At 44.1% G+C, this 40,534-nt stretch carries 27 protein-coding genes, 1 tRNA gene and 2 pseudogenes; 19 read left to right on the top strand and 11 right to left on the bottom strand.

What is annotated here, in order from left to right; genetic code table 11:
* Positions 1–102: 102 nt before the first annotated feature.
* From HC246_RS16910 to HC246_RS16875, 8 genes and pseudogenes are all read left to right on the top strand, one after another.
* The gene (locus HC246_RS16910; RefSeq protein WP_169364645.1) at positions 103–654 is read left to right on the top strand and encodes a restriction endonuclease subunit S; all 552 of its coding nucleotides are present in this window, start codon (positions 103–105) and stop codon (positions 652–654) included.
* Between the two features lie 10 nt (positions 655–664).
* Positions 665–937 carry a hypothetical protein gene (locus HC246_RS16905; protein ID WP_211167733.1) on the top strand — a complete coding sequence of 91 codons (273 nt, stop codon included), beginning with the start codon at positions 665–667 and terminating at the stop codon, positions 935–937.
* Between the two features lie 533 nt (positions 938–1,470).
* Entirely contained in the window at positions 1,471–1,695 is a 225-nt protein-coding gene (locus tag HC246_RS16900; RefSeq protein WP_169364397.1) for a hypothetical protein, read from the top strand.
* Positions 1,692–1,960: pseudogene (locus HC246_RS26990) on the top strand (Txe/YoeB family addiction module toxin). Before HC246_RS16900 ends, HC246_RS26990 begins: the two are co-directional and overlap by 4 nt.
* A 20-nt stretch (positions 1,961–1,980) precedes the next feature.
* Positions 1,981–5,385 carry a type I restriction-modification system endonuclease gene (gene hsdR, locus HC246_RS16890; RefSeq protein WP_169364396.1) on the top strand — a complete coding sequence of 1,135 codons (3,405 nt, stop codon included), beginning with the start codon at positions 1,981–1,983 and terminating at the stop codon, positions 5,383–5,385.
* The gene (locus HC246_RS16885; protein ID WP_318655952.1) at positions 5,367–6,860 is read left to right on the top strand and encodes a class I SAM-dependent DNA methyltransferase; all 1,494 of its coding nucleotides are present in this window, start codon (positions 5,367–5,369) and stop codon (positions 6,858–6,860) included. Before hsdR ends, HC246_RS16885 begins: the two co-directional genes overlap by 19 nt.
* Positions 6,861–6,914: 54 nt before the next feature.
* Complete coding sequence (gene fmt, locus HC246_RS16880) at positions 6,915–7,850, top strand: methionyl-tRNA formyltransferase (protein WP_169364395.1); 936 nt, start codon at positions 6,915–6,917, stop codon at positions 7,848–7,850.
* Between the two features lie 166 nt (positions 7,851–8,016).
* Entirely contained in the window at positions 8,017–9,651 is a 1,635-nt protein-coding gene (locus HC246_RS16875) for an alpha-D-glucose phosphate-specific phosphoglucomutase (protein WP_169364394.1), read from the top strand.
* A 36-nt stretch (positions 9,652–9,687) separates the two neighbouring features.
* Here HC246_RS16875 and HC246_RS16870 read toward each other — a convergent pair whose 3' ends face one another.
* The gene (locus HC246_RS16870) at positions 9,688–11,586 is read right to left on the bottom strand and encodes an aminopeptidase P family N-terminal domain-containing protein (protein WP_169364393.1); all 1,899 of its coding nucleotides are present in this window, start codon (positions 11,584–11,586) and stop codon (positions 9,688–9,690) included.
* A 308-nt stretch (positions 11,587–11,894) separates the two neighbouring features.
* On the opposite strand from HC246_RS16870, the gene HC246_RS16865 reads away from it, so the two are divergent.
* From HC246_RS16865 to trpB, 4 genes are all read left to right on the top strand, one after another.
* A complete protein-coding gene (locus tag HC246_RS16865; protein ID WP_169364392.1) occupies positions 11,895–12,791 on the top strand; it encodes an alpha/beta fold hydrolase in 897 nt (298 codons plus the stop codon).
* A 64-nt stretch (positions 12,792–12,855) separates the two neighbouring features.
* A tRNA-Pro gene (locus HC246_RS16860) sits at positions 12,856–12,929 on the top strand.
* A 141-nt stretch (positions 12,930–13,070) separates the two neighbouring features.
* Entirely contained in the window at positions 13,071–13,967 is an 897-nt protein-coding gene (locus tag HC246_RS16855; protein ID WP_169364391.1) for a class II fructose-bisphosphate aldolase, read from the top strand.
* Between the two features lie 135 nt (positions 13,968–14,102).
* On the top strand, positions 14,103–15,329 hold the full coding sequence (gene trpB / locus HC246_RS16850; RefSeq protein ID WP_169364390.1) for a tryptophan synthase subunit beta: 1,227 nt from the start codon (positions 14,103–14,105) through the stop codon (positions 15,327–15,329).
* A gap of 48 nt (positions 15,330–15,377) precedes the next feature.
* Here trpB and trxB read toward each other — a convergent pair.
* Positions 15,378–16,319: pseudogene (trxB, locus tag HC246_RS16845) on the bottom strand (thioredoxin-disulfide reductase); the annotation flags it as partial.
* Positions 16,320–16,827: 508 nt separating this feature from the next.
* On the opposite strand from trxB, the gene remA reads away from it, so the two are divergent.
* The 4 genes from remA (at position 16,828) to HC246_RS16825 (ending at position 20,120) form a co-directional block, all read left to right on the top strand.
* Positions 16,828–17,088 (top strand): extracellular matrix/biofilm regulator RemA, encoded by a 261-nt coding sequence (gene remA / locus HC246_RS16840; RefSeq protein ID WP_009629073.1) that lies wholly within the window; start codon positions 16,828–16,830, stop codon positions 17,086–17,088.
* A 115-nt stretch (positions 17,089–17,203) separates the two neighbouring features.
* Positions 17,204–17,773 (top strand): guanylate kinase, encoded by a 570-nt coding sequence (gene gmk / locus HC246_RS16835; RefSeq protein WP_169364389.1) that lies wholly within the window; start codon positions 17,204–17,206, stop codon positions 17,771–17,773.
* Between the two features lie 167 nt (positions 17,774–17,940).
* Positions 17,941–19,251: a D-alanyl-D-alanine carboxypeptidase gene (locus HC246_RS16830; protein WP_169364388.1), complete on the top strand. Its 1,311-nt coding sequence runs from the start codon at positions 17,941–17,943 to the stop codon at positions 19,249–19,251.
* 239 nt (positions 19,252–19,490) lie between these two features.
* A complete protein-coding gene (locus HC246_RS16825; RefSeq protein ID WP_169364387.1) occupies positions 19,491–20,120 on the top strand; it encodes a Crp/Fnr family transcriptional regulator in 630 nt (209 codons plus the stop codon).
* Positions 20,121–20,169: 49 nt separating this feature from the next.
* Here HC246_RS16825 and HC246_RS16820 read toward each other — a convergent pair whose 3' ends face one another.
* The 4 genes from HC246_RS16820 to HC246_RS16805 form a co-directional block, all read right to left on the bottom strand.
* Entirely contained in the window at positions 20,170–20,721 is a 552-nt protein-coding gene (locus HC246_RS16820) for a 50S ribosomal protein L25/general stress protein Ctc (protein WP_169364386.1), read from the bottom strand.
* A 25-nt stretch (positions 20,722–20,746) separates the two neighbouring features.
* A complete protein-coding gene (locus HC246_RS16815; RefSeq protein ID WP_169364385.1) occupies positions 20,747–22,060 on the bottom strand; it encodes an adenylosuccinate synthase in 1,314 nt (437 codons plus the stop codon).
* 453 nt (positions 22,061–22,513) lie between these two features.
* Positions 22,514–23,383 (bottom strand): tetratricopeptide repeat protein, encoded by an 870-nt coding sequence (locus HC246_RS16810; RefSeq protein WP_169364384.1) that lies wholly within the window; start codon positions 23,381–23,383, stop codon positions 22,514–22,516.
* Between the two features lie 155 nt (positions 23,384–23,538).
* Positions 23,539–25,503 carry an APC family permease gene (locus HC246_RS16805; RefSeq protein ID WP_169364383.1) on the bottom strand — a complete coding sequence of 655 codons (1,965 nt, stop codon included), beginning with the start codon at positions 25,501–25,503 and terminating at the stop codon, positions 23,539–23,541.
* A 481-nt stretch (positions 25,504–25,984) separates the two neighbouring features.
* Between HC246_RS16805 and HC246_RS16800 the strand changes: the two genes are divergently transcribed.
* Together HC246_RS16800 and HC246_RS16795 are read left to right on the top strand one after the other, a co-directional pair.
* Entirely contained in the window at positions 25,985–28,918 is a 2,934-nt protein-coding gene (locus HC246_RS16800; RefSeq protein ID WP_169364382.1) for a cyclic nucleotide-binding domain-containing protein, read from the top strand.
* Between the two features lie 58 nt (positions 28,919–28,976).
* Entirely contained in the window at positions 28,977–30,698 is a 1,722-nt protein-coding gene (locus HC246_RS16795; RefSeq protein WP_169364381.1) for an FHA domain-containing protein, read from the top strand.
* A 269-nt stretch (positions 30,699–30,967) separates the two neighbouring features.
* Here HC246_RS16795 and HC246_RS16790 read toward each other — a convergent pair whose 3' ends face one another.
* Positions 30,968–33,826, bottom strand: coding sequence for a zinc-dependent metalloprotease (locus tag HC246_RS16790; RefSeq protein WP_169364380.1), 2,859 nt, complete (start codon positions 33,824–33,826; stop codon positions 30,968–30,970).
* A gap of 416 nt (positions 33,827–34,242) precedes the next feature.
* Entirely contained in the window at positions 34,243–36,153 is a 1,911-nt protein-coding gene (locus HC246_RS16785) for a DUF2779 domain-containing protein (RefSeq protein WP_169364379.1), read from the bottom strand.
* Positions 36,154–36,333: 180 nt separating this feature from the next.
* Here HC246_RS16785 and HC246_RS16780 point away from each other — a divergent pair, with 180 nt between their 5' ends.
* Positions 36,334–38,313 carry an adenylate/guanylate cyclase domain-containing protein gene (locus tag HC246_RS16780; protein WP_169364378.1) on the top strand — a complete coding sequence of 660 codons (1,980 nt, stop codon included), beginning with the start codon at positions 36,334–36,336 and terminating at the stop codon, positions 38,311–38,313.
* Between the two features lie 65 nt (positions 38,314–38,378).
* Here HC246_RS16780 and HC246_RS16775 read toward each other — a convergent pair whose 3' ends face one another.
* The 3 genes from HC246_RS16775 to HC246_RS16765 are packed head-to-tail and all read right to left on the bottom strand — an operon-like array spanning position 38,379 to position 40,306.
* Complete coding sequence (locus tag HC246_RS16775) at positions 38,379–39,725, bottom strand: cytochrome P450 (protein ID WP_225902972.1); 1,347 nt, start codon at positions 39,723–39,725, stop codon at positions 38,379–38,381.
* Positions 39,726–39,734: 9 nt separating this feature from the next.
* The gene (locus HC246_RS16770) at positions 39,735–40,043 is read right to left on the bottom strand and encodes a type II toxin-antitoxin system RelE/ParE family toxin (RefSeq protein ID WP_169364377.1); all 309 of its coding nucleotides are present in this window, start codon (positions 40,041–40,043) and stop codon (positions 39,735–39,737) included.
* A 5-nt stretch (positions 40,044–40,048) separates the two neighbouring features.
* Positions 40,049–40,306, bottom strand: coding sequence for a ribbon-helix-helix domain-containing protein (locus HC246_RS16765; protein ID WP_169364376.1), 258 nt, complete (start codon positions 40,304–40,306; stop codon positions 40,049–40,051).
* Positions 40,307–40,534: the final 228 nt, after the last annotated feature.

The raw sequence follows: 40,534 nt of genomic DNA, 5'->3' as shown, positions 1-40,534 counted from the left end.
GATTGGAGTTGGAAGCAAATAAAAGACATTGCTGAAATAGCTAGTAATCTAGTTCAACCTTCAGAAGTTATGGATCTCCCCCATATCGCCTAATCATATTGAATTGATACCTTCCGCTTACTGCCATTTAAAACAGTAAGAGAAGATAAGGTTATTAGCGCAAAGCATCGCTTTTTTAGTGGTCAAATCATCTATTCAAAGATTCGTCCTTATCTTCGTAAAGCCGTTATAGTTGATTTTGAAGGTGTATGTAGTGCTGATATGTACCCAATAAATGCACGTTGCAACTCAAAGTATTTATTGTATTGGCTAATCTCCGAAGACTTCAATAATCTTGCTGTTGAACATCAAGGACGAACTGTTTTACCGAAAATAAATCAAGTTGGCTTATATAAACTACCTATACCTGTTCCATCAGAATTAGAACAACAAGAAATCGTTCGGCGGGTTGAGAAGATGTTTGAGAAGATAGACATAATGGAGCAGGAATATCAAAAAGCGGCGAAACTTTGTGACAGATTGGAACAGGCGACATTAGCGAAAGCATTTCGGGGTGAACTTGTGCCGCAAGATCCTAATGATGAGCCAGCATCGGTACTGTTGGAACAAGTAAAAAGGAAAAAGGAAAAAGGAAAAATTAAAACTAGGAAATAGGAGAAAAACAATGACTAACCGCGAATTATTGAAACAGCACATCGATCAACTTGACGACATAGACATACAGCAAATTTCTCAATTTGTTGAATTTCTAATATTTTGTCATCAAAAAAATCAAAGCGATCGCCAAACTGCTCAAGCAGTAAAAGAAGACCCTTTAATTGGATTATTTGCTGGATCTCCTAACCTTGCAACTCAATCTGAAGAAATATTAAATCAAAACATTCAAACCAACTCAGGATGGACATGGAAACCGTCATCGCAGATACAGGATTTGTAGTCGCTTTACTCAATCGATCAGACACAAGACATCAGGATATGTCTTACCCATTTATCTTCAGCGATCGCAGATCCTTCTCCCGCAACCTGCCTTAGTCGAAACTGCTTATCTAGTTGGTCGAGATGTAGGCATATCAACAGTAGTCAGTTTCTTATAAGGAATCCCCAATAGTCGGTTTACTGTTATTCCACTCATAGATTCAGACATTCCCAGAATCGCCGAAATATTAGCTAAATATGCAGATAGTTATATTGACTTCGTTGATGCTAGCGTTATGGCGATCGCAGAAAGATTAGACATTCAAACCGTCCTCACCATCGATCAAAGAGATTTCAGAATGTTTAGACCCAATCACTGTGCAAGTTTTACACTTCTGCCGTGAACACTAGGCTTGGGCAAAGCATTACCCAATGTAGAGGATCTCAGAAATTAGAGATTGTGGCGGGAATGCTATGCCCCTACAGCGATATCATGTTTTGCAAATCTAATTTCAAAGCTATAATCATGAAATCTTTGGATAGGAGGAAGAGCAAATGCAAGTTAGCTATCGGCTTAATGCCAACGAACTAGACATTAGATTTATCGAAAGTCTGAAAGCCGCATTTCAAGGCAAAGAAATAGAAATTCTGGTTTATGAACAAGACGAGACGCAATTTTTATTAGCCAATCCTAGCGATCGCGCAAGGTTACTCACATCCGTAGAAAACATCAAAAATCGTGAAAATCTGGTCGAGGTTAGCTGGGATAGCCTTCCATGAAAAGACGTATTTTATTTGAAGCAGTTGCCTTTGAAGACTTTAATGAATGGGCAAAAAGCGATCGCAAGATTTACAACAAGATTGCTGAACGAATCAAAGACATTGAGCGTATCCATACTTATTAGGAATAGGCAAACCAGACCCACTCAAATATGAACTAAGCGGTTTCTGGTCAAGACGGATTACAGATGAACATAGACTAATCTACCAAGTTAGCGATACTGAAATTTTAATAGCTGCTTGTAAAAGCCACTACAAAAGATAGTCACTACAAGGAAAAACCAAATGGAAATACAATCAGCTAACTTTGGATTTTTGCGCCAACATGACCCACAAATCGTCAAACTCGCCGCCCTAGCTGAACAATTTTTCCATGACGACAGCAACACCTGCATCATCAAACTGCGTCAATATGCCGAACGCCTCGCCAAACTGATCGCCGCCAACACAGGGCTATACCAAGCACCAGACGAAGCCCAAGCCGAACTCCTCAAAAGATTAAAACTAGAAGGCATCCTTTCCAGCGAAGTCGCTGACCTCTTCCATTCCATTCGCATCTCAGGCAATAAGGCAGTCCATAACTCTCGTAACATCGATCGCCAAGAAGCCCTCACCCTCCTCAAAAACGCTCGACATTTAGGAATCTGGTTTCATCGCACCTTTAAGGACAAAAATTTTAAAGCTGGCGCATTCATTCCCCCCGCCTTACCCATCGATGCCACTGCCGATCTACAAGCCGAAATTGCAAGACTGCAAGAGATCGTCACGGCAACCCAGTCCGCCGCTGAGCGATCGCGCCTCGAAGCCGAACAAAAAGCGATCGCCCTCATGTCTGCGGAAGAAAAAGCCCGTCAAGCTCTAGCAGAAAAGCAACTATGGGAACAGATAGCGATCGAGACAGAACAAAAGCTATCTCAACAAATCACCAATCACGCCGTCACGCCCAAACAAACCGCCGAAATCGTCAAGCGATCGGAAATCGCGGCTCAAAATATCGATCTCGATGAAGACCAAACCCGTCAGATTATCGATCAAAAATTACGCGATCGCGGTTGGGAAGTGGACAGCCAAAACCTGCGCTACAGTCAAGGCATTCGCCCCACCAAAGGCAAAAACATCGCCATCTCTGAATATCCCACTAGTGACGGTATTGCCGACTATGCCCTATTCATCGGTTTACGCTGTGTCGCCATGATCGAAGCCAAGAGGCGGCGCAAAAATGTGGCAGGAGCGATCGCTCAGGCGGAACGGTATGCAAAGGGGTATAGCCCTCACCCCCCAGCCCCCTCTCCCATTAAGGGCGAGGGGGAGCAATCTCAAAGTCCCTCTCCCTCCTTGGGAGAGGGATTTAGGGTGAGGGCGGAAGTTCCTTTTGTATTCGCCACCAATGGGCGCGGCTATCTCAAACAATTGGAAACCGAAAGCGGCATCTGGTTTCGCGATATTCGCAAATCTACCAATCACAGCCGAGCGCTGATCGACTTCTACACTCCCGATGGGCTAGAAGCCTTATTGACAATGGATCGGGAAACTGCCCATGAGAAATTAAAAAATACTAGCTTCAACTTTGGATTCAACCTCTATCCACACCAACGCGCTGCCATTGAGAAGATCGAAGAATGTCTCGAACAAGATCAGCGATCGATGCTAGTGGCGATGGCAACAGGCACAGGCAAAACTAAATTAGCGATCGCCCTTTTGTACCGTTTACTCTCCACTAAACGCTTTCGCCGTGTCTGCTTTGTCGTCGATCGCAGCGCCCTCGGCAGCCAAACCGCCGATGAGTTTAGCACCACCAAAGTAGTTACCACTAAAACCTTCACCGATATTTTTGGCTTAAAAGGCTTAAAAGACATCGATCCTGAATCAGAAACCAAAGTCCATATCTGCACGATTCAAGGCTTAGTCAAGCGCGTACTCTATGCCAAAGAAAATGGCGATATTCCACCCATTGATCAATATGATTTGATTCTCATTGATGAATGTCATCGTGGCTATTTACTTGATCGCGAAATGTCCGACGCTGAGTTAAGCTTCCGTAACCAAGATGATTACATCTCCAAATATCGCCGAGTCTTAGAACATTTCGATGCCGTCAAGATCGGCTTAACTGCTACACCCGCTTTACATACCAAAGAAATCTTCGGTGAACCGATTTACAAATATAGTTACCGTGATGCCGTCATTGATGGCATTCTCATTGACCATGAGCCACCGATCCAGATCCGCACCAAACTCAGTGAGACAGGGATTAAGTTTCAAGCCAATGAAGAAGTCGCTCTTTACAACACTGTCACAGGGGCGATCGATCTCAGCAACACTCCCGACGAGCTAAATTTTGATGTCGAAAAATTTAATAAACAGGTAATTACTGAGCCATTTAATCGGGCGATCGCCCTCGAACTCGCCGCCAGAATTGACCCCTTAATCGAAGAGAAAACCCTGATCTTTGCCGCTAACGATCGCCATGCCGATATTATCGTCACTGAACTCAAACGCGCCATGCAAGGTCGTTATGAAGAACTAGAAAATGATGCGATTCAAAAATTAACAGGCTCAGTCGATGGGGTTCAAGCCAAAATTCGGTCTTTCCGTAATGATTCCTTACCGCGCATTGCTGTTACCGTTGACCTACTCACCACAGGCATCGATGTTCCCAAAATCTGTAACCTCGTCTTTTTGCGCCGTATCAATAGCCGTATTCTCTACGAACAAATGCTCGGCAGAGCCACGCGGCGCTGTGATGAAATCAATAAACAGGTATTCAAAATCTATGACGCTGTAGATATTTACAAAAATATGGAAGCGGTCAGCGACATGAAGCCCGTTGTCGTTAATCCCAAAATCACCTTAGAGCAACTCTTTGATGAATTGCTACAGGTTGGCGATCCACAACATCAAAACCAAATTCGCGATCAAATTCTGGTCAAAATGCGCCAACGGCTCACCAAAATGAGCGATCGAGCAAAGGAAAATTACGAAACCCAAAGCGGTGAACCGCCCAACCGTAGTCTTGCTACATTTAAAACCATGACCACAACCGAAATGGTGGAATGGGTGCGATCGCGTCCCTATCTTGGCAAGATCTGGGAATGGAAGCCCGATTATGAAGGTACGTGGATTCCCATCTCTGATCATCACGATCAAGTTATTGCGATCGCCCGTGGCTATGGTGAAGGCAAGAAGCCGCAAGATTTTTTAGACAGCTTTACCGATTATGTCCGCAACAATGTCAATCAAATCGCCGCCCTCACCGTGGTGTTACAACGTCCCCGCGAGTTGACCCGCGCCCAGTTGCGAGAGTTGCGCCGTGAACTCGATCAAAAGGGCTATTCCGAGGCTTATTTACAACAAGCATGGCGCGATACCAAAAATGAAGATATCGCCGCTTCGATTATTGGTTTTATCCGTCAGGCGGCGATCGGCGATCCTTTAATGCCCTACGAAGATCGTGTCAGAGACGCAATCAGGCGGATTCTAAATAGGCGACAATGGACAGATATCCAACGTAAATGGTTAGAGCGCATTCGAGATCAGATCATTAAAGAAGTCGTCGTCGATCGCGAAGCACTGGATCAGGGCAACTTTCAACGGGATGGCGGATTTAAAAACATTAATCGCGCTTTTGATGGACAATTAGAAACGATTTTAGGCGATATCAACGAGGAACTGTGGCAAAAGCAAGCTTGAATGCGAACAATAGCAACAATAGCGGTAATTCTAGTGGGAACGCCACCCGCGATATAGTCGCTAAACTCTGGAATCTCTGCAATATTCTGCGTGACGATGGCATTACCTATAACGAATATGTCACCGAATTAACCTATCTGCTATTCCTAAAAATGTTGGCAGAAACAGGCAAAGAAAGCCGCCTTCCTGAAAACTATCGCTGGCAAGATCTCGATGGTCGTGAAGGTTTAGAACAATTAGAATTTTACAAACAGCTATTGCTCGATTTAGGTTCAGCCCAGAAAGTAAATGACCCTGCGGTATTGGCGATTTTTACCGATGCTCAAACTAAACTACGCAAACCCACCAATCTCAAATCCCTAACCGATGCGATCGATTCCCTAGATTGGTTCTCAGCCCGTGAGGAAGGTTTAGGCAATCTCTATGAAGGCTTATTAGAAAAAAATGCTGCCGAAAAGAAATCAGGGGCAGGTCAATACTTTACGCCCCGTCCTCTAATTGATGCGATCGTGCGTCTGATTAAACCCCAAGCAGGGGAAATCATCCAAGATCCTGCCGCAGGTACAGCAGGCTTCTTAGTCGCCGCCGATCGCTACATCAAAGAACAAACCAATGAACTCTATGCCCTAGATGCTAAAGCCCAAGATTTTCAAATCCAGAAAGCTTTTCGCGGTTTAGAACTAGTACCAGATACGCACCGCCTCTGTTTGATGAATTTGCTATTGCATGGCATCGAAAGCGCTGTTGATTGCGGTGATAGTCTATCCCCCGATGGCGAAACCTTGGGCAAAGCCGATGTGATCCTCACCAATCCACCCTTCGGCACAAAAAAAGGCGGCGGTCGTCCCACTCGTTCTGACTTCTCCATCACCGCCGAAACTTCCAATAAACAACTTGCCTTCGTCGAGCATATCTATCGCGCCCTCAAAACCAATGGCAGAGCAGCCGTAGTCTTACCCGATAACGTTCTCTTTGAAGACAACACAGGCAGAAAGTTAAGACAGGAATTAATGAATCTCTGCGATCTGCATACAATTTTGCGATTGCCCACAGGCATCTTTTATGCCCAAGGCGTGAAAACCAATGTGCTGTTTTTTACAAGAGGCAAAAGCGATCGCGGCAACACCAAAGCTGTTTGGGTATACGATATGCGAGCCAATACCAACACCTTCGGCAAAACTCGCCAACTGACACTTGCCGATTTTGCCGAATTTGAAGCCGCCTTTGGTGACGACCCCTATGGTAAATCCCCGCGCATCGACCAAGGCGAAGAAGGGCGCTTCCGTTGCTTTACCCGCGAGCAAATTAGCGATCGCAATGACAACCTCGATATTGCATGGCTCCGCGATACTAGCGACGATCCTGAAGATGAAATGACCGAACCCGAAGAGATTGCCACCGCGATCGCCACTCATTTAAAAAATGCTCTTAGTGCGATCGCAGATTTAATGGAAGAATTGGAAAATGTCGTCTAGAAAGTCGTCTAGAAATAGGTTACACGATCGCTCATTTACTATGGCTCATTAACTATGCGTGTTGTATTTTTTGGAACTCCTGATTTTGCCGTTCCCACATTAGAGAAACTGTTGTCAGAACCAGATTTTGAGGTTGTGGGCGTAGTCTCCCAACCAGATACTAGGCGTGGTCGTGGGAGTCAAGTTACGCCGCCACCTGTCAAAGCTGCGGCGATCGCTAAAAATCCCAACCTCCAAATCTGGCAACCCGATCGCCTGAAAAAGGATAAACAGGTACTTGAGGAACTAGCCGCTATTAATGCCGATGTATTTGTGGTGGTTGCTTACGGGCAGATTCTCTCGCAAAAGATTTTGAATATGCCTAAGTATGGCTGTATCAATGTGCATGGCTCATTACTGCCAAAATATCGTGGTGCTGCGCCGATCCAATGGGCGATCGCTAATGGAGAAAGCATTACTGGGATTACAACCATGCAAATGGATGCAGGTATTGATACAGGCGCGATGCTACTCAAGGCGGAGTTAGAAATTTTGCCTGAAGATAATACGGATACTTTAAGTACGAAATTAGCGAATTTAGGTGCAGATTTATTAATTGAGACTTTACGAAGTTTAGATACGATCAAGCCTGAACCTCAAGATGATGCTTTGTCCTGCTATTCACCAATGATTGGGCGTGAGGATTGGGAACTAGATTGGAGCAAAGAGGCGATCGCTTTACATAATCGCATTCGTGCTTTCTATCCCAATTGCTATACAGATTTTCGTGGACAGAGATTAAAGATTGCGAAATCGGAAGTTGTGGAAGGTGAGGACAATTTCGAGAATATTGGGAAAGTTGCCGAAATTCGTAAAGGCAAAGGTTTTGTTTTGCAAACTGGTAAAGGTCTATTACTCATTAAAGAAGTGCAACCTGCGGGAAAGAAACTGCAATCGGGTTGGGATTTTGTGAATGGTGCAAGAATAGCGATCGGGGAATCCTTCCTTTAGGTAAACAAGGGACTTAAGCCCCTTGTTTACCTAACAAGGCTTTCTAAGCGTTGCTTGTCTTTTAATTTGTTTGTGCCTAGCTAACCAATGCCTCTTAAAATTAAAGCAAGCCTAAAAGTATGGGCATTTTTGCGTTTGTTTAGAGCATAGTTAACTTGCAAGTTTAATGAGCATAAAAGTCGTTTCCACTTCCCCATTTGCTGACCAGAAGCCCGGTACTTCTGGACTTAGAAAAAAAGTTACCGTTTTCCAAACGCCTAACTATCTCGAAAATTTCGTTCAATCCATATTTGATAGCCTCGAAGGATTTGCGGGACAAACTCTCGTCGTTGGCGGTGATGGACGCTACTACAACCGTCATGCCATCCAAGTAATCCTCAAAATGGCAGCCGCCAATGGTTTTGGTAAAATCATGGTTGGGCGTGGTGGCATTTTATCTACACCTGCTGCCTCCTGTGTCATTCGTAAGTACAATGCCTTCGGTGGGATTATCCTCTCCGCAAGCCATAACCCCGCAGGCAAAGATGGCGACTTCGGTATCAAGTACAACACAGGCAATGGGGGACCAGCACCCGAAAAAATCACTGATGCCATCTATGACATCACCAAGAGCATTAGTGAATATAAAATCCTTGAAGCTAGCAACCTCGATCTCGATCGCATAGGTGAGTCCAAACTCGGTGATACGGTGGTGGAAGTGATCGACTCCGTTGCTGATTATGCGGAATTGATGGAATCGCTCTTTGATTTCGATCGCATTAAATTATTACTTGCCTCCCCAGATTTCAGCCTCCGCTTTGATGGAATGCACGCGGTAACCGGTCCCTATGCTCAAGAAATTCTCGTTAACCGTTTAGGCGCACCTGCCAGTGCTTTGCAAAATTGCGTACCGCTCGAAGACTTTGGTGATGGACATCCCGACCCCAACTTAGTCTATGCCCATGATCTCGTTGAAGTGCTTTATGGCGAAAATGCTCCCGACTTTGGCGCAGCTTCCGATGGCGATGGCGATCGCAATATGATCCTCGGTCGTAAATTCTTTGTCACCCCTAGCGACAGTTTAGCAATTCTCGCCGCCAATGCTCACCATGTCCCCGCTTACAAGGGTGGACTCGCAGGTATTGCCCGTTCTATGCCCACTAGCCAAGCCCCTGATCGCGTTGCCGCTAGACTTGGCATCGAGAGCTATGAAACTCCGACAGGTTGGAAATTCTTCGGTAATTTGCTCGATGCAGGTAAGGCAACCCTTTGCGGTGAAGAAAGCTTTGGGACTGGCTCTAATCACGTTCGCGAAAAGGATGGACTCTGGGCAGTGCTGTTCTGGCTAAATGTTCTGGCGGCGCGTCAGCAATCGGTCGAGGCGATCGTCAAGGAACATTGGCAACTTTACGGACGTAATTTCTATTCTCGCCATGACTATGAAGGCGTAGATAGCGATCGCGCCAATACCCTTGTTAATAATCTCCGCAGTAAATTTGCAGAATTAAAGGGTCAGAAATTTGGCAATTACGAAGTTGCCTTTGCCGATGATTTTAGCTATACCGATCCTGTCGATGGCAGTGTCAGCAATAACCAAGGCATTAGAATTGGCTTTACCGATGACTCGCGGATCGTTTTCCGTCTATCGGGTACTGGCACTCAAGGCGCAACCCTCCGCCTCTATGTCGAAAGCTATGAGCCAAATATTGCCAAGCATTCCCTAGATACACAAGAAGCTCTCAAAGAGTTAATCGAAATCGCCGATCAAGTTGCCCAGATCAAAGTTCTCACAGGACGCGATCAGCCTACGGTAATTACATAAAATAAACAAAAAAAGCGGCGCAATGCGCCGCTTTTTTTATATCTGACAAGCATCCTGCAACCAAGATTTTTCTGCATCGGTAAGTAGTGGTGAGAGCTTCTCAATTACCGCCGCATAGTAACTTTCTAGCCATGCAATTTGTTGAGGATTGAGCTTGTGGCGATCGATTAATTTTTTGTCAAAGGGAATGTAGGTCAAAGACTCAAACTCATACCAAGGCGTTTTATTAGCATTATCACCTTCGGACTTCGGAGATTCCTGCTTAACTTCCTTTACAAAATAGAGATTCTCCAAACGGATACCACCCCATTTCGGTTGATAGTACCCCGGCTCAATGCTATTGATTGTACCGAGATCGAGGGATTGATTGACGCGCTTACTGATGCCATTAGGTCCTTCATGGACATTGAGGAATACGCCTACACCATGCCCAGTGCCATGTCCATAATCCAGCCCACTCTGCCAGAGAGAAGAACGGGCAATACCATCGATTTGACTGCCTGTCGTGCCTTTAGGAAATCTCTGCATCGCGCAATTGATATGGGATTTGAGAACCTCCGTATAGCGATCGCGTTGTTCCGCAGTCGGTTCCCCAATGCTCATAGCGCGAGTGTCATCGGTCGTGCCACCATAAAACTGTGAACCCGAATCTAATAGTAGCAAATCACCATTGATCAACTTACAAGCTGGGTTGGGGTTACTGTAATGCACAATCGAGCCATTCGCACCCGTCCCTGCGATCGTCGGGAAACTGAGGTCAATAAAACCTTCCTGTTGCTTGTATAAACCTTCGATTTTGTGAGCAACATCCCTTTCACTAATGACATTACCTGCGGCAACCTGTTCTTCGATCCATTTAATCGTCAAGGTCTTTGCCCAGCTAGCCTTGAGATTAGCTTTTTGCATCTGCGCGATCTCGACAGGATTCTTATGGGATTTGAAAGTCTCAATGGGATTATCGCCATCAACGATTTTTGCCTTGACTGCCTTCAGTTGCAAATATGTACCGTATGTGGTTTGCGATGCGGCTATTAACACAGGTTGATGATCCGCCGCTAGCGATCGCAATGTTGGTAAATATTGCTCATAGTCAAGGATCTGCACTTGCCCCGCAAGGGATTGTCGCACCGCCTCATCAAGGCGCGAAGTATTGGTAAAGAGATAAGCATCGGTCAAAGTGACGATCGCATAGCTAATAAATACAGGATTGCACTCGACATCACGACCGCGCAAATTGTAGAGCCATGCAATCTGATCCAGCTTGGTGACAGGTAAAATCGCCGCCTTCTTTTTCCCTAAAGCCTCACGCACCCGTTCTAATTTCTTGGTTAAACTCTCACCTGTAATCTGATCAGGCAAAGCAATAATCGGTTGATCGCCAAAGGCAGGTATAGGCTCACTCTCCGCCCAAGGACTTTGCGATCGCACCGTATCCACCAAATTTTCGAGGATCGGCACGATTTCGACACCACTAGCATTTAAGCGATCGGCAAAGCGACGATATTGGGAAATAGTAATCGTAAAGGGATCGATGCCAAGGCGAAAGGTTTTCTCTTGCTTCGCGGCATTGCCTCCCAATTCTTCGAGAACTTCTTCCACGGTCTGATGATCTTCCAATCCCACTTTGCAGACCTTTTGCAACGTTGCATCCACCTGCATATCCGCCTGCTCGTAATAGCGCGGATCGACAAAGACCCAAGCTTGGGCAGTACCGATTAAAAAATCTCCAGCCGAACCCGTAAAACCACTAATCCACTGACGACGCTGTTTCGCTTCGGGCAAGTACTCATTGAGATGCTCATCCGCCGAAGGAACAAAATAGGCATCAAGTCTATGTTTCGCCAATTGCGATCGCAAAGCCGTAAATTTCTGGGCAACTCCCGTTAATTCAGAGGATTGTGGTGATGCGGTGGTTAAGGGCTGCAATAAAACCATGAAGTTTATGTGGGTAGAGATTGATCTATCCAAATTTTAACCGATCTAGTTTTGTCCCGCCTGCACAGCAGATGACACAAGCTTTTAGGGACTTACCATTAATTTAAAGTATCTGTGGCTTCGACTCCGCTCAGCCAACGTTAGCTGAGCGGAGTCGAAGCTAGATAACTTTGGTGGGACATTTTTTATCTGCGAGAGTCTTAGGTCTTTAGCTGGATAAAGAATTAATGGCTCATTTGCTATAATCTCTTTGCCTATAGCCACTTTGGGATAAAAGTCCCCTTTTATCTAACCCCATAATTACTGCAATGTTAATTACCGAAAATATCGAAACTCGCGATCGCCTCCACAGCTCATTGTCAACATGGACATGGCAAGGACATCAAATCCAATATTCCGTCACGGGTTCAGGTACACCTCTAGTGTTGATTCATGGCTTTGGCGCGTCCATCGGTCACTGGAAAAAGAATATTCCCGCATGGGCGGAAGCTGGCTATCAAGTATTTGCCCTCGACCTCTTAGGCTTTGGCGCTTCCGCAAAACCTGCCCTCGATTATTCCCTCGAACTTTGGGAAGAACTACTGCGCGACTTTCATCAAGAACTCGTCCAACGCCCTGCGATCTTCATCGGTAATTCCATTGGTGCATTGCTGGCTCTGATGTTAGCGGCGAATTCTCCCGAAATTGCGATCGGCGCAGTTCTGCTTAATGCCGCAGGTGGTCTAAATCATCGTCCTGAAGAATTGAATTTGCCTCTGCGCTTAGTGATGGGAGCCTTTGCCAAGTTAGTTAGCTCCGAAGTCACAGGCAAGTTTGTATTTAACCAAGTGCGCCAAAAGCGGAATATTCGCAATTCCCTCCGTCAGGTCTATCGCAATCATCAAGCGATCGATGATGACTTAGTCGATATGCTCTATCAACCATCCTGTGATGAAGGCGCACAAAAGGTCTTTGCCTCCATTCTCACCGCTCCTGCGGGGCCTCGCACTTCCGATCTTTTAGCCAAGATCGAAAAGCCCTTACTAGTACTGTGGGGTGATGCCGATCCTTGGACTCCGATCAATGGCGCAAAGGTCTATCAAGAAGCAAGTAAAACCAAAGATATTCAACTCATTCCTATTCCCAATACAGGACATTGCCCCCACGACGATCGCCCTGAAATTGTCAATGCTCTGGTAATTCACTGGCTACAAAAATTACTCTAAAATCAGAATAGGTATTGCGAAGCAATACCTATTCTGATTCTTTTAGCTCAATGAGCCTTAAGTTCGGGATGTAGCGCAGCTTGGTAGCGCATCGCGTTCGGGACGCGAGGGTCGTAGGTTCAAATCCTATCATCCCGATTAATATTGGTATCACTACAGCAGATTTTTGAAAGCGGCGCTTCGCGCCGCTTTCAAAATTTTAACGTCAGCGCAAAGCGCTGTAAAGGCTATATGATTATCTTGAGTTCATTTTTAAGCACAATTTAATCACAAGCCATCATGTTGAGTTCAACTAGGGAACTTCTAGAAACTGCGCGTCGTAATGCCTATGCGATCGGCGCATTTAATGTCTATAACTTAGAAGGCGTAAAAGCTGTGGTCAATGCTGCGGAAATTAGTCGTAGTCCTGCCATGTTGCAATTACATCCTAGTGCGCTCAAGTATGGCAAACTTCCCTTAGTGAGAATGTGCATTGAGGCAGCAAAGTCAGCAAATGTGCCCATCTCGATCCATCTTGATCACAGTACTTCGGCGGCGGATATTCGCTTAGCCCTCGATGCTGGCGTGCGATCAATCATGGCAGATGGTTCACCCATGCCCTACAAAGAAAACTTGAGATTCACTAGGGACATGACTGCAATCTCTCATAAGTTCCATGCGATCGTTGAAGCAGAAATTGGCAGAATCAGTGGTACTGAAGATGGACTCACCATCGCTGAGAAAGAAGCAAAGATGACCGATCCACTTCAAGCTTTAGAATTTGTGCAGCAAACTAAGGTTGATGCTTTAGCTGTCACCATTGGTAATGTTCATGGTGAATATAAAAGTCCACCCCGTCTAGATTTTGCTCGTCTGGAAAAGATTCGTAGTCTGGTGGATATTCCCTTAGTTTTACATGGTGCTTCGGGTTTACCCAAGGAGATGATTGAGCGATCGATTCAATTGGGAGTATGTAAATTTAATGTCAATACGGAAGTGCGCCAAGCCTATATGCAGTCGCTCAAGTTAGAAATTTGCGGTGATAGTCCTAAGGATTTATTAGAAATCGCAGGGGAAGCGATCGCTGCCATGCAGGAAGTAATCATCGACAAGCTCAACCTGTTTGGCTCCGTTGGCAAAGCCCATCTCCACGAAACTCCCTATGCAGAGTTATTAGCAACACGAGCACATACCTAAAAGTGAAGATCTAGTTAAGCGATCGCTCAAACCATCATTTCGGGATCTTAACTATTTTGTTATCCTAGCTACAGTGCCATAAGCGCACCAATCAAGATTTAATAGTAGCTAACTCATCAGTCAAGACTCACCGCAATGACCACAACGCCGATCGCTCCTAAAACAACGCCTACACTTACCAATCGTCCCGACGCATTAGGACGGTTTGGCATCTTTGGTGGCAAATATGTCCCCGAAACCCTCATGAGTGCTCTTACTGAGCTAGAAACTGCCTTTTATCATTACAAAAACGATCCAGACTTTAACAACGAGCTAGATGGCTACTTGCGGGACTATGTGGGTAGACCAAGCCCTCTATACTTTGCGGAGAGATTGACACAGCACTATGGCACGGCACAGATTTACCTGAAGCGAGAAGATCTCAACCACACAGGCGCACATAAAATTAACAATGCCCTAGCTCAAGTTCTCCTTGCGATCCGTATGGGCAAAAAGCGCGTTATTGCCGAGACAGGTGCAGGACAACATGGGGTCGCTACAGCCACGGTTTGCGCTAGATTTGGTTTGCAATGCGTGATTTATATGGGCGTGCAGGATATGGAGCGCCAAGCCCTGAATGTCTTCCGTATGAAGCTCATGGGTGCAGAAGTCCGTCCTGTTGAAGCAGGTACTGGCACACTCAAGGATGCTACCTCTGAGGCAATTCGCGACTGGGTAACGAATGTTGTCGATACCCATTACATTCTTGGTTCCGTAGCTGGTCCCCATCCCTATCCGATGATTGTGCGTGATTTCCATGCGGTAATTGGCAAAGAGAGTCGTCGCCAGAGCCAAGAAAAATGGGGCGGCTTACCAGACATTCTGCTTGCCTGTGTCGGTGGTGGGTCTAATGCGATGGGACTATTCCATGAATTTGTGGATGAACCATCTGTGCGCCTCATCGGTGTCGAAGCCGCAGGTAAGGGGACAAATACGGAATTCCATGCAGCAACTTTAACCCTTGGGCGCGTGGGTGTCCTCCATGGAGCAATGAGCTATCTACTTCAAGATGAGCAAGGTCAAGTCCAAGAAGCCCATTCCATTAGTGCTGGCTTAGATTATCCTGGAGTTGGTCCTGAGCATAGTTATCTCAAGGATCTTGGTCGTGCTGAATATTACAGCGTCACCGATCAAGAAGCTCTCGATGCTTTCCAACGTCTCTCACGTTTGGAAGGAATTATTCCCGCTTTGGAAACATCCCATGCGATCGCCTATCTCGAAACTCTCTGCCCACAACTAACACCCGATCAGCGCATCATCATTAACTGCTCTGGTCGTGGTGATAAAGATGTCAACACCGTAATTCAGCACTTACATCTATAAACATCAAAGCGGCTCTTTGAGCCGCTTTGATGTTTAAAATGGTATTTTTGCTGAAAGCCAACGTTCAGCTTCTAAGGCTGCCATACATCCTGTTCCCGCCGCTGTAACTGCTTGGCGATATTCATGATCTTGGACATCACCACAGGCATAAACACCTTCAATATTTGTGGCTGTGGATTTCCCTTTCGTCACGATATAACCTGTCGCATCAAGTTCTATCTGTCCTGCAAATAATTCAGTATTGGGAGTATGCCCGATCGCATAAAACAGTCCACCCACGGCTAAATCACGCTCTGCATTGGTGATAGTGTCACGAATCTTGACTCCCTGCACAATACCTTCCCCATAGACATCAATGGGAAGAGAATGCCAATGCACAGCAATTTTAGGGTGATTGAATATCCGTTGTTGCATTACCTTGCTTGCTCTCAGGCGATCGCTTCGCACCAACAAATGTACCTTCGAGCCATATTTAGTTAAGAAAACAGCTTCCTCAACTGCCGTATCACCACCACCAACTACCGCTAGTTCCACACCTCGAAAAATAGGAGCCGCACCATCACAGACTGCACATGCCGAAATCCCGCGATTCCAATATTGTTCTTCGCTAGGTAAATGGAGTCGTTTCGCAGTTGCCCCTGTGGCAATGATGACACTGTGAGCTTGGACAGAATGGGATGTTGAAGTAATTGTAAAAGGGCGTTCACTAAAATCAACAGCAACCACATCTTCCATTATTAACTCTGCACCACAATTTACGGCTTGCTCCTTCATATGCATCATTAACTGTGGCCCCATAATCCCATTAGGAAACCCCGGAAAGTTTTCCACTTCCGTTGTCGTCATTAACTGTCCCCCAGGGATGCCCCTTTTTTGAAATCCTTCAAATACCATTGGACTAAGATTGGCACGTCCTGCATAGATTGCTGCCGTGTACCCAGCAGGTCCTGAACCAATAATCACTACATTCCTAATCACAGATTGGGCGATCGCATCTGACATAATCTTTCTTTCTAAAATTACAAAAGCTCTGTAGCATCCTCGCGATGATGAACTATAGCGGTTTGCAAATAAGTGCATACTCATTTACAAACAAAACATCAATCTCAGTAAGAGTTTTGACTTTTCATTGAGCCTATTGCAAAATGAAAATTGCTATAAGAACTGAACCATTTGCACAGAAGCTATAGAATTTTGAGTTTAGTTTAGAGATGTCAATGGATGTTATTTCTCTATATATAAATTTAAGAAAGTTGGCTTTTAGAATGAAGATTCTACTAAGGTATATACTCTTGAGTTTTTTACCCCTTGTATAGTAGCTATAGGAACCCTAAGTAATCTCTGAAATTTCCCCTGCTGACATTGGTTTCATCGATTATTTAAGATTGCTATACATGACAAAATATATCGTAGCTGGTTGATTTTTGTAGGACAATGCAATAATACTTGCAAAAATGAAGCTACATCAACTCTAAATCGATTTTAGGTCGATAAAACTATGGATATTAAGCTCATCAACATTGGCTTTGGCAACATTGTTTCAGCAAACCGAGTTGTGGCGATCGTTAGTCCCGAATCTGCCCCTATTAAGCGTATTATTAGCGACGCTCGTGAACATGGTAAGTTGGTTGATGCTACTTATGGTAGGCGTACTAGAGCCGTTATTGTCACCGATTCTAGTCATGTCGTTTTATCCGCAATTCAACCTGAAACCGTTGCCAATCGCTTTGTGATTAGCAAAGAAGGTGCAACGGATTAAACAATCTTAAATGGTTTGTAAGAGTACGTCCCTAAGAGGCGTATTCTTATAAACCATTTGTTCTCATGGTATAAGTAGCAAAAATTGAGCTAAACATTACAGGAATTTACGAAACTTGAGCGAAGGTAAAGTAGGCGCAGGCAGACTAATTGTTGTTACAGGACCAAGTGGGGTCGGTAAAGGGACAATCTTACAAAAATTACTAGAACGCTATCCCGATCGCATTCTCTTTTCGATCTCGGCAACTACGCGATCGCCTCGTGCAGGAGAAGAACATGGTCGAGAGTATTTTTTTTGGAGTCGGGATGAGTTTGAACAAAAGCGCGACTCGGGTGAATTCCTAGAATGGGCTGAGTATGCAGGCAATCTCTATGGCACGCCTCGACAAGCCATTGATCAGGCGATCGCTGATGGTCAAGTTGTTCTCTTAGAAATTGAGTTGGCAGGCGCAAGACAGGTTGCCCAGTCCTTTCCTAGTGCCAAGCGGATTTTTATTGCCCCACCATCTATGGAAATTCTAGAAAGTCGCCTACGTCAACGCAGCACCGATAGCGATGAGCAGATTACGAAGAGATTGCACCATGCAAAACTGGAAATCGCGGCGGCAAATGAGTTTGACATCACCATAGTTAATGACGACTTAGAAATTGCGATCCAACAACTGGAAAGCGCCATGTTTGATTAGAATATTTGTGCTGAGGCTCTTGCGGGTAAAAAATGTCCTACCAACGTTAGCTGAGCGGAGTCGAAGCTAACGTTGGCTGAGCGGAGTCGAAGCCACAGGGACTTAATAGCAAGTCCCTTATGGTTGGCAACACCAGCATCTGTACAAATCTAATTTTGGTTTTCTTTATGACTATGTGGAGTTTAGTTGGCGCTTTGTTGTTGTCTGTTTCGACCCAAGCTCTTGATGGTCGTGCAGTCGCTACAGTACCAAACTCACTCATGAGCTATGCTACTCGTCCTGTCTTAGCATCAGACGTAAGTGCAAGCACCACACCTGACCCTGTAGCGAAACAGGCGATCGCAGGAATGCTCAATGAACTCAAACAAGTAGGATTAACTAATCCCGATCAAGGTGCATGGATTCAGTCCCATGATGGCGCGATCGTTTCAGGATATTTATCAAATCGCCCCTTACCCTCAGCATCGCTCACCAAAATTGTAACGACACTTGCCTCATTGCAAACATGGGGATCAAATTATCGCTTTATTACCAATATCAGCACCACGGGTAATCTGGTGGGCGATACGCTCAAGGGAGACTTGATTATTGAAGGCGGCGGCGATCCATTTTTTGTATGGGAAGAAGCGATCGCTCTTGGCAATAAACTCAATAAACTTGGCATTAAACGCATTCAAGGCAATCTAATCATTACAGGTAGATTTGCCATGAATTTTGAAACCGATTCATCCAAAGTGGCTAACTTTTTGCGTCTCGCCTTTGACAGTAGCCAATGGGAAGGAGAGGTTGCAGAGCAATATGCCACCATGCCTGTGGGCACAGCTAAGCCGCAATTAGTGATTCTTGGTAATGTACGAATTGGGGCATACTCCAGTGCTAGCAATACGACTAGGTTATTAATTCGTCATGCGTCACTACCTCTGTGGCAAATCCTCAAACGCATGAATACCTTTAGCAATAATGAGATGGCGGAGATGTTGGCTTCGCAATTGGGTGGTGGTCAACAAGTAGCGGCGATCGCAGCTAATGCGACGGATATGCCACTATCAGAAATCAGACTGGTTAACGGTTCGGGACTAGGACAGGCAAATCAAATTTCCCCTCGTGCAATTGTTGCCATTTTGATGGCAGTGCATAATCGTGCTCAAGTCGAAGGGTTGACCCTTGCCGATCTCTTTCCGATGAGTAATTGCAACTGTGGCACGATCGAGGGGCGCAAAATGCCTAGATGGGCGATCGTCAAAACAGGAACCCTATCCGATGTCAGTGCCTTAGCAGGTGTAGTGCAAACCCAGCAGCATGGGGTAATTTGGTTTTCTCTGATCAATCGGGGAGAAGGCAATATCGATGACTTTCACCGATCGCAAGATCATGTCCTCCAAAATTTAGTTGCTAAATGGGGATTGCCCAAATCGCCTAGCCCTAGTTTTACCGAAACCCCTTGGCGAGACAGCGATCGCAACGAAGTTATTAAATAAAAACCATAAAGATAGAGGCGTTGCTAAGCAACGCCTCTATCTTTATGGTTTTTATGATTGTCATGAATCTATGACCTGTGATGGATGCAACTTTTAGTAAGTATCTCAATAATATGAGTTTTATAAGTTGTAAATCTTCAAAATATGTATTTAAGAAGAATTTATCAATTTAATAAACTGACCTTAACCCGATGGTGTTGAGAAACACATAGGATACTTAATGTGTACCTCACGCTGATATGACATATACGTTCTCTAATTTCGATCTTAATTCCACAACTTCTGTAATTGATTGGCGGCGATCGCTCGAAGAAATTTATCGTGGTCGCACCATGCACACTTACAAAAGTGGACAAATCATTCCCATGTATTCCCATGAAGTATGGGTGGTTTGCCGTGGAGTGGTGCAACTTAATACCCTTCATCCCTCAGGTGATGAAGTACTGGTAGGCTTTGCAGTGCAAGCCATGCCCTTTGGTTTACCCCTGACCCATCTGGAGCCATATCAGGCGATCGCCCTCTCAGATGTTGACTTGATGCGATTCACACTTACCGAACTAGAACAATCGCCACAACTTTATCAAGGAATTTTGCAACATCTCAATCGTCGCCTTCAGCAAACCGAAGCTTTACTTGCCCTAGTCAGTAATAAACGGGTGGAGGAGCGTCTACGCCAAATCCTACTTTTGCTAAAACAAGAAGTGGGTGTAGCCGTTGATGGTGGCACTCGGTTAACGGTTCGACTCACCCACCAACATCTGGCTAGTGCCATTAGCAGTACCCGCGTCACTGTTACTCGAGCGATGAAGCTTCTACAGGATGAAGGTTGGCTCAAAGTTGATCGCGATCGGCATATTATTTTGGTATAAAAAAGGGGCGCAAAGCGCCCCTTTTTTATACGCAAATTGCTTTGCGATTTTACTTCTTGAGAATAGTAACTACAAGAGCAGTACCTTCGGTTACAGGCTTAACGCCTTCGGGATAAGGAATTTCGCTAACGTGAATACCCTTACCGATTTCGAGAGGAGTAATATCTAGCTCAAAGCTTTCAGGGACATTATTAGGAGCGCAAGATACACGTACATAGTTTTTGATGGTATCAACGGAACCACCACCAACTTTTACGCCAACAGGTACACCAACAAAGTGGAGAGGAATATCTACTTCAATCTTCGATTGCGACTCGATCGCAAAAAAGCTGAGGTGATAGATATCATTTTTGTAAGGATGATTTTGGACTTCACGCAATAGTGTTTTGCCTTTAAAGTCGCCATCAGTTACATTTACTTCGATCAATGTGTTATTAATCGTTGCTTCACGTAACAAAGTGGTTGCTTCCTTAGCATCTAAAGTGATCGAGATCGAATCAGCACCCTTATGTCCATATACGGTTGCAGGAACTTGACCGTTGCGGCGCAGGGCGCGGTTGTTAGATAGAGTACGGGTAGAGGCGTTAATTTGTAATTGCATTTTGGTAATTTATGATTGCTTAGTTTTAATTTCTCAACAAACCACGCTTAGGTCCATGAATTGGATCTTCAACGATAATAGTTTGTCCTCGGCTTGCGCCTAAAGAGATGATCGCGATCGGAGTCCCCGTCAAATCAGCAAGGAACTTGAGATATTCCTTAGCTTCTGTGGGTAGCTCCTCAACGGTTTTGCATTCACTAGTCGATCGCTTCCAACCTGGTAAGGTTTCGTAGATGGGAATCGCTCTAGCAAAGGCACGGGCATCGCTGGGGAAGTCGCGAACGACCTTGCCATCGAGTTCGTAGGCAGTACATACCTTGATTTCATCGAGATCGTCGAGGACATCAAGTTTGGTAACTGCTAGACAGTCGAGTCCATTAATGCGAACGGCATAACGACCGATGACACCATCAAACCAACCACAACGGCGCTTACGTCCTGTAGTTGTGCCAAACTCGGCTCCACGCTGACCAATCTGCTCACCAATTGCATCATGTAGCTCGGTGGGGAATGGTCCTTCACCAACACGAGTTGTGTATGCTTTGGCAACACCGATCACGCGATCGATGGAGGTTGGTCCCACACCTGCACCGATGCAAGCACCGCCAGCTACGGGATTGGATGAAGTTACATAGGGATATGTGCCATGATCAAGATCTAGCAATGTGCCCTGTGCACCTTCAAACAAAATATTGCGGCGCTCACGAATGGCGGCATCAATCTTGAGGGATGCATCAACCACATGGGGGCGTAGACGCTCAGCATAACCGCGATATTCTTCAATAATCGCGTCAGCATCGAGTGGTTCTAAATTATAAAGCTTTTGTAAAACAATGTTTTTCTGCTCGATCGCCCAACGTAGCTTTTTCGCTAGGCGTTTTTCGTCCATTAAATCAATTACACGAATGCCAACCCGCTCGGATTTGTCAGCGTAGGTTGGTCCGATGCCACGCCCTGTTGTGCCAATTCTGTGTTCGGCTCGCTGATCCTCTGATGCGCGATCCAGCACACGGTGGTACGGCATGGTGACATGGGCGGTTTCAGCAATAAATAGGTTTTCCGTCGATATACCCAAATCTTTGAGTCGATCCACTTCTTCAAGAAGCACCTTCGGATCGATCACTGTGCCACTGGCAATGATGCATTCCGTTTTGGGATACAGGATTCCCGAAGGAATCAGGTGTAGCTTAAAGGTGCGATCGCCGACGACGACCGTATGTCCTGCATTATTACCGCCTTGATAGCGGACAACGACATCTGCGGAGCGGCTCAGCAAATCGGTGATTTTGCCTTTACCTTCATCACCCCACTGTGCCCCAATAACAATTACATTAGCCAAGAGTCTTGCTGCTCAATAAAATCTCACAATCATCAATCATCTCAAAAGACATGAGCATTTGTCAATCACTTAATTAGCTATGCATAATTAAAAACCTGTGGCGCGCTCGTAGATTGCGCCACAGGTTTTTAATTTTTATGATCAATTAGTTGTTTTCAGTGCCTTTGGCACTGAAAACAATAGAACTAATTTTTTGAAAGCCCACCTATTTCTAGGTAGGCTTTCAAAAAATTAGTTCTTAATTAATGAGAATTACTGCGATCGCATTCTGTTTTTGCAATCTATTAAGAAAGAATTACTCCGCTCTAAGTAGACGGAGTAATTCATAGTTACTTCAGTTCAAAGGTCTGTAAGTAATTTTTTAAAGTTGTGAGTATTTTCATTTTTGACTGATGATGCCAAACATGATGTCATTTACATTACTTTTAAGGCTTTTTATAGTCTTATGACTTTTTATGGCTTTTTGGTTGGAGAATCAGTAGAGCTAGGTGTTTGAGTGGAGTTGGTAAAGGGTTGTTTTTGTGGAGAGAGGGCTGCGAGGCGCTTAACTTCATCTTTAAAATCAGCAGGAGCTAGTTCTAGACCTTTATCAAAGAGTTTCTTTGCTTCATCATCCTTGCCTTGAACTTGTCTTAGCTGTGCTTTACCAACGTAGGGACGGAAATCTTTAGGATTTTCTTTAATCATTTGATCGTAAGTAGCGATCGAATCATCAAGGCGATTTTGTTGGCGATAAACTTCACCGAGAATCCAGCGTACTGAAGCAGTATCTACAGCATTGGCTTGGATTTTATTAGCAGTTTCTGCGGTTTTAAGGGTGTCTTGGAGTAGTCCGATCGCTGCTTCAGGGCGTTTGTCATTTAGCTCAAGTCCAACGACACTTTGTAATGCAGGAATATACCCAGGTTTTGTCGTCAAAATCTTGCGATATTCCGCCGCCGCATTTTTGGTGTCTTTGAGTTCGAGATAGGTTTTGGCTAAGGTCATCCGATATTCAGGAGTATCTGGAAAAGCATCGGACAGAGTTTGCAATGGCTCGATCGTTTCTTTAACCTTGCCTAATTGATTTCTGAGATTGACTAACCCAATGAGTGCAGTTTGATTTTTAGGATCGCTTTTGAGTACAGCTTCAAAGCCCTCGATCTGAATTTTAATACGATCCTGTTCGGAGGTGTTTTGATTAGGATTAGTAGCTTGGGCTTGCTGAGTAGGTGGGGCAAAGAGACCGCCGATCAATGGTGCGATCGATACGCCTAGAAACGAGAGCGTAATTACGATTAAAACACCGTTAATAATCCATTGCCTTGCTGTACGTTGAGTCACGATATTTACCCTAAATCCAGATACATCATAATAGCAGTTGGCAAAAAATAGTTAGCAGCATAGCCTTATGGGTATGCTGCTAACTATACAAAAGCCTGTAGCGCAAGCTCAGCTTGCGCTACAGGCTTTTGCTTTTATATTTCAAGCTTTAAATGCTAGCCGCCAACATGAATTCCCGGACGACGTTTGGGATCTTTTTCGGCGGTGCGTAACACTTCACGGGTAACGATCGCAATATCACCCTCGCCAAACAAAATAAAGCGCATCAAGTATTGGAGTGGATTACCCTCAGCCCAGCCAAAATAGGCATGGGGCAATTTATGAGTTCGTTCGCGAATCTCAAACAAAATTGCGGCGATCGTATTGGGCACAGCCGCACCGCGCGATCGCAAAATGCGATGTTCACCCACCTGATACCCCTCGATGTAAATCGTTCCCGCAAATTCAGAGGGATCGGAAACCTTGATCTCTAAGAAAATCAGGGGATCGTCAACGGGCAAGTGATGTTCTTGGCGGGTATCTTGTTCTTTTTGGCTATATTCCAGTTCATCTCCACGATTAGGACGATGGGCAATGATCCGTACTGTATGTTCGGGACTAGTTTGAATAAAGCTTTGAGCTAGTTCGTCCATTTCTACGGTGTCTGCTCGTAACTCGGTTGATCGCCAAACGCGCGACACCAAAGATGTCATGACAATAATGGCAATAAAAATTGCTGCGATCTTGATACCATCTGGTCTTTCGACAATATTAGCGATCGTCGTATAGATAAAAACAACTGTAATGCTGCCAAATAAGGTTACTTCGGTACGTTTACGCTGTTTATAGGATGCCAAGGTTACAGCAAACGCCGCCGAACTCATTAGTACCAATACTCCTGTAGCGTATGCTCCACCTTGAGCTTCCACATTTGCTTGAAAAATTAGGGTGACAATAAAGGCGATCGCGGTATAAACCAAAACCAAGGGACGAACTGCCAATGTCCAGTTGGGAGCCATACCGTAGCGAGGAAGATATCGTGGCACGATATTTAATAGCCCCGCCATAGCCGATGCACCTGCAAACCACAAAATTGAAATGGTGCTCAGATCGTAGACAGTTCCGAAAATATCACCAAAAAACTGGTGTGCTAGAAATGCGAGGGCCCGACCATTAGCTTTGCCACCTGTCTCAAACTCTGCCGCAGGAATCAAAAAAGTGGTGACAATGCTACTTGTGAGGAGGAAAAAACTCATAATCCAAGCCGCACTAGCTAGCATCTTGTGAGTATTTTTGATCCGTCCCTTGGGTGTCTGTTCGCTATCGTCGCTATATCCTTTTACTAAGGGCATCACAGCAACACCTGTCTCAAATCCTGATAGTCCCAAGGCGAGTTTTGGGAATACCAAGATCGAAATTCCTAATAGCATCAATGGATTTTGATTATTCGCAAAGACCGCATTTTGCCAATTGTTAATTACTGCGGGTTGGTTATATATATGCTGAAGTCCAACAAATACCGTAATCAAGTTCAGTAGCAAATATACAGCTACTAAAATGACGGCAATGCCGATCGCTTCACGAAAACCTTTGAGAAAAACTGCACCTAGCAAAGCAATGAGCACTAGGGTGATGGGGACTACTTGCCCATGAAAAAATTCGGGTACTAGGGGATTTTCCACAATGTGGGCAGTGGCATCGGCGGCTGAGAGCGTAATGGTGATAATAAAGTCCGTTGCTACAAATCCCAGCAAGCAAAGGACTAATAGCTTACCCTGCCACCATGTCAGTAAATGCTCTAACATCGCGAGGGAACCTTCGCCATTAGGACTAATGGTGGCAACTTTGCGATAAATCGGTAATGCCCCAAATAGAGTTAATAGCAACAAGATCAAAGTAGCGATCGGTGATAAGGCTCCTGCGGCAACCGCAGCAATTCCGGGTTGATATCCAAGGGTAGAAAAATAGTCCACCCCTGTTAAACACATCACCTGCCACCAGCTATGCTTATCGCTGTGCTTATGCGATGGTTCGTTGTGTTTGTCGGAGTTGTCTTTAGGTTGATGGCTGCCTGCCAGCAGCCAATGCTTCAAATTTTGAAGTGTCTCAGATTTGTTGGAAGAAGGGACAGGGGAAGCCATAGAGCAACTTATTGATAACGCTTCTTCAGTCTAAGGCAAGCTTTAAGTTATTCAACAGCACTAGATATTTATTTGGTAAATGTTTAGGAAATATTTGCTAAATATCTAGAAACAAAATGCTGCACGACATGTTCTAGATAAAAAGTTATTTTTAGTTATATTTTTGGGCAGTATTCAGGCTAATCCATATTTTTAAAATGGTAAGCAATTAGGGACTTGCGGATAAAAAATGTCCCACCAAAATCTAGCTTCGACTTCGCTCAGCTAACTTTGGCTGAGAGGAGTCGAAGCCACAGGTACTTTAATTTATAGCAAATCCCTTACCACAATAAATCCTTTCCTTTTTAGGACTACCAACCTTCTCTAGGCAGTGGTTTTAAATTTTTAAAGTGTGATTTTCGGGAATATGTTATGAGGGCGCATAACGATTAAATACATCTATTTGCTATGAGGAAACAATTATTGACGGTGAATTCATTCCATGTGGCAAAAAGTATCAGAAAAACAGATGCATTATGTTCGATGGCTTTTGGCGATCGGATGGTTAATTTTAATCTTTTCGATGTTTTATGACCCCATATCGCACCATTTGACTGATCCGAATGATCCCCATATGTTACTCAGCCCCTTTCGCATCAAGAAAGAATTGGGTTGTGTGCAATTTCAGAATTTTTGCAATGATCTTGCCCCCTATGCCATGGGAGCAAGAATTTTCTGGGGGATGATTGTTCCTCTTGGGATATTTATGATGCTAGTCTTCGGGCATGAGGCTTGGCGGCGTATTTGTCCATTGATGTTTTTGTCACAAATTCCCAGAGCTTTAGGATGGCAGCGTCGCCGTCGTAGTGTCGATCCGCTCACGAATACTATGAGATCGGAACCTGTCGTAATCGCTAAAAACTCATGGTTGGGGCGCAATTCCCTATACATGCAATTTGGGCTATTGTTTCTCGGCTTAAATGTACGCTTGCTATTTGTAAACTCTGATCGCCTTGCCCTCGGTGTTTTTTTATGTATCACCATCTTTACGGCGATCACCGTCGGATTTCTCTATGCAGGTAAATCTTGGTGTCAATATTTTTGCCCAATGGCTCCCGTGCAAAATGTCTATACTGGCCCGCGTGGATTAATGGCAAGCGAAGCGCACCAGAATCAAGAATCGGGGATTACGCAATCGATGTGCCGTACAGTCGATCGCTCTGGTAAGGAGAAAAGCGCTTGTGTCAGTTGTCAGTCGCCTTGTTTTGATATTGATGCGGAACGTGCCTATTGGGATGGGATTAATCGTAGCGATCGCAAATTGCTTTATTACGGTTATGTGGGCTTAGTGATTGGATTCTATGCCTATTTCACCTTGTATTCTGGTAATCCCAACTTTTTAGCTGGGGGTGTATGGGGCGAAACAAATCAATTTGCCATGCTTTTTCAATCGGGATTTTATATTGCTGGACAGGCGATTCCTATTCCTAAAATTTTAGCGGTTCCCTTAACTCTAACTACTTCCACATTGTTGACCTATGTAATTGGGAGACGATTAGAACGTATTTACAAACGTTATGCTAAGCGGCGCAATTTCGCAGTCAGTGCCTCGCAAATCCAACATCGAGCCTTTACTCTATGCGCGTTTATCTCCTTTAATCTGCTGTTTTGGATGGGCGTAAATCCTACTTTGGGATGGCTACCACCATTTGAGCAACAGTTTATTGGTTGGTTTGCCGTCATTGCTTCGACGATGTGGTTTTATCGCACTTTTGGCAGATCTTCACAGATGTATGCCCGTGAGAGTTTAGCGGCAAGTTTGCGCCGACAACTTAGTAAGTTTGCCTTTGATTTTTCTAAGGTATTGGAAGGGCAATCACTTGCTGAACTGAAACCCGATGAAGTCTATGTACTTGCCAAAACCCTTCCAGATCTCACCCATGAAAAGCGGGTACAAATGTATAAGGATGTGCTCAAAGAAGCCTTGAACGCAGGCAATATCAATTCTTCGAGCAGTCTAGAAGTATTCGATCTGATGCGTCAACAGCTAGATATTAATGAGGAAGAACATAATCACATTCTTGGTGAATTGGGGATTAATGATGTTGAGTTGCTTAGTCCTTCTCGCCAAATTATGCAAGAGAATGAATCGCGCTTAGGTAAATATCGTCACTCTTTGGAACTAATGTTGCGGGAACTGGTGGAGAGCGATTTGCCTTTAAACAAATCTATGCAACTGAAAGAAGCACAGATTTTGGCTTTTCGACAGGAATACAATGTGACAGCACAGGAGGAGACGGATATTTTAGCGAGTATTTGCAAGCAGGGTAGCCTGTTGGACACAACCGCACAGGATGCCTATCAAAAACTGCAAACCCTTACACGCCATACACATATTCTGCAACGGGCTAGCAATCTACCAGTAGATGTGGTCAGTTTACTTGTATTTAAGTTGCAACAACGTCAGCGATCGCTGATCATCAAATTACTTCGCATTCTGGAAATCTTTGGTGATGTGCCTGAAGCCTATCAAATTGCGAAGAATCTAGAAGCACTTACCCACAAAGGGCTTGCCGCAAATCTGTTACTCGATCTCCTCCATGACGAAACTGAAGATCTACCTTGGCACGATCGCTTACCACCACAGGTGATCGCAATTTTGAATACGATTACAGATATTGCAGAATCTCGCTTATCACCGACGAGTCGGGAATCGGTTTTTACGGTACTAGTTCAGTTAATGGAAGATTCTGATACTTTAGTCCACACAGGTAGTCTCTATGCCTTGAAGCAAATTGATTTGCCCAAAGCTAGGGTCGAGGCTCAACAGATTTTGAGTGATCGCTATCCGCATACATTATTGTCTGAAGAAGCAGCCATAGTTGTTAGGAGCAATCAACATAATTCTCAAGATCGATCTCAGGTATCCGCAGATCTATCAAGTGACAACTTGGCAACCAACTTGTTAAATTCTATAAATAATCAAGGTGTCGATACCTTTGAGAAACTTTTGCTACTGTTCCGTAATAGTCTGTTTCGTCCAATCCAAACCGATGCCCTTGCGGAGATTGCCAGATATGCCGAGGTAAAGGTTTACCAACCGAATGAAGTAATCTATCAAACAGGCGATTTGCCCAAGACTATTTGGGCAGTCATCAATGGCTCTGTTGAGATTCGTGCTACGGGTAGCGATCGCCGTCAGCGTGTCAAAAAGATCGCTCCTAATCAAACGATTGGACAATTGGAGGTATTAACCCAAAAGCCATTTACTAATTTAGCGATCGCCACATCCCCTGAGACCTTGATCTTGGCGATTAATGCCAAAGTATTTATGCAAGCACTGCGTGAAGATCCTCTATATACACAACATTTGCTGATCTCAGTCAGTACTTCTCTCCAAAGTATGCTTTCGTCACCAATGCCTCTGAGTCAGTAATCATAAACTGTTTTCCAATGAGTACATATATTGAAGAATTATTATTGAGGGAAACTTCATGCTAAAACTTAGGATTTTTAATACCAAGATTCCTCAAGAACTGCCTCCTATTCAACTATCAACGGAAACTAGTAAAAAGACTGATTTTTTGGTTGGTCGTGCGCCCCACTGTGATGTCGTTTTGGGGAATGCTACCGTCAGCCGTGAGCATGGCAAAATTTATTTTGAAGAAAATCAATATTTCTTTGTTGATCTAGGTAGTACTAATGGCTCACAAGTGAATAATTTTACCCTTGAGGCATTTCGGGCTTTGCGTCTTGCCGTTAACGACACTATTCACATGGGTGACTTTACGATCTTGATCGAAGAAATCGGCATTCATCTGCATATAGTCCCTCCTTCAGACGACGAGGAAGATCCTACTGAACCATCAATTGCTCAATTATTAGATGCTCCTCAAGTTAGTCCTATTGCCATAGAGAAACTAGCGAATGAACAGCCTCCAAAAGTGGTTGCCAATGAACAGCCTCCAAAGGTGGTTGCCATAGAACCTAGTCAATATATGCCCCTTGCCAGCCTTGACCCTAACCAAATTGAACGCTGGACAAAGGGAAGCCTCGATTTACAATGCGTTAATGTGATTGCGGAAACTGCTGATGTCAAGACCTTTAGTTTTGTCACCAATCCTCCTAGTCTCTTTACTTATAAACCAGGGCAGTTTATTACATTAGAACTGGAAATTAATGGTGTGGAAGTATTACGTTCCTATTCCATTTCCTCAACACCTTCCCGTCCCCATTCCCTAGAGATTACGGTGAAGCGAGTGCCATCGGCAAATCCTGAAGACCAAACAGTTCCGATGGGGTTAGTCTCTAATTGGTTGCATGATAATGTCAGGGTTGGTACTAAAATTCAAGCTAGCGGCACATTTGGGAAGTTTACTTGTTTTGAATATCCTTCACAAAAACTATTATTCCTATCAGCTGGTAGTGGTATTACCCCCATGCTGTCGATGTCACGATGGATTTATGATACCCATGCAGATTGTGATGTAGTGTTTTTCCATTGTGCGCGTGGTCCACAGGATATTATTTGTCATCAAGAATTAGAAATGATGGCAGCGCGATCGCCTAAGTTTAATTTAGCAGTGACGGTAACTCGCCTTGCCCCACAGGAGTCATGGATGGGACTGCGCGGAAGATTGACTCCTGCGATGCTGGAAATGATTGCTCCTGATTGGCGCGATCGCACTGTATTTGTCTGTGGTCCCGAAAGCTTTATGCAAAGTACAAAATCCTTGCTAGAAGCGATCGGCTTTCCGATGCAGCAATATCACGAAGAGAGTTTTGGAGGTGCGAAAAAGCCATCCAAATCAGCGTCAGCAGAGTCAGTACCTAGCGAACCAGCTCCTGCATTTGGCATAAAAGCATGGCTAGGCAAATTACAGCTACCACAAGAAGCGATGCCTGTTACTAGTTATGTACCCAATGCACCCAAGACAAGTAAAGCATCTGCTGCCACTGTGGTGTTTAGAAAATCGGGGAAAGAGGTTAAATGTGATGGTGAAGAATCAATCCTCGAAGTTGCGGAACAGGCAGGTGTCAAAATCCGCAATAGCTGCCGTGTTGGCAGTTGTGGTAGCTGCAAAAAAGTGAAATTAGAAGGAGAAGTAAAAATGGAAGGATACGATCCAGAAGCTTTGGAAGCAGCAGAAGTTGAGGCTGGTTATATCCTTTGTTGTGTGGCTTTTCCTAAAGGTAAGGTTGTGATTGATGTTTAAGATGCTATCGCCATATCCACAGAGGGGGGACGCAAAGCGCCCCCCTAATTAAAGTACCTGTGGCTTCGACTCCGCTCAGCCAACGTTAGCTGAGCGAAGTCAAAGCTAGATATAGATAATTCAAATAAGAACTACAGCTTCGACTTCGCTCAGCTAGCTTACACCGATGGCTGAGCGGAGTCGAAGCCCCTCTGCAAATTATTTAAAACAACTATAACTTTGGTGGGACATTTTTTATCCGCAAGAGCCTTAGTGAGTGATCAAGAGATCTATTGAGCTTGTAATTTGGCATCGATCGCTTTGCTAATGCGATCGCTTGTTTCTTCGAGATGGGCTTTGGTATAGATATCGAGCTTATCACTGCGATCGCGTAGGACATTGGCAAGGCGATCGCGTAGTTGACGTAGTTGATACCATGCAAGGGTTCTAGCATCTTCGGGTGGATTGCTAGTGCGGATACCCACCACTAGATCAAGAAAATTATCAACCTTGTCAAAGGAAAAGCGATTGCGTAACGCTAGATTAACTAATAAATTCATATGCTGACGCTGAAGCGATCGGCGCAAACTAGAGATTTGCGGAACTTCACTAGTGGGAGTCATCACTTCTGTCCAAATACTTTGCTGTAAATTGTCAAATAACTCAGGTAGTGTGAGAGCATTACCAGCACTAGTTTTAAGTTCAATATCCCGTAATCTCTCTAGACGATTAGAAGAAAGCAAATCACTCAAAACAAAGGTTTGCAGATAGAGAATTTGTTCATGAATTGGATAGTCGAGTCCAAAAAATTGAGTATTAGTTCCCCAATGCAACCAACGCGAAGGAGTGAGTTTATTTAGTAATGTTGGCGAAAAGTTGAAGGAATCGGCAGCAAAGAGATTTTTTTGGATGGTGGCGAGGGCTTCCCGTTGCTTGGTCACAGGAATGGCTTCAAAGGGTAGCCGCCCTAAAGCATCACCAGAACGATAACGATTAAAGGATTGACCACCGACATAAGGCACTATGGCAAATAAATTAGAAGCATAATGGTTAAATACTTGATTAAAAGCGACTTCTGTATCGCTAAAGCTTTCCCCTTTCCCCGGATAACGCTTTTCGATACGTTGCCACATACTCCTTGCATTATCAAACTGCCACTGGGCATAGGTAATCAGGTCATTGCTCAAATCATGGGCTTGAGTTAGGGGGTCAAGTCTGGCAAAGGCATCTTCATCGGGGGCATAGGCAAGTTCGGGCTTTGGCGCAAGACTTGCAATTTTATTGAGTTCCTTGAGTTCACCCGCAGGCACGATCGCATTGATGGGTGTATAGCCATAGGCGATCGCCCATTCATCATATGCACCAACTTTGCTAGTAAAGAAGTCACCCTGTTTGGTTCCCTGTGGCGCAAGATTCACCCCGTTATAATCCATGATCGAAGCGGATAAGCCACGACTACGGGTGATCTCAGGATTATTTAGCTCCTCAGGGGATAGCATTCCACTACCATGAAAATTATGGCGGAGACCGAGGGTATGACCAACTTCATGGGCTGCCACCTCACGCACAAATTGATTGATATATTCCTTCATGCGATCGCTACTTGGCAAAACATTCTCAGATAGTGACAGTGACATTGCCCCTAATTTAAACTGCTCCACTGCCTCCATGCCATAACAGAGGTCATTGGCACTGGACATAAATAGGTTATGGGGATTGATGGTGTTGGTATTATTTACGGCGGCGATCGCTGGATTTTTCAACCTCGCCAGCTTGGCATAATTTAAAATCCGCGCATCCATTCCATAGCTACAGGGGGCATTATTGCCAGTGAGTCGAGAAATGAAAGGCATATTTCGCCAATTATTTTGAGCAATGCTGCCATATCCCTGTTTCACCGCCCGAATTAAATTGCTGTCAATGATAATGTCAGCATCCAAAATTTGACCTGTTAAGGGATTAACTCGCGAAGGTCCCATTGCAAAGAAGGCATCCACAGAATTAAACCAGCGAATCGTGTTGTAGCGGATATCGGCTGGATCCCAATTTGCGCGATCGGGCATCTGCTTGACCACGATCGCATCTTTAAATCCAATTTTCTCAAAGGCACTATTCCACATTAACGCACCTTCGCGGACTGCGCTGCGATATTCTAAAGGAACTGTATTCTCAATCCAAAAAGTGATCGGTTGCTTGGGTGGAGAAATTGGCTGATTCGGATTTTGTTTTTCTAAGTGCCAACGATTGATGTAGCGAATGAAGGGAACATTTCCAGAATTTCTCGATAGATCTTGGTAGGCAGTGACAAAATAGCCAACGCGCTCATCGGCAAGACGTGGGCGGTAGCCATTTTGGCTAGGGAGTTGGGACAAACTGTAGCGAACTTTGAGCGTGAAGGCATTATTATCGGGTAGGGTCTCTAAATCAGGAAGGTTAAAATCTGCCTTGGGTAATGCATTGCCTACAAATCCGAAGACGGATTCTAGTTCAATATTTTGGGGAAATGTTTGAGCATTACTGAAATAGGATTTACTAGGATCGGGCATAAAAGCACCACCGATTCGAGCAGATAGGGTTCTGCTCAAATTAGGTAAAACATCGCTTAAAACCAAGGGATCTAAGTCAATTAGAAAAGATTTTGTTTTAGGATGAATACTGCGAATTGGTAAAGAAATTAAAACTGAATCACTGAAGGATTGACTAAGCGATCGCTCCTGCGGATCGCCCAACTGAGCGCGAAAGTTTGTGTTAGGTACAACAAACTGTAAAGTATTTTTCTGTCGCCGAAAGTTGAAAATGAGATCATTGAGGGGAATGCCACGATAGAGTCCCCGTTCACCCAGCCCTGATTCAAGGGTCATCACTGCGAGGAAATTCCGATCAAGCTGTTCGGGTTTAATTTCAGCAAATGTTTTGCCTGTTTCCTTGTGACGGTAGAGTGTGAATAGTCCCTGTAACTTTTCGTGATCCTTGATGACTTCTTCAAAGGGTTGTAGTTCGGGTTTGTCCTGTCCTTGAATACTCGGCTGAACAGCAGGCACAAAAGGAATCTGTGCCGCAATGGGAGTAAATTTCTCGATCAATGGCTGAGTAATCAGAATTAGTAAAAAACTAAGACAAATAGCAATCCAAAATCGAACTCTCTTCATTGCAGCGCCTTCAATATGAGTTATACCAAACCACAAAATGGCAAAACCATTTTGTGGTTTTAAAATCCTTGATGTTTTTTGTTAATTCACAAAAGTGATGGCACACTTTCGTGAATTGGGGTTAAACCAGACTACCCAATATTAGTTGCAGTTGTGACAATTAGTTGAATATTTTATAGAAGTTTAGGTGTTTGCCGTCAAGCTTGAATGTATAGGGACTTGCGATTAATTAAAGTACCTACGGTTTCGACTTCGCTCAGCCAACGTTGGCTGAGCGAAGTCGAAACCATAATACAAACTCGGTGGCATCTTTTTTCTCGTCAAGTCCCATAGCAGTCCTAAATCATTTGTAGATTTTGGGGTTTGTGGAAGCGCCCCCCTTCGGGGTGCACTTCCACAAAGCATTTAGGATTGCTCTAGACCTTGCGGCATAGTTTTTGCCAATGTGTCCAAATAATTACCATTGCCATAGTGTCAAGGCGGCAATATTGATAAAGTAGTTCTTTCCATTGCGATCGCACAGATGGATCTGCATGGCTGAGATCTCGCACCTCGCCATACATCAAGTCTTGATAAGCTAACATTGCTCCTGCACCTTCATTCACAACTTGAATGCGATCTCCTATTTTCAACTGAGGTAAAACGTCATAGGGGTTGAGGATTTCGCTATCTACTTCACGATAATATTCTTGGAAGTAGGGGATTTCATGTAAGTAAGGATTAGTTTTCCAAATTGCAGGTAAAACACATTTTAGGGAAGTGCGTCCTTTCATTAAGGGATGGAAATAATGTTTGAGAGTGAGCGCATTCATATCGACTAAATGCGATTTCCCCTTATTGCCGAGTTTCGCGGTATTGGCTAACCATGTTTGCAATTGGGGATTGTGATAGCCATAGGTTTGCATTTGGTAGTAAATATCGCGCAGGACACTATTTTCATGGGTTGCCCATGTCAAAATTGTGCCGTGATCGCCTAAGCATTCCATCAGCGATTCGGCAAATTGAAAATTGGGGAAAACATTGTCGAGATCGACCCATTCAGATTGAATAGGAGCCGCATCGGGAGCAGGAATTGTGTGACAACTCCATTGAAAGGCAGCCTGCTCATAGGGGCGCATCCCTGCACGGTAGGGAATTGCCATGCGCGAGGTCTCAAAGTCTATAAAGTGAATGGGATATTCCACCTGCTGGACAATCTTCGGCAGATGTTCAGAAATCCATTCCTTATTCTTTTGGGTATATTCTAGTTGAATCAGTTGTCGATAGCTATAGGTATAGTCATTCAGTTCCTCAGGAGGGACATCAAACATACTCACTTTCTTTTGCTGAATCAATTCATTGACTAAGGGTGTTTCATGTCCACCGATTCTCCCCATTTGATAGAGTTCTAGGACATGATTTTCCACATCGGCAAGATCGCCCCAGCATTCCTTAAATCCATCACGCGGATCGCGATCGCTAGCCCGATATTCGCAGCTTTTACAGCTTTTGCTAAGCGGGGCAAAGAGTTCAGGTGATTGCTCGATTAGGTAGGTAATATATTTCTGGGCTGAGTTAATAGTGTATGTAACTAGCTCAGATACTTCTGTGGCAATGCTGACTTTAGTGAGTAATTGATCATTTTGGATTGCTTGGAGATCGCCTGTGAACTGCACAGTGATTCCATTAAATTTGGAAAAGGAATTGCGATGGGTGGAGATGCGCTGAAGTTGGAAATAAGAGGCGAGATTATCGATTTGAGTGGTTTTCGCCTTGTCGGGCACTAGCAAATAGGGATGAATTTCGGCTTTTAAAGTGGGTAGAGATGTCGTCAGCATTTCTTGCAAAATACCAACTTGGTAGGCGACATCTTCGATGATATATCTCCATTCACCCCCAACTTGACCAGTACGCTTATTGCGAAAGAGAGAGAGATTGCGATATTTGACTAAGTCATCATGGGCAGTACTATCAAAGCCCTTGGAGCGAATTTCAATAATTTCAATGCGATCTCCCTGTTTAACCAGAATATCCGCACGGGCAAGTTTATACGACGCATAGAGAACAGGTTCAAAGAGAACTACATTTTCCTGTTGTAGATAGGAGATTGTTTCTTGGGCTGCATTGGCAATGCTTTCATCGGAGTTGAGATTTGCAGAAATGTAGATGCCTTCAGGATAGAGTAAATGCCCAATCTTACTAATGATAAAATTCCCATCCCCTAAGATTCTGGTATACGCATCAACACGATCAACCGTTGGATAGCCCAATTTCTTGTAATAAAGTTTAGTTGAGCAACTGCGGGCAGTCTTGAGATCGGATTTCGTCAGATAAATAGGATGGGGCATACTGCCTAATGTTTTGGTGTTTTTAAGGTGTCAATCGTTTTTGAGGATGAGTGATGCATTGCGTTACCCATCTTAGATGAAATTTTTAAGTTAATACAAATCTAGCTTTAAAATTTGCAAGTTAGGACGGTAAATTGTTAATAATGCTTGTTATAGTACTCACTTTTGAGAGAGATTACCATGTTAGCCAACTTCAAGAAGCAATTAAAAGCTTTGTCAAGTCCTAAGTTTATTGGCTATGCATTGGTAGGGGTAATCGCCAGTTTAAGTGCGATCGCTACAGGATTGGGACTCAATGAAGTGCAGACCCTCGAACGACAAACTCAATCTACATTTTTTAACTGGCGCGGGACAATTGCCCCTCCTAAGGATATTGTGATTTTGGCGATCGATGATCTTTCCCTACGTCAAGGCGAGTTTTATGATCCTAAAACCCGTCCTTTTCTAGAACCATTTCGGACTACTACTTGGAAGCGTGTAGTCTATGCTCAAGTTCTCGAAAAATTGGTTAAAGCAGGTGCGAAAGTAGTTGCCTTTGATATCTTATTTGTCACCCCAGGGGATCACGGTGCTGCCGATGATGACAAGCTGCAAAAGGCGATTACCAAATATGGAGAGCAAGCAGTATTCGCCGCTAGCTATGAATTGTCCCAGATTGGTGAAGCGCGTATTTTACAACTTGCCTCTCCTGAGTCAATTTTTCAAATTAAACCAAATACCTTAGGACTGATTAATTTCCAACCTGAAGTAACAGGTAATATTCATCGATTAGGAGTTCAAGCTCCCGCCGATAGCGGTCTACCGATAATTCCCACTTTTGCTGCTTCTATTTTGAATACTGCCAAAGTGAATTATCCAAAACCGAAAGGTGATGGAATCTATTTCTTTGGGGGCGCTGATACATGGTCAAATGCTCAACAACAGATTCCCTTTTATTTTGTAGTTGATCCTGAAAATTGGAATAGTGAGCAACTTCAGGGGGGTAAATTTTTTAAAGATAAAATCGTCTTAATTGGAGCAACGGCAGCATCTAAACAGGATATCCAAAACTCGGCGATGGGAAGAATGACGGGGATTGAGATTCATGCCAATGCGATCGCTACACTCATGCAGGGCAAGAGTATGGCGGAATTATTCTCCACTCCTTTACAACAATCTATTTTTGTATTTGTGTTAGTGGGGGTTTCAGGCGGGATACTCTGTTTGATCAAGCGCCCTAATATTCAAATCTTAACGGCTTTAGGGATTGCGATCGCATGGCTAGGCATTGGCTATGTCAGTTTCATCTATACCAGTACAATTTTGCCCGTAGCACTCCCTGCGATCGCGATCGGATTCAATGGCATTGCATTACTCACCACGGGTTCAATTGCAGCTCAGATTGATAAAATTCTCCTCCGTCGTACTCTAGAGCGCTATGTTGCCGCGCCAATTGTGGAAGAGATTGTTAATCAACCCGATAGTTTTCGCGATCTCTTGGAAGGTCGTACATTGAAGGCGGCTGTACTCTTTTCTGATATTCGTGGATTTACAACTCTCTCTAGCCGCTTACCTGCCAAATTATTGATTCAACAACTGAATACTTACTTAGCAGGTATGGTGGATGCAATTTTGGAATATCAAGGCACGATTGATAAGTTTATCGGTGATGCGATTATGGCGGAATTTGGTTCGCCAGTCTCGCGGGGAGAGAAAGCTGATGCGATGAATGCGATCTATGCAGCGCTGAATATGCGTGCTGTATTACTTGAACTTCGCAAGGTTTGGCAAGAGGATAATAAAATTCCCTTCTCTAACGGTATTGGCATTAATTATGGTGAAGTTACCGTTGGGAATATTGGTTCCACTCGTCGCCTTGAGTATGCAGTTATCGGAGATACGGTAAATGTGGCGAGTCGTGTTGAAGGCATGACTAAGGATTTAGGTACAGATATTGTCATTACCAGTGCTCTGTATGAAATTGTCAAAGATGAGATTGATGTAGTCGATTTTGGTGAACATGCTCTCAAAGGTCGGGTTGGCAATGTGCGCCTATATGGCGTAATCGGTTTAAAAGGTAGTGATCGCACAATTTATGAACAAGTGCAAAATGATCTCAAGCGTCACACTGCTGTAATCGATATTCTCAAAAAAGGACAGATTCCCAAGGTGCGTGAGTGAAAGGAACCTAACGTAAGCCCAAAAGATGAGTGGCGGTGCTTTGCACCGCCACTCATCTTTTGGGCTTATAAACGTCTGAACTTCACCTTAAGTCCATCTTTAGGACGGAGAGTGGGAATTGGAAAAGGCTCTAGGTCTTGATCAGGCAAAATATCCCATTCATAACCACGAAGTAGATGTGCTGCGATAATTTTCATCTCTAATTTGGCAAAGGCGATACCGATACAAATGCGTGCACCTCCACCAAAGCCAATAAGACTAAAGGGTTTCTGCTTATGCTCTTGGCGATCGGGACTAAAGCGATCAGGGTCAAACTGCTTAGGATTCGGATAGATATCCGACTGTTTATGAGTAACGATAATCGAATAGAGAACTAGCCACCCTTTAGGAACATGGTAGCCATTAAATTCAAAGGGTTTAACAACACCACGAAAACCACCACCAACGGGAGGATGCAACCGCTCTAGTTCTTGCAAAATTTGATCTAGGTATGTCATTTGCCCTAGTTGCTCTAGATTTAATTTCCCTGTCTTAGCAAGAGCGAATTGTTCTTGGCGAGCACGTTCTAGAACTTCAGGATGGAGACCTAGCTCTAGACAAAACCAAGTCAGCATCGAAGTTGTAGTCTCATGTCCTGCAAAGAGCATCAGCATTGCCTGTGCTTTGAGTTCCTCTAAACTAAAGCGGCTGCCATCTTCATCTTGTGCTTGAGTCAACATACTCAAAACATCATGGGTAGGATATTGCTGTCGTTCCTTTACAACTTTAGTGAGATGTTGTAATAGGCGATCGCGTGCCTTGAGAGCTTTACCCAATGTCGTAAATGGCAACTTGAATGGTGCGATCGCAAATAAGCCATTGGTTAGGGTTGCAAATAACTTGCTAAGTTTCTCAACTTCAGCCTCATCGCCAGCCTTAGAACCAATTAAAAGCTCACTGGCAATCTCAAAGGTTAGCTTCTTGAACTCATTAAACCAAGTAAATTCTCCTTTTTCGAGCCATTTTGCTAGATATCGCTGTGTGATTTCTTCCATCGTGGACACATAGCCATGCAATGCTTGACCATGAAATGCTGGCATCATGAGACGACGGTTCCGACGATGTTCTTCACCATCTTGTAAAAACAGGGATTCTCCTAACAATATTTTGAAATTGTCTGGCCAGCCTTCTTTCCAAGAGAAGCATTCCATATGGCTAGACAATACAAATTCCGCAGCTTCGGAACCCATCATAAATATAGTTGGTTTACCTAGTAGGTTTGTTTTAGAAATTGCACCGTACTTAGCATATTGTTTATCAGGAAAACTGCGATCGAACAGAAACTGTAAAGTCTGACCGAGGATTGGCAATCCCATTTCCCCTGGTGGTAAGAGTTGCTCATGTTCTTTATTTTGTGGATTTCCAATCATCATATTGTCCAATTATTCATCTAAAATATCTTCTTCAAACAAGGCTTTAAAATCGCGTTTCCCGTAAATCACCCGTACAATATCGATCCCGTCTGTGCGTGGATAGTAAAATATGATGTATTCACTAATGATGAAGCCTCTCAAATCATCATCAATCCAAGCGTAACTTTTTCCCATATGAGGGAAATCAGCAATCAACTTACATTTTTTCCGAATTTCATCAAATAATCTGCTAGCTGCTTTGAGGTTGTTCTGCGCGATAAATCTACAGATCTCATCCAAATCTCGAACTGCTAATTTTGAAAAAGAGTAATTAGACATAAAACTTAGTCTTGAATGATGCAGTCTAGATTTTCTTGCAACTGCTGAAATACTAGCTCTCCATCAATAACATTGCCTTGTTTAATTTGGTCTTTACCTTCTGCAATTTTTGCGCGTAGTTCACTCAGTTTTTGTTGTTTGGATTCGTACTCCTCTACAAGCTGAAATGCAAATGTTAGTAGATTATCAATACTTTGGTATTTACCATCTTTGAGCTTGTCGCGAATAAATTTTTCCTGTTCTGGCTTTAAGGCGATTTGCATTTTCTTATTCCCAAATCACAAGTAATTACTAGTATAGGTGACGCAAATTTTTACTCATATAGATAATGCAAATAAAAACTACAGCTTCGACTTCGCTCAGCTAGCTTACACCGAGGGCTGAGCGAAGTCGAAGACCATCTGCAAGTTATTTAAAACAACAATATAACTAAGCATTGCTATGTCTAAACATAAGTCTAGTTGATAAGCGATATTAAAATTAATTTTTTA

The organism is Pseudanabaena yagii GIHE-NHR1 (assembly GCF_012863495.1).
Classification (GTDB): domain Bacteria; phylum Cyanobacteriota; class Cyanobacteriia; order Pseudanabaenales; family Pseudanabaenaceae; genus Pseudanabaena; species Pseudanabaena yagii.
Note: the sequence above shows the minus strand (reverse complement) of the source record. Positions and strands in the feature narration are given on the sequence as shown.

Excerpts from the sequence above, each read along its gene's own strand:
- HC246_RS16905 (WP_211167733.1), top strand. The coding sequence starts at position 665 with ATGACTAACCGCGAATTATTGAAACAGCACATCGATCAACTTGACGAC.
- HC246_RS16900 (WP_169364397.1), top strand. The coding sequence starts at position 1,471 with ATGCAAGTTAGCTATCGGCTTAATGCCAACGAACTAGACATTAGATTT.
- hsdR (WP_169364396.1), top strand. The coding sequence starts at position 1,981 with ATGGAAATACAATCAGCTAACTTTGGATTTTTGCGCCAACATGACCCA.
- fmt (WP_169364395.1), top strand. The coding sequence starts at position 6,915 with ATGCGTGTTGTATTTTTTGGAACTCCTGATTTTGCCGTTCCCACATTA.
- HC246_RS16875 (WP_169364394.1), top strand. The coding sequence starts at position 8,017 with ATGAGCATAAAAGTCGTTTCCACTTCCCCATTTGCTGACCAGAAGCCC.
- HC246_RS16870 (WP_169364393.1), bottom strand. The coding sequence starts at position 11,586 with ATGGTTTTATTGCAGCCCTTAACCACCGCATCACCACAATCCTCTGAA.
- HC246_RS16865 (WP_169364392.1), top strand. The coding sequence starts at position 11,895 with ATGTTAATTACCGAAAATATCGAAACTCGCGATCGCCTCCACAGCTCA.
- HC246_RS16855 (WP_169364391.1), top strand. The coding sequence starts at position 13,071 with ATGTTGAGTTCAACTAGGGAACTTCTAGAAACTGCGCGTCGTAATGCC.
- trpB (WP_169364390.1), top strand. The coding sequence starts at position 14,103 with ATGACCACAACGCCGATCGCTCCTAAAACAACGCCTACACTTACCAAT.
- remA (WP_009629073.1), top strand. The coding sequence starts at position 16,828 with ATGGATATTAAGCTCATCAACATTGGCTTTGGCAACATTGTTTCAGCA.
- HC246_RS16830 (WP_169364388.1), top strand. The coding sequence starts at position 17,941 with ATGACTATGTGGAGTTTAGTTGGCGCTTTGTTGTTGTCTGTTTCGACC.
- HC246_RS16825 (WP_169364387.1), top strand. The coding sequence starts at position 19,491 with ATGACATATACGTTCTCTAATTTCGATCTTAATTCCACAACTTCTGTA.
- HC246_RS16820 (WP_169364386.1), bottom strand. The coding sequence starts at position 20,721 with ATGCAATTACAAATTAACGCCTCTACCCGTACTCTATCTAACAACCGC.
- HC246_RS16805 (WP_169364383.1), bottom strand. The coding sequence starts at position 25,503 with ATGGCTTCCCCTGTCCCTTCTTCCAACAAATCTGAGACACTTCAAAAT.
- HC246_RS16800 (WP_169364382.1), top strand. The coding sequence starts at position 25,985 with ATGTGGCAAAAAGTATCAGAAAAACAGATGCATTATGTTCGATGGCTT.
- HC246_RS16795 (WP_169364381.1), top strand. The coding sequence starts at position 28,977 with ATGCTAAAACTTAGGATTTTTAATACCAAGATTCCTCAAGAACTGCCT.
- HC246_RS16790 (WP_169364380.1), bottom strand. The coding sequence starts at position 33,826 with ATGAAGAGAGTTCGATTTTGGATTGCTATTTGTCTTAGTTTTTTACTA.
- HC246_RS16785 (WP_169364379.1), bottom strand. The coding sequence starts at position 36,153 with ATGCCCCATCCTATTTATCTGACGAAATCCGATCTCAAGACTGCCCGC.
- HC246_RS16780 (WP_169364378.1), top strand. The coding sequence starts at position 36,334 with ATGTTAGCCAACTTCAAGAAGCAATTAAAAGCTTTGTCAAGTCCTAAG.
- HC246_RS16775 (WP_225902972.1), bottom strand. The coding sequence starts at position 39,725 with ATGATGATTGGAAATCCACAAAATAAAGAACATGAGCAACTCTTACCA.
- HC246_RS16770 (WP_169364377.1), bottom strand. The coding sequence starts at position 40,043 with ATGTCTAATTACTCTTTTTCAAAATTAGCAGTTCGAGATTTGGATGAG.
- HC246_RS16765 (WP_169364376.1), bottom strand. The coding sequence starts at position 40,306 with ATGCAAATCGCCTTAAAGCCAGAACAGGAAAAATTTATTCGCGACAAG.